The organism is Bacillus sp. 17RED48 (assembly GCF_019837545.1).
Lineage (GTDB): Bacteria > Bacillota > Bacilli > Bacillales > Bacillaceae_G > Bacillus_A > Bacillus_A wiedmannii.
On record NZ_JADAXG010000001.1, the window covers coordinates 1 to 57671 of the forward strand.

At 37.1% G+C, this 57671-nt stretch carries 48 protein-coding genes, 8 tRNA genes and 1 pseudogene (1 of these 57 running past the window's edge); 40 read left to right on the forward strand and 17 right to left on the reverse strand.

All coding sequences use genetic code 11. The features are described 5' to 3' along the window. Positions 1-11 precede the first annotated feature (11 nt). From ILT06_RS00005 to ILT06_RS00040, 8 genes are all read left to right on the forward strand, one after another. Positions 12-87: transfer RNA gene (locus tag ILT06_RS00005), tRNA-Phe, on the forward strand. Positions 88-101: 14 nt separating this feature from the next. Continuing rightward, positions 102-177 (forward strand) — tRNA-Thr (locus ILT06_RS00010). A gap of 10 nt (positions 178-187) precedes the next feature. Beyond that, positions 188-263 (forward strand) — tRNA-Lys (locus tag ILT06_RS00015). 13 nt (positions 264-276) lie between these two features. Then, positions 277-347 (forward strand) — tRNA-Gly (locus tag ILT06_RS00020). A gap of 10 nt (positions 348-357) precedes the next feature. After that, positions 358-434, forward strand: a tRNA-Ile gene (locus ILT06_RS00025). A 7-nt stretch (positions 435-441) separates the two neighbouring features. Then, positions 442-516 (forward strand) — tRNA-Asn (locus ILT06_RS00030). Between the two features lie 6 nt (positions 517-522). Then, positions 523-613, forward strand: a tRNA-Ser gene (locus ILT06_RS00035). Positions 614-618: 5 nt separating this feature from the next. After that, positions 619-690 (forward strand) — tRNA-Glu (locus ILT06_RS00040). A gap of 163 nt (positions 691-853) precedes the next feature. Here the strand turns inward: ILT06_RS00040 and ILT06_RS00045 are convergent. Then, positions 854-2077, reverse strand: a complete 1224-nt coding sequence (locus ILT06_RS00045) for an MFS transporter (RefSeq protein WP_098101801.1) — start codon at positions 2075-2077, stop codon at positions 854-856. 324 nt (positions 2078-2401) lie between these two features. Here ILT06_RS00045 and ILT06_RS00050 point away from each other — a divergent pair, with 324 nt between their 5' ends. Further along, the gene (locus ILT06_RS00050) at positions 2402-3001 is read left to right on the forward strand and encodes a TetR/AcrR family transcriptional regulator (RefSeq protein WP_064474430.1); all 600 of its coding nucleotides are present in this window, start codon (positions 2402-2404) and stop codon (positions 2999-3001) included. A 400-nt stretch (positions 3002-3401) separates the two neighbouring features. Further along, on the forward strand, positions 3402-4346 hold the full coding sequence (locus ILT06_RS00055; protein ID WP_000715344.1) for an L-lactate dehydrogenase: 945 nt from the start codon (positions 3402-3404) through the stop codon (positions 4344-4346). A gap of 171 nt (positions 4347-4517) precedes the next feature. Here ILT06_RS00055 and ILT06_RS00060 read toward each other — a convergent pair whose 3' ends face one another. Further along, positions 4518-8741, reverse strand: coding sequence for a S8 family serine peptidase (locus tag ILT06_RS00060; RefSeq protein ID WP_149173701.1), 4224 nt, complete (start codon positions 8739-8741; stop codon positions 4518-4520). A 32-nt stretch (positions 8742-8773) separates the two neighbouring features. Then, positions 8774-9379: a CalY family protein gene (locus tag ILT06_RS00065; protein WP_064474432.1), complete on the reverse strand. Its 606-nt coding sequence runs from the start codon at positions 9377-9379 to the stop codon at positions 8774-8776. Between the two features lie 472 nt (positions 9380-9851). Here ILT06_RS00065 and glgB point away from each other — a divergent pair, with 472 nt between their 5' ends. The 5 genes from glgB to glgP all read left to right on the forward strand — a co-directional run bounded on the left by glgB (position 9852) and on the right by glgP (position 17891). Further along, positions 9852-11789, forward strand: coding sequence for a 1,4-alpha-glucan branching protein GlgB (gene glgB / locus ILT06_RS00070; protein WP_098110811.1), 1938 nt, complete (start codon positions 9852-9854; stop codon positions 11787-11789). Beyond that, positions 11737-12867 carry a glucose-1-phosphate adenylyltransferase gene (gene glgC, locus ILT06_RS00075; protein WP_000057613.1) on the forward strand — a complete coding sequence of 377 codons (1131 nt, stop codon included), beginning with the start codon at positions 11737-11739 and terminating at the stop codon, positions 12865-12867. The genes glgB and glgC overlap by 53 nt, the downstream gene beginning before the upstream one ends. A gap of 18 nt (positions 12868-12885) precedes the next feature. Next, positions 12886-13920 (forward strand): glucose-1-phosphate adenylyltransferase subunit GlgD, encoded by a 1035-nt coding sequence (glgD, locus tag ILT06_RS00080; RefSeq protein WP_098101795.1) that lies wholly within the window; start codon positions 12886-12888, stop codon positions 13918-13920. 113 nt (positions 13921-14033) lie between these two features. After that, positions 14034-15464, forward strand: coding sequence for a glycogen synthase GlgA (gene glgA, locus ILT06_RS00085; protein ID WP_149173700.1), 1431 nt, complete (start codon positions 14034-14036; stop codon positions 15462-15464). Positions 15465-15482: 18 nt separating this feature from the next. Next, positions 15483-17891: a glycogen phosphorylase gene (glgP, locus tag ILT06_RS00090; RefSeq protein WP_087984936.1), complete on the forward strand. Its 2409-nt coding sequence runs from the start codon at positions 15483-15485 to the stop codon at positions 17889-17891. Positions 17892-18048: 157 nt separating this feature from the next. Here glgP and ILT06_RS32350 read toward each other — a convergent pair whose 3' ends face one another. From ILT06_RS32350 to ILT06_RS00100, 3 genes are all read right to left on the reverse strand, one after another. Then, on the reverse strand, positions 18049-18183 hold the full coding sequence (locus ILT06_RS32350) for a hypothetical protein (RefSeq protein ID WP_081257150.1): 135 nt from the start codon (positions 18181-18183) through the stop codon (positions 18049-18051). 76 nt (positions 18184-18259) lie between these two features. Next, complete coding sequence (locus ILT06_RS00095) at positions 18260-18982, reverse strand: lipase family protein (protein WP_001260119.1); 723 nt, start codon at positions 18980-18982, stop codon at positions 18260-18262. Between the two features lie 219 nt (positions 18983-19201). Continuing rightward, on the reverse strand, positions 19202-19984 hold the full coding sequence (locus tag ILT06_RS00100; protein WP_001147830.1) for a TIGR00266 family protein: 783 nt from the start codon (positions 19982-19984) through the stop codon (positions 19202-19204). 321 nt (positions 19985-20305) lie between these two features. On the opposite strand from ILT06_RS00100, the gene cspD reads away from it, so the two are divergent. After that, positions 20306-20506: a cold-shock protein CspD gene (gene cspD / locus ILT06_RS00105; protein ID WP_001193052.1), complete on the forward strand. Its 201-nt coding sequence runs from the start codon at positions 20306-20308 to the stop codon at positions 20504-20506. A gap of 43 nt (positions 20507-20549) precedes the next feature. Here the strand turns inward: cspD and ILT06_RS00110 are convergent, their stop codons facing one another. Together ILT06_RS00110 and ILT06_RS00115 are read right to left on the reverse strand one after the other, a co-directional pair. Continuing rightward, entirely contained in the window at positions 20550-21281 is a 732-nt protein-coding gene (locus tag ILT06_RS00110) for a yteA family sporulation protein (RefSeq protein WP_064474437.1), read from the reverse strand. 121 nt (positions 21282-21402) lie between these two features. Beyond that, positions 21403-22356 carry a 1,4-dihydroxy-2-naphthoate polyprenyltransferase gene (locus ILT06_RS00115; RefSeq protein ID WP_000425755.1) on the reverse strand — a complete coding sequence of 318 codons (954 nt, stop codon included), beginning with the start codon at positions 22354-22356 and terminating at the stop codon, positions 21403-21405. A gap of 194 nt (positions 22357-22550) precedes the next feature. Here ILT06_RS00115 and ILT06_RS00120 point away from each other — a divergent pair, with 194 nt between their 5' ends. From ILT06_RS00120 to ILT06_RS00160, 9 genes are all read left to right on the forward strand, one after another. Continuing rightward, positions 22551-23945 carry an isochorismate synthase gene (locus ILT06_RS00120; protein WP_098101790.1) on the forward strand — a complete coding sequence of 465 codons (1395 nt, stop codon included), beginning with the start codon at positions 22551-22553 and terminating at the stop codon, positions 23943-23945. Next, complete coding sequence (menD, locus tag ILT06_RS00125; RefSeq protein WP_098101788.1) at positions 23942-25696, forward strand: 2-succinyl-5-enolpyruvyl-6-hydroxy-3-cyclohexene-1-carboxylic-acid synthase; 1755 nt, start codon at positions 23942-23944, stop codon at positions 25694-25696. The genes ILT06_RS00120 and menD overlap by 4 nt, the downstream gene beginning before the upstream one ends. Then, positions 25693-26505, forward strand: coding sequence for a 2-succinyl-6-hydroxy-2,4-cyclohexadiene-1-carboxylate synthase (gene menH / locus ILT06_RS00130; protein ID WP_064474440.1), 813 nt, complete (start codon positions 25693-25695; stop codon positions 26503-26505). The genes menD and menH overlap by 4 nt, the downstream gene beginning before the upstream one ends. A gap of 68 nt (positions 26506-26573) precedes the next feature. Beyond that, on the forward strand, positions 26574-27392 hold the full coding sequence (gene menB, locus ILT06_RS00135; RefSeq protein ID WP_000963888.1) for a 1,4-dihydroxy-2-naphthoyl-CoA synthase: 819 nt from the start codon (positions 26574-26576) through the stop codon (positions 27390-27392). A gap of 202 nt (positions 27393-27594) precedes the next feature. Then, a complete protein-coding gene (locus ILT06_RS00140) occupies positions 27595-29040 on the forward strand; it encodes an o-succinylbenzoate--CoA ligase (RefSeq protein ID WP_098101786.1) in 1446 nt (481 codons plus the stop codon). Then, positions 29041-30147 (forward strand): o-succinylbenzoate synthase, encoded by a 1107-nt coding sequence (menC, locus tag ILT06_RS00145; protein ID WP_098101784.1) that lies wholly within the window; start codon positions 29041-29043, stop codon positions 30145-30147. It begins immediately after the preceding gene. 160 nt (positions 30148-30307) lie between these two features. Continuing rightward, on the forward strand, positions 30308-31006 hold the full coding sequence (locus ILT06_RS00150) for a response regulator transcription factor (RefSeq protein ID WP_000790344.1): 699 nt from the start codon (positions 30308-30310) through the stop codon (positions 31004-31006). Then, on the forward strand, positions 30999-32096 hold the full coding sequence (locus ILT06_RS00155; protein ID WP_064474443.1) for a HAMP domain-containing sensor histidine kinase: 1098 nt from the start codon (positions 30999-31001) through the stop codon (positions 32094-32096). The genes ILT06_RS00150 and ILT06_RS00155 overlap by 8 nt, the downstream gene beginning before the upstream one ends. Before the next feature lie 91 nt (positions 32097-32187). Further along, positions 32188-33048 carry a M15 family metallopeptidase gene (locus ILT06_RS00160; protein ID WP_098101782.1) on the forward strand — a complete coding sequence of 287 codons (861 nt, stop codon included), beginning with the start codon at positions 32188-32190 and terminating at the stop codon, positions 33046-33048. 86 nt (positions 33049-33134) lie between these two features. Here ILT06_RS00160 and ILT06_RS00165 read toward each other — a convergent pair. Next, a pseudogene (locus ILT06_RS00165) lies at positions 33135-34365 on the reverse strand (translocation protein TolB). Positions 34366-34557: 192 nt separating this feature from the next. Between ILT06_RS00165 and ILT06_RS00170 the strand changes: the two are divergent. The 7 genes from ILT06_RS00170 (at position 34558) to ILT06_RS00200 (ending at position 41036) form a co-directional block, all read left to right on the forward strand. After that, complete coding sequence (locus tag ILT06_RS00170) at positions 34558-35658, forward strand: amidohydrolase/deacetylase family metallohydrolase (RefSeq protein WP_222654754.1); 1101 nt, start codon at positions 34558-34560, stop codon at positions 35656-35658. Beyond that, positions 35636-36739, forward strand: a complete 1104-nt coding sequence (locus tag ILT06_RS00175; RefSeq protein WP_098101778.1) for a DgaE family pyridoxal phosphate-dependent ammonia lyase — start codon at positions 35636-35638, stop codon at positions 36737-36739. The genes ILT06_RS00170 and ILT06_RS00175 overlap by 23 nt, the downstream gene beginning before the upstream one ends. 1 nt (position 36740) lies before the next feature. After that, complete coding sequence (gene dagF, locus ILT06_RS00180; protein WP_222654755.1) at positions 36741-37496, forward strand: 2-dehydro-3-deoxy-phosphogluconate aldolase; 756 nt, start codon at positions 36741-36743, stop codon at positions 37494-37496. After that, on the forward strand, positions 37489-38505 hold the full coding sequence (locus ILT06_RS00185; protein ID WP_222654756.1) for a sugar kinase: 1017 nt from the start codon (positions 37489-37491) through the stop codon (positions 38503-38505). Before dagF ends, ILT06_RS00185 begins: the two co-directional genes overlap by 8 nt. Next, a complete protein-coding gene (locus ILT06_RS00190) occupies positions 38505-39230 on the forward strand; it encodes a GntR family transcriptional regulator (protein ID WP_098101773.1) in 726 nt (241 codons plus the stop codon). Before ILT06_RS00185 ends, ILT06_RS00190 begins: the two co-directional genes overlap by 1 nt. 113 nt (positions 39231-39343) lie before the next feature. Beyond that, complete coding sequence (gntP, locus tag ILT06_RS00195) at positions 39344-40669, forward strand: gluconate permease GntP (RefSeq protein ID WP_063259501.1); 1326 nt, start codon at positions 39344-39346, stop codon at positions 40667-40669. A gap of 169 nt (positions 40670-40838) precedes the next feature. Next, positions 40839-41036: a YjcZ family sporulation protein gene (locus tag ILT06_RS00200; protein WP_064474452.1), complete on the forward strand. Its 198-nt coding sequence runs from the start codon at positions 40839-40841 to the stop codon at positions 41034-41036. A 54-nt stretch (positions 41037-41090) separates the two neighbouring features. Here the strand turns inward: ILT06_RS00200 and ILT06_RS00205 are convergent, their stop codons facing one another. The 6 genes from ILT06_RS00205 to ILT06_RS00230 all read right to left on the reverse strand — a co-directional run bounded on the left by ILT06_RS00205 (position 41091) and on the right by ILT06_RS00230 (position 49652). Next, a complete protein-coding gene (locus tag ILT06_RS00205; RefSeq protein ID WP_222654757.1) occupies positions 41091-43064 on the reverse strand; it encodes an FtsX-like permease family protein in 1974 nt (657 codons plus the stop codon). Continuing rightward, complete coding sequence (locus tag ILT06_RS00210) at positions 43061-43813, reverse strand: ABC transporter ATP-binding protein (RefSeq protein WP_000393250.1); 753 nt, start codon at positions 43811-43813, stop codon at positions 43061-43063. The genes ILT06_RS00205 and ILT06_RS00210 overlap by 4 nt, the downstream gene beginning before the upstream one ends. 20 nt (positions 43814-43833) lie before the next feature. Then, on the reverse strand, positions 43834-45789 hold the full coding sequence (locus ILT06_RS00215) for an ABC transporter permease (protein ID WP_222654758.1): 1956 nt from the start codon (positions 45787-45789) through the stop codon (positions 43834-43836). 68 nt (positions 45790-45857) lie between these two features. Continuing rightward, positions 45858-47837 (reverse strand): FtsX-like permease family protein, encoded by a 1980-nt coding sequence (locus tag ILT06_RS00220; protein WP_064474455.1) that lies wholly within the window; start codon positions 47835-47837, stop codon positions 45858-45860. Positions 47838-47931: 94 nt separating this feature from the next. Next, a complete protein-coding gene (locus tag ILT06_RS00225; protein WP_000765337.1) occupies positions 47932-48954 on the reverse strand; it encodes a sensor histidine kinase in 1023 nt (340 codons plus the stop codon). A gap of 2 nt (positions 48955-48956) precedes the next feature. Next, the gene (locus tag ILT06_RS00230) at positions 48957-49652 is read right to left on the reverse strand and encodes a response regulator transcription factor (protein WP_000276736.1); all 696 of its coding nucleotides are present in this window, start codon (positions 49650-49652) and stop codon (positions 48957-48959) included. 209 nt (positions 49653-49861) lie between these two features. On the opposite strand from ILT06_RS00230, the gene ILT06_RS00235 reads away from it, so the two are divergent. Together ILT06_RS00235 and ILT06_RS00240 are read left to right on the forward strand one after the other, a co-directional pair. Next, entirely contained in the window at positions 49862-50134 is a 273-nt protein-coding gene (locus tag ILT06_RS00235; protein ID WP_001070536.1) for an autorepressor SdpR family transcription factor, read from the forward strand. Then, the gene (locus ILT06_RS00240; RefSeq protein ID WP_064474456.1) at positions 50131-50769 is read left to right on the forward strand and encodes an SdpI family protein; all 639 of its coding nucleotides are present in this window, start codon (positions 50131-50133) and stop codon (positions 50767-50769) included. Before ILT06_RS00235 ends, ILT06_RS00240 begins: the two co-directional genes overlap by 4 nt. A 42-nt stretch (positions 50770-50811) precedes the next feature. Here ILT06_RS00240 and ILT06_RS00245 read toward each other — a convergent pair whose 3' ends face one another. Then, the gene (locus tag ILT06_RS00245; protein ID WP_064474457.1) at positions 50812-51684 is read right to left on the reverse strand and encodes an AraC family transcriptional regulator; all 873 of its coding nucleotides are present in this window, start codon (positions 51682-51684) and stop codon (positions 50812-50814) included. A 306-nt stretch (positions 51685-51990) separates the two neighbouring features. Here ILT06_RS00245 and ILT06_RS00250 point away from each other — a divergent pair, with 306 nt between their 5' ends. After that, complete coding sequence (locus ILT06_RS00250; protein WP_000859659.1) at positions 51991-52761, forward strand: ABC transporter ATP-binding protein; 771 nt, start codon at positions 51991-51993, stop codon at positions 52759-52761. Then, positions 52748-54697, forward strand: a complete 1950-nt coding sequence (locus ILT06_RS00255) for an ABC transporter permease (RefSeq protein ID WP_000176143.1) — start codon at positions 52748-52750, stop codon at positions 54695-54697. Before ILT06_RS00250 ends, ILT06_RS00255 begins: the two co-directional genes overlap by 14 nt. A 67-nt stretch (positions 54698-54764) precedes the next feature. Here ILT06_RS00255 and ILT06_RS00260 read toward each other — a convergent pair whose 3' ends face one another. Beyond that, entirely contained in the window at positions 54765-55223 is a 459-nt protein-coding gene (locus ILT06_RS00260) for a hypothetical protein (protein ID WP_001064712.1), read from the reverse strand. 308 nt (positions 55224-55531) lie between these two features. Here ILT06_RS00260 and ILT06_RS00265 point away from each other — a divergent pair, with 308 nt between their 5' ends. The 4 genes in view from ILT06_RS00265 to ILT06_RS00280 are tightly spaced (at most 28 nt apart) and all read left to right on the forward strand, a layout consistent with a single transcriptional unit that may run on beyond the window. Further along, the gene (locus tag ILT06_RS00265) at positions 55532-56110 is read left to right on the forward strand and encodes a class I SAM-dependent methyltransferase (RefSeq protein ID WP_001176096.1); all 579 of its coding nucleotides are present in this window, start codon (positions 55532-55534) and stop codon (positions 56108-56110) included. Further along, positions 56110-56724: a DedA family protein gene (locus ILT06_RS00270; RefSeq protein WP_000418951.1), complete on the forward strand. Its 615-nt coding sequence runs from the start codon at positions 56110-56112 to the stop codon at positions 56722-56724. The genes ILT06_RS00265 and ILT06_RS00270 overlap by 1 nt, the downstream gene beginning before the upstream one ends. A gap of 28 nt (positions 56725-56752) precedes the next feature. Further along, entirely contained in the window at positions 56753-57454 is a 702-nt protein-coding gene (locus tag ILT06_RS00275) for a response regulator transcription factor (RefSeq protein WP_000033681.1), read from the forward strand. Then, a protein-coding gene (locus ILT06_RS00280) for a sensor histidine kinase (protein WP_001225801.1) crosses the window boundary here: on the forward strand, positions 57438-57671 show its beginning. The gene runs 1275 nt beyond the window's last position; 234 of the gene's 1509 nt are visible here — the first part of the coding sequence; the start codon lies at positions 57438-57440; its stop codon lies off the right edge, out of view. Before ILT06_RS00275 ends, ILT06_RS00280 begins: the two co-directional genes overlap by 17 nt.

Below are 57671 nucleotides of genomic sequence, written 5' to 3' on the forward strand. Positions count from 1 at the left end.
TTTTACATAAAGGCTCGGTAGCTCAGTCGGTAGAGCAGAGGACTGAAAATCCTCGTGTCGGCGGTTCGATTCCGTCCCGAGCCACCATTTTGAAGTCGCAAGCCGACTTAGCTCAACTGGTAGAGCAACTGACTTGTAATCAGTAGGTTGGGGGTTCAAGTCCTCTAGTCGGCACCACTTTCAAAATGAGCCATTAGCTCAGTTGGTAGAGCATCTGACTTTTAATCAGAGGGTCGAAGGTTCGAATCCTTCATGGCTCACCATTTACAATTTAATGCGGGTGTAGTTTAGTGGTAAAACAAGAGCCTTCCAAGCTCTGGTCGAGAGTTCGATTCTCTTCACCCGCTTTTCAATTATGGGCCTATAGCTCAGCTGGTTAGAGCGCACGCCTGATAAGCGTGAGGTCGATGGTTCGAGTCCATTTAGGCCCACCATAATTATTCCGCAGTAGCTCAGTGGTAGAGCTATCGGCTGTTAACCGATCGGTCGTAGGTTCGAGTCCTACCTGCGGAGCCATATTATAGAGAAGTACCCAAGTGGCTCAAGGGGCTCCCCTGCTAAGGGAGTAGATCGCGAACGCGGTGCGAGGGTTCGAATCCCTTCTTCTCTGCCAGAATTGGCCCGTTGGTCAAGTGGTTAAGACACCGCCCTTTCACGGCGGTAACACGGGTTCGAATCCCGTACGGGTCATACTAAAAGAGATAGCATAATCTGCTATCTCTTTTTTGTTGTTTATAAATATAGAGGAAGCTATAACAGATTATAAATAATAAGTTTAAAAAGTTATATTAATTTAAATAGGATTACCTCTCCTTACACATAAGAAGAGGTAATCCTATTTTTTGAATATGTTTTAACTCTCTGCTGAATGCCCATCCGGTTTCATAACAGCATGACTATATGCGGAGTGGAGAGTTTTGTATCCTAAAAGTGCAATAGTTAAGGCAAGGCCTCCTGCTATAATAGCAACACTAAACCCTGCACGAGCTCCAAAGTTATCAATAACTAAACCAGCTACTGCTGATCCTAGAGAGACTCCAATACCAAGTCCTGTAATTGCCCAAGTCATTCCTTCAGTTATTTTTGATTCAGGTACGATTTTTTCCACAAGCCCCATAGTAATAATCATAGTAGGAGCGACAGATAACCCTGCAAAGAAAACAATAACTACTAGCCAAGTAATAGTGCTTACGAGAACTAGTGGCAGCATTGTTATCATGGAAAGTGTGACTGCTATTAAAAACTGATTATAGGGTGGAGTATTGAGTTTAAGAGTACCGAAAATTAGACCTGCAAGGCATGAACCGATTGCATAGACAGAAAGCACAAAGCTAGCAGCTACTGTGTTTCCTTGCTGTTCAGCAAAAGCTACACTAACGACATCTATTGTGCCGAAGATAGTGCCTATAGCAATGAGTGTGAATACTAGTACTCGCAAAGAACCAATTTTAAATACTGTTCCTTTGTTTGTAATGTCATGAGGGTGCACAGGCGGTTCTGTGCTTTTTTGCATGGTGAATAGGCATACCCCAATTGTGAGAAAAACAGATGATAAAAGTGGTCCGGCTTCTGGGAAGAACATAACACTTAAACTGACAGATAATACAGGACCAATTATGAAGCAAATTTCGTCGACGACCGATTCAAAGGAAAATACTGTATGCAATTTGTGGGATCCACGGTATAGTTTAGTCCAACGCGCACGTACCATAGCTGACATGTTTGGCATACAACCTGCACATAAGGCGGATAGAAATAGTGTCCAATAAGGAGCTTCATATTTCGTACATAGAAGTAAGAGGATCGTAAAGAAAACACTGATACCTGCAGTCGGAAGAAGTATGCGAGATTGCCCTAATTGATCGGCCATACGAGAAATATGAGGAGCTAGTAAAGCAGATGATAATGTAAAGGTGGCTGCAACAGCTCCAGCAAGCCAATAGTCACCACGTAACTGAGATAACATTGTAACAATACCAATACCCATCATTGATATGGGCATCCGAGCTATAAATCCTGCTAATGAGAATCCTTTTGTACCAGGAGTACTGAAAATCTCACGGTAGGAATTAAACATGATAATCACCAAAGTATTTGACGTTTACATATACATTCTTCATTCTTTTAACTCCTCCTCTGTTTCATTAATACCTTCTATAAAAAGGGACAGTGAGTCAATGTAGGATATAGGTAAGAAGTTATACTATCTTGTAAGCTAGAAATAATTGACATACGCACCATATGCCAATATCCGTATTAACATACGGAGCGTATGTCAATTTAAATGTTTTATCTCTAGATAGAGAGCTGACGTTTAAAGGAGTTATTCTTTTACATAGAGAACGGTACTATAATGCAATTCATTTTTAATAAAGAGGATGAATAGAAGTAGGAGGAAAAGATGATTAAAAAAACAAGAGCAGAAATGATCACTGAAACACGTGCTAAATTGCTGAGTGCAGCAAGAGAGGCTTTTGGTACAGTTGGATATGTAAATACGTCTATGGATGATTTTACAGCATCTGTCGGTTTAACACGTGGTGCAATTTATCATCATTTTGGTGATAAAAAAGGATTGTTAGAAGCGGTTGTAAAAGAAATTGACATGGAAATGGATAATAAATTAGGGGAAGTATCAGATGAGGCCGAAGGAAAATGGGAAGGATTTGTTGGGCGTTGTCGTGCGTATTTAACAATGGCACTTAATCCAGAAATTCAGCGAATCGTACTTCGAGATGCACCGGCAGTATTAGGAACTAGTTATTATCAATCATCACAGTCGAAATGTTTAACGACGATGGCGGAGATACTTCAACAATTAATGAAGGACTCTATTATTGAAAAGACGGACTGTGAGGCTTTAGCAAGATTCATAAATGGCGGACTAGTGGACCTTGCTTGTTGGATTGCGAATTCTGAAGATGCAGAGATGCAGTTGTCTAAAGCTTTGCATAGCCTATCACTTATATTGGATGGTTTATTACTAGAAAAGAATGCATGATTTTAACGGATATTCTTTTTATTAATATACAGTAATGGTTAAAAGGGAGGTGTTAAAGTATATGCTAATCCATTTAGTTCATCGTATTCTATATAAGCTAATTGACGTCCATCTTGTAAGGGGATGATGTGATCAGTCAGTTTAATCTTATAATGTGATTACATTTTTATTCACAATCTAAAGAAAACACCTAATTTGGTATGGATTCCACACCTATTCCATCAACTTTACACTCTATGTGAAAAAGTTCACAAATAGGTCATAATTTGTGAAGTAATTCACAATGATACGTGCTACAATATGAATGTAAAGAAGTTAAACAACATTAAATTAGTATTTTAATTAATTACTTAAACAATCATAAAAAAATATATGTGAACAATAGAGAGGGGAAATTAACATGAAAAAAGGTATCAATCGTGTAGTATTAGTAGGAACAGGAGCTGTAGGTTGTAGTTACGCTTACTCAATGATCAACCAAGGTGTAGCTGAAGAATTCGTATTAGTAGATGTTAATGAAGCAAAAGCAGAAGGGGAAGCAATGGACTTAAGCCATGCGGTACCATTCTCTCCATCACCAACAAAAGTTTGGAGCGGTAGCTATGCAGATTGTAAAGATGCAGATCTAGTTGTTATCACTGCTGGATTACCACAAAAGCCAGGTGAAACTCGTTTAGACTTAGTTGAGAAAAATACAAAGATCTTTAAACAAATCGTTCGCGGCATTATGGATAGCGGATTCGATGGAATTTTCTTAATCGCTACAAACCCAGTTGATATTTTAACTTACGTAACTTGGAAAGAATCTGGTTTACCAAAAGAGCGCGTAATCGGTTCTGGTACTACTTTAGACTCTGCTCGTTTCCGTTACATGTTAGGTGACTACTTAGATGTAGATCCACGTAACGTTCATGCTTACATCGTTGGTGAACACGGTGACACTGAACTTCCAGTATGGAGCCACGCTACTATCGGTGTACAAAAACTAGAAACAATCTTAGCTAACAACGAACAGTACAAACAAGAAGACTTAGATAAAATCTTCGAAAACGTACGTGATGCAGCTTACCATATCATCGAGCGTAAAGGTGCAACTTACTACGGAATCGGTATGTCACTACTTCGTGTAACTAAAGCAATCTTAAGCAACGAGAACAGCGTATTAACTGTATCTGCATATCTTGAAGGACAATATGGTGAGAAAGATGCTTTCGTAGGTGTTCCAGCTGTTATTAACCGCGAAGGTGTACGTGAGATCGTAGAACTTGAGCTAAATGAAGATGAAAAAGCGAAATTCGCTCATTCTGTAAAAGTATTAAAAGAAACAATGGCACCAGTACTATAATAATTGTTAAACCATTCAGAGGCGGGACACTGCTTCCTACCTCTGAATTCATATAATTTAATATAAATTCCTTTTCCGGTTTCCCTTGTATATCCCCAATATACCCCTTTTGCTGGATAAGGGTCGTTTATAGAAAAGAGCACTCTACTTTATATAGAGTGCTCTTTATTATTATTTTTTAGGCGTTAATCCTAATTTCTTTAAAATATCTGCAAGTGTACCGCTTTTTGATTTTTCAACAGGTGTTTTTGAGTTAGATGCATCTGGACCTTTCTTCAAGAAGTTCTTTTCAACGAAGCGAATATCTTTTTCGTCGACAATACCATCTTTGTTAAGGTCACCGTCTTTTACAGACAGTCCTTTTTTATCATAGTTGCTAGCGATAATTTCTGCATCTTTAATATCAATTACTTTATCTCCGTTTACATCACCTGCAAGGCTTTCATCAAGGCGTGCATAATAATATTGGCCAAGTAGCTTACCATCTTTTTCAGTACCTAATTTCGTTGTTAGTCGGCTTGTTAAATGCCCTGGAATCTCCACGTATAAGTTGTAGTCGCGTTTATTAACAGGAAGTCCATTCAGTTTGAAGTAACCGTATTTATCAAGTGAGCCTTCAAACTTATGACGGTAAGAATCTGTTGCATATACTTTTACGCCAAGCTTTGTATAATCGAATTTCTCATCTAAATAGCCACGTTCATTTAAGAATGCACCAGGTTTAATATTGCCTTCTGCTAGTGAGTTTAAAGACATTACTGAGAATGTTTGATCTTGAAGTACACGCATTCTGTTTGGCTCTGATTCACCTTGTTTCCAGTAAGCAAACACTGCTAAATCTAATTGAGCATTTGCTTCATAAAATTCATCATTTTCTACTTTGAAAGTTACATCAATGAACGGGAAATCACCATCTAACCCAGCAAAGTTTTTGTCATCGATAGCTCCGCCTACTGTGACAGAACCTTCTTCTAATTTAGGTTCATTCACTTTTGCCGTTACCCCTTTTTCAGAAAGGAGCTTTTCAAAAGCAGGATTCAATTTCGCATTTGCAAATTTGAAGTTCTTCTCTAGGAATTTTACGTTAAATTCTCCAGATATAAATTGTTTCACATGTTTGGCGTTTAGCGTCACAGTGAATTCATCATCTTTATATAATTCCTTTTTATCGTAACTAGCTTTTGCATATTGAGCGCCTTGCGGGATAAACCAATAGTTATTTACACCGCTTGGGTAGTCAGGACCTGCAGTTGCATAATCGAAAATATATACGCCTGTATTCATTGGGCCTTCCACCTTAAAGGATTCAGGAGTAATGCCAACTTTAAAGTCACCATTTGCATTAATAGGCAAAAACTTATGCAAGTATGGAGAATAATCATAGTACATAACACCATTCGCTTCTTGCGTAATGTTAAATCCTTTTCCTTTTAAGTAGTCAACGTTAGAATCATATACATTTCCTTTAATCCATAGTGCTTTTTTACCGTCTTCTACTGTATAGTTTTCTTCATTTAATTCATAAATACCAGGCTGTAATCCAGTTAATTTCACTTCTGGCGGTGTATTATCAATTACGACATAATCACCTTTCACACGTGCTTTTCCGGCTTTATCATAGCCAACAAACTCAATTGTGTAATCACCTTCTGGTAAGTCGATTTTCTCATCACCAATTGGTTTTGCAGGATCATTTGTAAAAGGATACACTCTGCCGTTAAAGAATGAATCTAAGTAGTAATACACGTCCGTTTTTAGTCCACTCGTGTTTAACATTCCGATGAAGCCAAGCGCTTTATTTGTTTTTGAATCTTTCACGATAAGGTCTAACGTCTCCAGTTCGCTGTTTAATTGGAATGCCCCGTGCAAATACGATTCACGGTATGGATTGAATTTAGATGTATCAGTTGAGATTGTTTTTCTTGATAACAGTGCATTTTCAATACCAGGCTCTGATACACGAATAGAGAACGGAATTTGATATGTTTCTTCTTTATTTTTCGTATTTGTAATATGAATATATCCTTCATATCGGCCTTGCTTTGCACCAGCTGGAATATTGATTTTTGCTTCAATTTCATCTGATTTTCCAGCATCAATTGTAATTGTTTCAGAAGTAGAAACTTTTACACCGTTTGCGGTAGCATCGTTAATAGCAGAAGATGCTGGTGTATAAGAAATTTCTGTTTTAAATTCTTTCTTCTCTTGTTTATTGCGATTTTCAACTTTAATTTTTCGTTTTTGTTCAAGAGATTCCCCATCTTTTTGATAGTATTTACCGAATGCAATGGATCCAGTTTCTTCGGGTACTTCAATCACTTCATCGTTTACAATCGTTTTTGTCGTATCTAACACTTTAAAACTTGTTTCAGTGTGAACAGAGTTATAAGCATCTACTCTTCCAGCTCCCACTTCATATACGGAATACTTTTCTTTTAAATCATCAGCAGTGTTCATAAGAGACGCTTTTACATCGAATGGAGAGTATTCTGGGTGTTCTTGTAAAATAAGAGCAGCAACGCCAGCGATATGTGGAGATGCCATAGATGTTCCTTGCATACGTTCATAGGAAACATCGTAGTTTTCACCTTCTTGTGGGTCGTTAATATATTCCGGTACCGTTGAAAGTACCGCAACACCAGGCGCTGTAATATCAGGTTTAATATCATCATTTGATGTAACAGGACCGCGTGAGCTAAAGTCTGCAAGATGATCGCCTTCTGTTTGAATGTAATTGATTTCATCGAAAGTTAAGGATGTTTTGCCTTGTTCGATTTGAGCTTTTAGTTTTTCGCCATCTTCTTTCGTTAGGCGGAATGCAGGAATGTATTTTGTGCTTTCGCCAATGTAGTTAGGAATTTCTCCATCCACATTGTTATAAATAATAACTGCTGTTGCACCAGCTTGTTTCGCATTTGCGATCTTTTCATCAAATGAAATTGTACCACGTGCAACGAGAGCGATTTTTCCTTTTACATCTTTTTTACTAAACTCGTCAGGAGTACCAATTCCTACAGATTCAATAGGGAGAGATTTTCCTTTGAAATCTTCTATTTTATCAGTGAAGTTTTTGCCGAATAAAATTAGATTAGGGAATTGTAATTGTCCAGCATGACCTGATAGTTTCGGTAAGGAAATAGAGCTATCACTTGCTCCGACTGTAATAGCAAATGGAGAAGCGCCTGGTGATCCGAGTGTTGCTGGATTTGGACCAGAGTTACCAGCAGCAACGACTGTAACAACGCCTGAAAGCATTGCATTATTGACAGCGATAGACGTTGGATCAAGCGGATTGTTGCTATCGTCACCTAACGATAAGTTAATGACGTTCATACCGTCAGAAATAGATTTATCGATTGCAGCAATAATACCGGAACTATCTCCGCTTCCATAAGGACCGAGTACTCGGTAGTTATACAGTTCAATGTCAGGTGCAACACCTTTTACTGCGGAATCTGATTTGTTTTTCTTTTGAGCAGAAACGATACCTGCTACGTGAGTACCATGCGCAGTGTAGAAGGAAGAACCGCGATCATCAAATTCAGGAGCACCAGATTGTTGCCACTCTGTATAAGTTGTTTCCATCGGATCTGCATCGTTATTAATAAAGTCCCAACCTTTTACGGAGTTTGGGTCTACCTTACTAGAATCTTCACCCGGTTTTGCGCGATAGCCTTTATACACGTCTTTTAAGTCGGGATGATTGTAATCAATACCTGTATCTAATACACCAACTTTAATTCCTTTTCCGGTAATGCCCTCGCTATGTAACTTATCTACCCCAATTTGTGGAATGCTATCTGTTAGTTTTTGAGGTGCTTTCTGCTCTGCTTGTTTTGGTAAATTTAGTTTCACTTCGTAATCTTTCCAAATACGTTTTACAACGCCAATTCGTAACAATTCTTCAACTGTATTGGCAGGTAATGTCAGCGCAACGCCATTTATAGCATGCTTATAAGAACGTTTAATTTGTACAGACTGGAAATTCCCTGATTTTACTGATGGGCTAAATTGATAAAGACGTTTGAGTCCTTTTTGGAATTCTTCATGTTCTTGATCAATACGTGCTTTTATATTTTTAGGAGCAGCTTGTAACCCTTTTTCTTTTTGCTTTAATTCATTAATCTTTACTGGAGCAGTTTGAAACTCTACAATGATATTTACTGGTTCAGAACTACTCGTATTAATATCTGGCGAAATAGTAAAACCAGGATTGGTATCTAACGTTTGTAATGCCTGACGTTGTTCTTTAGAAAGTTTTGATAGTAAAGACTGGACGCTGGAAGAGTCAATTTGGTTAATTGGGTTTTCAGCGAGAACATTGAACGGAAGGGCAGTTGAAAATAGAACGCCAGCCGTTACAATTCCGGTAACAAAACGATTTTTCTTTTTCATATATAGGCCTCCGATAATTTATATTTTAAAATTTATTTCTCCACGCCAGGTGTTTGCTCTGCATGGAATGTCCAGTTTAGCTGTAAGGAATCACCTTGGAATTTATTTTGATCCTGGTCGTTATCTTCAAAGGAGAAGAGCACATGTAAGGAATCTGTTTCACCAGATTTAATACCATCTATTAAGTTATGACGTTCTAGAGAAGTAGCTACATCTTCAGGTTTCATAGTTTTTAATTTTGATAGTTTTGTTTCCCACAAAATTTCATGATCATCGTTTGGATTAGATGGCTTTCCATCATTCACTAAAAATTTGACGATGATATGATCACCTAAATCTTCACCATCATTATTTTGCTTTGCATCTGTAACGTCATAGGATGTTTCAAGTGCTACTTTCGCAATATCCAATGATCCTTTGTTTTCAAGCTTGAAATTTCTTTCAATCAAATCGCCTGGTTTTAAATCTTTCACGTTAACGATTACACTTGGGTTAATAGAAAGATCTAGTGTACCAGCTTGGAATGAGTTACTAGATGTTTCAGCATCACTGAAATAGGCGAATACACCACCGAATGTAAGGGATAAGCCAAGTGAAGCTGTGACAACTCCCATTCCAACCTTTTGTTTTAATGACATAAGAAAGCCCCCTAGTTAAATTTTTTATAGCGACCGTTCGTAACAAGGATAAATAAGTAAACACAGTAGTCCACTATGAATTATAATTACGAAAGGTCGATGTTCTTTATTGAGAACAAGTATAGGCTTATGAATTTTCCATTTCAATAAAATTATGACAAAAAAATGTTGAGAAACATTTTTTATGACAGATTATTTTGTGGCGATTTTAAGTGATAAATAGCGAGTAAAATAGGATAAATCTAATAAAATAAAGGTTGAGAAATAAATAATAGGATGAAAGACTAGTAGGAAATGAAGCGTTTGCAATGAATATTCGTCAAAATTCGATATTTTACACAGTAAATTTGAATATTTTAAGCGAAATTAAAGAAAAAAACGAATATTTTTTAAAAAATAACAAGGATATTTCAGTTTTTCGCAGAAATGATAAAGAGTAAAAAATTTCTGTCATCTTAGTGAGGTGAACATATTGGATGTAATAAATTGTGAAGAAGTGAAACGAGATGAGTTTCATACAGAAAAGTACTATGACAGTTATAACATCTTTGGGGCACATATTGTGACGGAAGATGGGATGCGAGGTGTACGATTCACAGTATGGGCTCCTCATGCGAAAGCAATGAGTGTTGTTGGAGATTTTAATGAATGGGATTATGAGCAACATAAGATGCTACAAGTGACAGAAGATGGGATTTGGTCCTTGTTTGTACCGCATATTGAAGAGAATGAGATATATAAGTATGCGATTGAAACGATGGACGGTGATGTGATTTTAAAAGCAGATCCTTACGCAGTATATGCAGAAGTAAGACCAAATACGGCATCTGTAGTTTTTGATATAGAGGGATATGAATGGAATGATAAAAACTGGATTCGTAAGAGAAAGAAAAAATCGATTTATAAAGAAGCGATGACAGTTTATGAATTACATTTCGGTTCTTGGAAAAAGAAAGAAGATGGCGCTCTGTATTCTTATAGAGAAATGGCCGAGGAGCTCATTCCGTATGTGGTGGAACATCAATTTACACATATTGAAATTATGCCGCTTGTTGAGCATCCATATGATCGTTCTTGGGGATATCAGGGGACGGGATATTATGCAGCGACAAGTAGATTCGGCACGCCACATGATTTGATGTATTTTGTCGATGAATGTCATAAATATGGAATCGGTGTCATTTTAGATTGGGTGCCGGGGCATTTTTGTAAAGATGCTCACGGTTTATATTTGTTTGATGGGACACCGACTTATGAATATAAAGATATAGATGTACAAGAAAACCTAGTATGGGGAACTGTTAATTTTGATTTAGGGAAGAGGGAAGTACGTAATTTCTTAATTTCAAATGCGTTATTTTGGATGAAGTATTTCCACATTGACGGTTTCAGGGTGGATGCAGTTGCGAACATGCTGTACTGGAATAAAGAAGGACAAGAGCAAAGTAATGAGCACGCTGTTTCATTTTTACGAGAGTTAAATGAAGCGGTGTTTGCAGAAGATGAAGATTTTCTTATGACAGCAGAAGATTCAACAGCTTGGCCACTTGTAACAGCTCCAACGTATGAAGGTGGGCTTGGATTCAATTACAAATGGAATATGGGCTGGATGAATGATGTGCTGAAATATATGGAGTGTGCGCCTGAGTATAGGAAGTATATTCATGAGAAAATGACGTTCTCTTTAATATATGCTTACTCTGAAAATTTCATATTACCGCTTTCTCATGATGAAGTCGTTCATGGGAAAAAGTCGTTATTAAATAAAATGCCAGGAGATTACTGGGATAAGTTTGCTCAACTTCGTTTATTATATGGATATTTCTTTACTCATCCAGGTAAGAAATTACTCTTTATGGGTGGAGAATTCGGGCAGTTTGATGAGTGGAAAGACCTTGAAGATTTAGATTGGAATTTACATGATTTTGAAATGCATCGTTATATGCATGATTACTTTAAAGAGCTCATAGCATTGTATAAGCGCTCCAAACCACTTTGGCAGCTTGATCATTCACCTGAAGGATTTCAGTGGATAGATGCTAATAATCATGAGCAAAGTATTTTCTCGTTTATCCGCCAAGGGGATAAACAAGAAGATGCGTTAGTTGTCGTATGTAATTTTACTAAAGCTACATATGAAAACTATAAAGTAGGCTTGCCAGATTTTGAGTATTATAACGAGATTTTAAACAGTGACGCTGAGCAATATGGCGGCTCGGGGCAAGTGAATAAGAAACGTCTCAAGACGATTCAAGAGCCGTATCATAATCAAGCGGCGCATGTAGAAATTACAATTCCACCATTTGGCGTATCCATATTACGACCAGTGAAGACGAGAAAGGGGAGCAAAAAACAAGATGGCTCAAAAACAAAAATGCGTAGCAATGTTACTAGCAGGGGGAAAAGGTAGTCGATTAAGTGCATTAACAAAAAATTTAGCCAAGCCAGCTGTTCCATTTGGTGGTAAATATCGCATTATTGATTTTACGCTAAGCAACTGTGCGAATTCTGGTATTGAAACAGTGGGGATTTTGACGCAATATCAACCACTTGAACTTCATAACTATATCGGAATCGGCAATGCTTGGGATTTAGACCGAGTAAGCGGTGGAGTCACAGTGTTACCTCCTTATGCAGAATCTTCAGGGGTGAAGTGGTACACAGGTACGGCAAGTGCCATTTATCAAAACTTAAACTATTTAAGTCAGTACGAACCAGAATATGTTCTGATTTTATCAGGCGACCATATTTATAAAATGGATTACAGTAAAATGCTAGATTACCATATTGAGAAAGAAGCGGACGTTTCGATTTCTGTTATTGAAGTGCCGTGGGATGAAGCGAGTCGTTTCGGTATTATGAATACGAACGAAGAGATGGAGATTGTTGAATTTGAAGAGAAACCGCAATTTCCAAGAAGTAATCTTGCATCAATGGGAATTTATATTTTTAACTGGGCAATTTTGAAAGAGTATTTAGAGATGGATGCAAGAAATCCTGAATCTAGTAATGATTTCGGAAAAGATGTACTTCCGCTTTTATTAGATGAAGGGAAAAAGCTGATGGCGTATCCGTTTGAAGGATATTGGAAAGATGTTGGAACGGTGAAGAGCTTATGGGAAGCGAATATGGATTTACTTCGCGATGAAACATCACTGAATTTAAATGATCGTAATTGGCGTATTTATTCTGTGAATCCAAATGAGCCACCTCAATATATTGCAGAAAAGGCAAAAGTAGAAGAATCACTTATTAACGAAGGATGCGTCATTGAAGGGGACGTGAAGCATTCTGTGTTATTCCAAGGGGTGACGGTGGAAGAAGGTAGTATGGTTATTGATTCGGTCGTTATGCCAGGAGCGAAGATTGGTAAAAATGTTGTGATTGAAAGAGCGATCGTTGGTTCGGAAATGGTTATTGAAGATGGAACAATTATTCGTCCAGAAAAAAATGTCGACGATGTAGTACTCATTGCTGAAGGGAAATAGAAAAGGGGGATGAAATGAATGGGAGAAAAAATGTTAGGAATTATTAATGCAACGGGAAGTTTTCCTTCCTTAAAGAAAGTAACAGGGCATCGTTCATTAGCGGCGTTACCGTTTGGGGGCCGTTACCGACTCATTGATTTCATGCTTTCAAATATGGTGAATTCTAATATTCATAGTGTAGCGGTTTTTACAAGTCATAAAAACCGTTCACTAATGGACCATGTTGGTTCAGGAAAACAGTGGGATTTAGATAGAAAAAGAGACGGATTGTTTTTATTCCCGCCAAATTGCCAATGTGACCAAGATGAATTTGGATCTTTTGCACATTTTAGAAGACATATTGATTATTTTTTAAGAGCTAGAGAAGAATACGTTGTTATTACGAATAGCCATCTCGTAACAGCATTAAATTTTCAAGCGGTGTTAGAGCGACATATACATACGGCAGCTGATATTACTGAAGTTTGCCATGAAGGGGTTTCGCTTCAAACATACGTGTTAAAGAAACAATTATTGTTAGATTTATTTGAGACATATAAAGATGTGGAGCAATACAGTTTATTTGATGTAGTGAGAGAAAAGCGCGGAAAATCACTGCATATTGCTACGTATGAGCATACAGGATATGTAGCTATTATTGATTCGATTGAAAGTTACTATAAACATAGCTTAGAAATTTTGCAGCCTGCTATTTGGAAGCAATTATTTAAGAAAGAAGCACCGATCTTTACGAAAGTAAAAGATGAACCACCAACTCGTTACCTGAAGGGTGCAGCCGTGAAAAATACAATGATTGCAAACGGCAGTATTATTGAAGGAGAAGTAGAAAATAGTGTTATCTCCCGTTCTGTTACAATTGGAAAAGGTTCAATTGTTCGTAATAGCATTATTATGCAAAAGAGCAAAATTGGAGATAACTGTATAATAGAAGGTGTTATTATTGATAAAGACGTGAAAATTGGTGACGGTGTTGTACTAAAAGGAAACGCCGATGATCCATATGTTGTAGAAAAAGGAAGCGTTCAAAGCAGTACGATTAATAGTTATTCTTAAAAGAATCAGTGGGGGTTTTTCCTCCACTGATTAAAGCATTCATTCAAATGAAAACTCGAAGGGAGGAAGCTGCAAGGGAAGTCGTATAAGCTTTTCGTGCAGTGGGACAACAAGTGAATATTTTATTTGCAGTATCAGAATGTGTACCATTTGTTAAATCGGGAGGATTAGCTGATGTAGCAGGTGCGCTCCCAAAAGAGCTGAAAAAATTAGGTGTGGACGTTCGCATTATACTTCCAAATTATAGTCTTATTCCGCAAAAATTAAGGGATGGATGTACGTTACATAAAGTAATTAACGTCCCGCTTGGGTGGAGAAATCAATATTGCGGAATTTTAAAAGGTGAGCAAGACGGGATTAAGTATTACTTAATAGATAATGAATATTATTTTAAGAGAGATTCTCTATATGGTCATTATGATGATGGAGAGCGTTTTTCTTATTTTTCGAAAGCAGTTTTAGAGTGTATTCCGCATCTTGATTTCGAAGTGGATGTTCTCCATAGCCACGATTGGCATACAGCTATGGTGAATTTCTTACTGCGTGAAAAGTATCAAGATAATCCATTATATGAGCATATTAAAACGGTGTATACGATTCATAACTTGCAGTTCCAAGGTGTATTTCCTCCTGAAGTGATGTACGACTTGTTAGAACTTGGTGACGAATATTTTCATAGTGAGCAGCTAGAGTTCTATGGAAATGTGAACTTTATGAAGGGCGGAATTATCGCTTCTGATCAAATTACAGCGGTTAGCCCGACATACAAAGAGGAAATTCAATATGAGTTTTTCGGTGAGAAGTTAGATGGATTGTTACGAAAAAATAATGGTAAGCTTAGCGGCATCGTAAATGGAATTGATACGAGCGTATATAATCCAGAAACGGATTCGTATATTACTGCTCAGTATGATGCAGAGTCATTAGAGGAAAAGAATGAAAATAAACGCGCCTTGCAGCGTTATTTTGGTTTGCCAGAAAAAGAAGATACACCAATTATTTCAATGGTAACGAGATTAACGAAGCAAAAAGGTCTTGATTTAGTACGTACTGTATTCCGCGAAATAATGGAGGAAGATGTGCAATGTATTATTTTAGGATCAGGTGATTCTGAATATGAACAATTCTTTGAGTGGATGGCATACGAGTATCCTGAGAAGGTAAAAGTGTATATCGGATTTAATGAAGAACTAGCCCACCAAGTGTATGCAGGAAGTGATTTATTCTTAATGCCATCACTATTTGAACCGTGTGGACTTGGACAACTTATCGCATTAGCGTACGGTACAATTCCGATTGTAAGAGAGACAGGCGGATTAAATGATACTGTACAATCTTATGACGAAGAAACTGGAGAAGGAAATGGTTTCAGTTTCACGAACTTTAATGCACATGACATGTTGCACACGGTTCTTCGTGCAATTGAATTTTATCATGATAAACCGGTGTGGGAGCAGCTTGTAAAACAAGCGATGACTGAAGATTATAGCTGGGAGAAATCAGCTCTTGCCTATAAGAAATTGTATAAAAGTCTCATGGAATAACATGTAGGTGGTGAAGAAATGTTTACTCATGTTGAAAGTTTCAAATCAGCTTTTCTAGAAAAGTTAGAGACGATGTATGGTAAAAGTTTTAAAGACTCTACAACTCGTGATCAATACAATACGCTTGGGTACATGGTACGTGAGTATATGAATAGTCAATGGATTGCAACGAACGAAAGTTATCGGTCTGGAGAGCAAAAGCAAATGTATTACTTATCCATTGAGTTTTTACTTGGGCGTTTGCTTGGAAGTAACATATTAAATTTAGGCATCAGGGATGTATGTGAGCAAGGACTTTCTGAGCTTGGGATTTCTTTGCAACAGTTAGAAGAGGTGGAAGCAGATGCAGGTCTTGGAAATGGTGGACTTGGACGATTAGCAGCCTGTTTCCTTGATTCACTTGCATCTTTAAACTTACCAGGTCATGGCTGTGGAATTCGTTACAAACATGGCTTATTTGATCAAAAAATTGTTGATGGTTATCAAGTTGAATTTCCAGAACAGTGGCTTCTTCATGAAAACGTATGGGAAGTAAGAAGGCATGATCAAGCTGTAGAAGTAAGTTATTTCGGCAATGTGGAACCGCTATACATTGACGGGCGTTTAGAGTTCAGGCATACGAATGCAGAAGTGATTATGGCAGTACCATATGACGTTCCAGTAGTAGGTTATGAGACGAGTACTGTAAATACACTCAGACTTTGGAATGCTGAACCAGTTCCTTTCCCGCAAAATTGTAAAGATATTTTGAAATATAAGCGTGAAACAGAGGCGGTATCGGAGTTTTTATATCCAGATGATACGCATGATGAGGGGAAAATACTTCGTTTGAAACAACAGTATTTCCTCGTATCAGCAAGTTTGCAAAATATCGTTCGTATGCATAGAGAAAGATATGGTGACCTTCGTCAATTACATGAGAAAATTGCGATTCATATTAATGATACACATCCCGTTTTGGCGATTCCAGAACTGATGCGTATTTTATTAGATGAAGAAAAACTAGCATGGGAAGAAGCTTGGCACATAACAACGCAAACGATTTCTTATACGAATCATACGACGTTATCAGAAGCGCTTGAGAAGTGGCCAATTCACATTTTCAAACCGTTATTACCGAGAATTTATATGATTATTGAAGAGATTAATGAACGTTTCTGTCATGAACTTTGGGAACGTTATCCATATGAATGGCATCGTATTGAAGAGATGGCGATTATTGCGCATGATCTTGTGAAAATGGCTCATTTAGCAATTGTCGGTAGCCATAGCGTAAATGGTGTAGCAAAAATTCATACGGAAATTTTAAAGCAACGTGAAATGCGACTGTTTTATGAGTTTTATCCAGATAAGTTTAATAATAAAACGAATGGAATCGCTCATAGACGTTGGTTAATGAAGGCGAATCCGCAGCTGACGAACCTTATTTCAGAGGCAATTGGAACAGAGTGGAAGAAAGAACCGATTAAGCTTCAAGAGCTACAATTAGTTCAATATGATGCGAGTTTCCAAGAGAAATTTGCAGAGGTAAAACAAGAGCGTAAAGAGATTTTAGCGGAGCGCATTCATAATAAAATGGGGATTACAATTGATCCTAATTCTATTTTTGATGTGCAAGTAAAAAGACTACATGCTTACAAACGACAATTATTAAATGTTCTTCATATTTTATATTTGTATAACCGTTTGAAAGAGGATGCTAGTTTTACATTTTACCCGCGTACTTTTATCTTTGGAGCGAAAGCATCACCTGGCTATTACTATGCGAAAAAAATTATTAAATTAATCAATGAACTCGCAAGGAAAGTGAATAATGATCCGTACGTAAGCCAATATATGAAAGTTATCTTTCTAGAAAACTATCGAGTGTCTTTAGCGGAAGATATATTCCCAGCTGCGGATGTGAGTGAGCAAATTTCAACTGCGAGTAAAGAAGCATCAGGAACGGGGAATATGAAATTTATGATGAATGGTGCGATTACACTCGGAACGTTAGATGGAGCTAATGTTGAAATAAAAGACCGGGTCGGTGATGATAACTGTTTCATTTTTGGCTTAACAGCGGAAGAGGTTCTTCATTACTATCAAAATGGTGGATATCGTGCAAGTGATTATTATCACCACAATATGCATATTAAAAAAGTAGTAGATCAGTTAACGAATGGTTTCTTTGCACATTCGGGAGCTGAATTTGAAGCGATTTATGATTCTCTCGTAATTCAAAATGATGAATACTTCGTTCTGCGAGATTTTGGTCCATATGCGGAAAGGCAAGAAGCTGTTGGTAGAGCGTATGAAAATCGAACGAAGTGGCTAGAAATGTCGATTTTAAATATTGCACAGTCTGGTCATTTTGCGAGTGATCGAACGATTTTACAGTATAGTAATGAGATTTGGAGTATTGGTAATGCGGTTACACAGTATTAAGTGAAAGTCCCTTTTGAAGGGACTTTTATTCATGGAGACAAAGTGTAAAAATGAATTATACGTATAGGGATGCTAAAGTGTATTCACTTTTAAAAGAGGAATATAATCACTTGAAAAACCGAGCTTAATCTCATTAAGCTCGGTTTTCTTTTTTTGCTTAAGAAAGAAATGGGATAGCGGTATATATGATACCTGTTCCACCATATTCTCCCGTCGCAAAGTATGAAAATGTAAAGAAACCTGTAAACGAAAAAATTATAATGAGAAAAAGTGCAAAGATAAATTTTAGCATGTAAGGTCCCCTCATCCAAAAATAACTTCATATACTATTATAGTATAAGGATATAGAATTTCCAATCATTACCTGGTTAAAAATGAGAAGTCAGACATGTTTTGTATGTTGTCATGGCATGATTATTTGTAATAGATTTTGTGTTTTTTGTAAAAGTCATATTGTGATGAACGTGTGCATATTCCCAGTCTTGGTCATTAAAATGGACATTGCGCGGAGGAAGAAGAGGAACGACATCAAATAGATTAACAAAGCGAAAGCTACTAGCTACTTGTAGTTTATAATAATTACGAAATGCAATATCGCCCACTTTGGGAGAGGCAAATGTATAAAGACCGTACTGTGCGAAGGCGGTGTTGATACGCGCATCGAGTATATGTAGTGTGGCGAGCGCGCCGCCTAAGCTATGACCTGTTGCAAGAAGTTTTTTATGGGCTGGTAGTGATACGAGCATATCCATAATAGAATCTCGACAAGATTCATAAATGGAAAGAAAGCCGTTATGGACATTTCCGCTGTTTAAAGCATATGGGTATGGTTTTTGGTTAACGAGTGAATCGATAATCCAGTCTGTATCTGTTTGTGTCCCGCGAAAAGCTACAATAATCGTATCCTCAGATTCTAGTATGAATCCAAACCATTCTGTCGTTTGAATGGTTTTTCCTTGAAAGCCTTGTACATATTGAAAACCATCCGGTATTTCGAAAATCCCATTTTGTTTATATTGTTCATACGTTAACTCACAACAAGAAGCTAACAATATGGCAGTATCTTTATCGAAGGATAAAGGAGTACGCATTAAGGAAGCCCTCCTTAAGAAAAGGTATAGTTCAATATATGCAGTGAGGGACTTGATTCATTCTTTTGAGGAAGTTTGAAAATTAGGCTTGAACCTTTCCTTTATAAATATGAAGAAGAAGCGCGGCTAATGAGGTTATGGAATCCAATACGATTCAAAATGGTTTATACAGTCCAAAAAAAGATAGTTCCCTATGAAGGGGACTATCTCTTTTTTGTTTTATTCTTTCCCATCTAAAAGACGTCCAAGTCCGCCTAAAACGCTGCCTTCACCGCTGTTTTGAGCTGCTGGGCTTGTAAGGCGTGCTGCTAAACGGCTAAGTGTTAGGGACTGAATCCAAACCGTTCCAGGACCTTCTAACGTTGCGAAGAATAAACCTTCGCCGCCAAATAGAGCTGTTTTTACTTTTCCAACGAACTCGATATCGTAGTTAACGTCTTTTGTCATGGCAACGAGACAACCTGTATCGATGCGAAGTCTTTCGCCAGGTTTTAATTCACGCTTATATACAGTTCCTCCTGCATGCATGAAAGCGAGTCCATCACCTTCAAGTTTCTGCATGATGAAACCTTCACCACCGAAGAAACCAGTTCCAATTTTTTTCGTAAACTCAATTCCGATAGAAACGCCCTTTGCTGCACAAAGAAACGCGTCTTTTTGACAAACGACTTTCCCTTGATATTGTGTTAAATCAACAGGGATGATTTTTCCTGGATAAGGAGCGGCGAATGATACGTGGCGCTTGCCATGACCTGTATTTGTAAAGACAGTCATAAACATACTTTCACCTGTAACGAGACGCTTACCAGCGCCCATTAATTTACCGAATAGACCACTAGATGGGCCAGAACCATCACCGAAAATGGTTTCCATTTCGATATGATCTTCCATCATCATCATTGCGCCAGCTTCTGCGATAACGCTTTCTTCTGGATCTAATTCAATTTCAACAAACTGCATATCATCGCCATATAATTTATACTCGATTTCATGTGCTTGCATTTTTTCACCTCATCATATGTAGTAATTATATTGTACAAAAATCAAAGGAATTAGAATACTGTAGATTTGTTAATTTTTGAATAAAAATAGAATGAAAATTTAAGGTTATACTAGGATTATAAAAAACGATGGTTTGAAAGTGTTCTCATTTGACGTTTTTGACATAGCATGATATAGTGAAAACACTATTGAGCTACATAATGTGGTACGGAAATAAAGCACGTTGTATTAAAGGCTGTAAGCTTGTTATACATTCATGTCCTTTATATCCACCTTTTCATGTGGATTCATAGTTTCATTTTTATTTAGGAGGTACATGACATGCAAACAGGTAAAGTTAAATGGTTTAACGGCGAAAAAGGTTTTGGCTTCATCGAAGTTGAAGGCGGAGAAGACGTATTCGTACATTTCTCAGCTATCCAAGGCGACGGCTTCAAAACTTTAGAAGAAGGTCAAGAAGTTTCTTTCGAAATCGTTGAAGGAAACCGCGGACCACAAGCAGCTAACGTTACAAAAAACTAATTAGCTAGCGATAAAAAGCATTCCGAATTTCGGAATGCTTTTTTTATTCTTTGGAGCTAGATTCATTTGAAGATAACTCGCCTTTGAAAGTGCGCTCTTCAAAGTCATCAAGCATTTGTTCATACTCTTCATGTTCTTCTGTGGCGAAAACTTGCGGATTTTTGCCATACATGTCTGTTCCTATAAAATTTTCGAAATCCTCTACATACCCAACATTTTCCTCACTATTTACGTACATGCCATTATAGTTTTTGGAATCCTGTCTTTCTAAATCGGACGGTGTTTCTGATGTCCCGTAATTTGCGACATCTTGCCATGCATCTTCAGCATCGTATTCTACAGAATGATCTTCGTCGTGCTTGTGAAAAGAAGGAGCCAACACCTCTTCTTCAACTGGTCGCGTGTTCATATTTAATTTATTTGTAGTGTGCTGAATACACGTTGTAGCGGTTGGCATTGCCTCTAATCTTTCAAACGGAATTTCTTCGCCAGATACTTCGCAAATTCCATACGTACCTGCTTCAATTTTTTGCAGGGCATGTTTCGTATCTTCTAGCTGCTTATGCCAAAATTCGATGAGCCCGAAATCTTTCTCGCGTTCGTATAATTCTGTAGCCATATCACCTGGATGATTGTCATAGCTAGATAATTCTCCAACAGAATCGCGTTCAGAAGCACGATCTGTATTCTCATGAGTTTGTATTGTTACTTCAACTTCTTGCTGTTGTTTTTCTAAAATAGATTTAAATTGATTTATTTGTTGTGGAGTTAACATAGTCTTCCACCTTCCTACAAGTCAGTTTCTTTACATAGTATGAGCGTTGAGAGTAGGAATTATGAGCTGAATTTCAGCTCGGAAATCGGTATAAAAAAAGAGCCGCATAAGCAGCTCCTTTTTATAGAAAATATCCAAGCAATAATCCGATTCCCATGAGGAGACCGAAGATTGTATTTGTTTTCGCTGTTGCAATCATCGCAGGTACCATTTCCATTGGAATGCTTTTGCCGATAAAGCCTTTCGTCGCTTTCAATGCTTTCGGTGCACTTAAAAATACGATAAGCATCCACGGCGATACGATGTTCACGATAATTAGAGCGATTGTCCAAATATAAGAAACGATGAACATAGAAGCGAGTACACCAACGGCTCTTTCACGTCCGACGAGAATTGCTAACGTTTTACGACCGTTTTCTTTATCGCCATCTAAGTCACGAATGTTATTAGCTAGTAAAATGGCACCAATTAAAATGGAGCTTGGAATAGATAATAAAATGACTTCTGATGTTACAGTTCCAGTTTGAATAAAGAATGAAATCCCAATAATAATGACACCCATAAATAATCCGGCTGTTAACTCTCCAAATGGTGTATAGGCAATTGGAAGTGGGCCACCTGTATAAAGGTAGGCAACGGCCATACAAACAAGACCGATTGCAGCAAGCCACCAGCTAGAATTCATACAAATATAAACACCTAATAGTATTGCGATGCCGAAAAATCCAAATGCTAAGTTAAGCACTGTTTTCGGCTGAATGCCATCGCGAACGATAGCGCCGCCGATACCGACTGACCCTTCGTGATCGAGTCCTCTTTTATAATCAAAGTATTCATTAAACATGTTTGTTGCTGCTTGAATGAGAAGACAAGCGAGAAGCATCATAAGGAAAAGAGGGAGATGTATTTGATTTATACCTCCGACCTGCATCGCATAGGCTGTTCCGATGAAAACAGGAACGAAAGCTGCTGTTAATGTATGGGGACGTAGTAAACTCCACCAAATGCGCCAGCCGGTTTGCTTACTTGGCTTTGGCGCCGTAGGAGAGGAATTCGTTTCGACGTTCATTTCCATGTTGAATCCTCCTTTGGTCACATATTGTACACAACTAAGTGTAGAAAAAGCATCATTTAGTGTCAACGTTTATTTTCTAGGAAGAGAAGGTGAATTTCTCAGAAATGCTAAACGTTGACAGGCCTTTCGTTTGAGGTGTATCTTAAAATCAAGCGTAATTATGACTATTTTTCGCCCATAGGGGGGAGACAATTGTGATTCAAACGAAACAAATAGGCTTGCAAGAAGTTCTTAGTGCAGCCATTAAGCGTGCAACTGATGAAAAAATATTGGTTAGCTTCGTAAAACAAATAGACTGGATAGATCCGCTTCTGTTTTATGCAGCAGGAAAAAGGATCTCATTCGAAAATAGATGTTATTTTGCAGACCCAGCTCAGCATGTAATATTTGCTGGAATTGGCTCTGTTTTCACTATAGCAACTTCTTCTCACAAACGCTTTCAAACGGCTCGTGACGAGTGGGATAAAGTAAAAGAGAAAGCATTTGTACAAAGAGGAAGATACGAATTTGGGACAGGTCCTCTTTTATTTGGTGGATTTTCATTTGACCAAGAAAAAGAGAAAACCGACTTATGGAAAGAATTTGATGATACGACATTTTCACTACCAGCATTTTTATTAACTGTAAAAAATGAAAAAGCATGGTTAACAATGAATACATTCGTTTCAGCAACTGATTGTGCAGAAACTCTTTATAACGAAATTGTTTCTTTAGAAGAGAAAATTTTTTGGGAGAGTAAATGTGCACTAGAGGGATCGAAATTAACAGTTACTTCTAAAGTAGAAGTAGATCCGAAAGGCTGGATGAAGGCCATTGAGACAGTGCAAGATGAGATGAAGCAGGGGAACGTGCAGAAGGTTGTATTAGCGAGGGAGCTAAAAGTAGAAATGGATCATCATATTGATTCTGCTCTTGTTTTAGAAGCGCTTCGCATTGGGCAACCGGATTGTTACGTATTTTCTTTTGATTATAAAGGAGCATGCTTCTTAGGAGCGACGCCAGAGAGGTTAATACGCAAAGAAGATGAGAAATTTACTTCGATGTGTCTTGCTGGTTCAACTGGTCATGGTCAATCTATAGAAGAAAGTAAACGAAATAGTAATGCGCTTCTTCATGATGAAAAGAATTTAGCTGAACACGGTTATGTTGTGAACATGATTCGAGGAGTGCTAAATGAGCACTGCGAATCCGTTAATATTCCGGAAAGTCCGGGCTTATTAACAACGAAAAACTTAATTCATTTATATACGCCTGTAGAGGCAAACGGCGATGCGAGTCTTTTAACAATGGTAGAAGAATTACACCCAACACCAGCTCTTGGCGGGACACCTCGTTTGGAAGCGATGAAATTGATTCGTGATGTTGAATTGTTAGACAGAGGGTTATATGGTGCACCGATTGGCTGGATAGATGATGAAGGAAATGGTGAATTTGCGGTTGCACTTCGCTGCGGATTATTAAATGGCGCGAAAGCATCCTTATTTGCCGGATGCGGGATTGTAATTGATTCAGTACCGCAACTTGAATATGAAGAAACAAGCTTGAAGTTTAGACCGATGCTTGGTGCTTTGGAGGAATTAATGAAATGAACAATCATATAGAAGCATTATCATATTATTTAGGCGCGTTCGTGGATGAACTGACGCGTCTAAATGTATGTGATGTTGTCATTAGTCCAGGCTCACGGTCAACACCGATTGCTCTACTAATGGAACAACATGAAGGAATGAACACATATTTACATGTAGATGAAAGATCAGCAGGATTTTTTGCGCTCGGTATCGCAAAAGCAAAAAAACGCCCTGTTGCATTATTATGTACGTCAGGAACGGCAGCAGCGAACTACTATCCAGCTGTATGTGAAGCTTTTCATTCACGAGTGCCGCTTATCGTCTTAACGGCAGATAGACCGCATGAATTAAGAGATGTTGGTGCACCACAAGCGATGAATCAATTCAATTTATACGGTACATTTGTGAAGCAATTTACAGAGATGGCACTTCCAGAAGCGAGTGAAGCGATGTATTATTATGCTCGCATGACGACGCAGCGCACGATAGCAAGCGCACTTCTAGCGCCGCAAGGACCTGTTCATCTTAATTTTCCAGTTCGCGAGCCGCTTATCCCAGATTTCTCATTAGAAAGTTTATGGGATAAAGGACGCGGGGAATATACAGGAGTAGTTCAGCAAGGGAACGTGATGATGCCGAGTGAATATGTAGATTCTCTTGTAGGGCGCCTTTCACATATGGAAAAGGGGCTTATTATTTGTGGAGATGATAGTCATTCAGAAATCGCAGCGTTTGCGGCAGAACTAGCTGAAAAAACGGGATATCCAATATTAGCGGATCCACTTTCGAACATTCGTAGCGGACATCACGATAAAACGATGGTAATCGACTGTTACGATACATTTTTACGAAATGAATTGTTAAAAGAAACGTGGAAGCCAGAAGTTATAATTCGCTTTGGTGGTATGCCTGTTTCTAAAGCATTAACGCAGTTCATTAAAAAACAGAAGAAAGCCGTTCATATCGTTGTTGAAGAATCTGGCCAATGGAGAGACCCAGCTCTCGTTGCGACAGAAGTTGTACAGGCAAGTGATACTGCATTTTGCAAGGCACTAATAGAAAAAATACCAGCTATGAAACAGAATGATTGGTTCGGAATGTGGCAACATATAAACGAAAAAACGAAGGAAACGCTTCGTGAAATGGAAACATATGAAACTGCATTTGAAGGGAAAGTTATTACGGATATCGTCCGCGTACTACCAGAAGGGGCAACATTATTCGCGAGTAATAGTATGCCAATTCGTGATACAGATTCATTCTTCTTCACATCAGATAAAAATATTCAAGTGATGGCAAACCGTGGTGTAAATGGGATTGATGGAATCATTTCGACAGCTTTAGGAGCGAGTATTATTTGCGATCCGCTCGTATTAGTTATTGGTGATTTATCATTTTATCACGATTTAAACGGATTATTAGCCGCAAAATTACATGAATTAAATATAACGATTGTCGTTGTAAACAATGATGGTGGCGGTATTTTCTCATTCTTACCACAATATGAGAAAAAGGAACATTTCGAATCATTATTTGGAACGCCAATTGGACTTGATTACGAGCATGTTGTCAAAATGTATGGCGGTTCATTTAGCCGTGTAAATGGTTGGGAGCAATTCCGAGAAGAGGTGCAAAAGGGAACGACGAAGGAAGGTTTACACGTTGTAGAAATTTGTACGAACCGTGATGAAAACTTAATATTGCACCGTAAATTGTGGGCGAAAACGCAGGACATAATTACTGCATCGTTGCAAGGTGAATCAAAATGAACGTAACGCTGCAAGGTGTATCGTATGAATATGAAGTAGTTGGAAGCGGGGAACCACTTCTACTTCTTCATGGTTTTACGGGAAGCATGGAAACGTGGCGTTCCTTCGTTCCTTCTTGGAGTGAACAGTTTCAAGTCATTTTAGTAGATATTGTGGGGCACGGAAAAACGGAAAGTCCTGAAGATGTAACTCACTATGATATTCGAAATGCAGCATTGCAAATGAAAGAACTACTAGATTATCTTCATATTGAAAAAGCACACATACTTGGCTATTCAATGGGCGGTAGACTGGCGATTACGATGGCATGTCTATATCCAGAGTATGTGCATTCCCTTTTATTAGAAAATTGTACAGCTGGACTCAAAAGTGAAGATGAGAGAGAAGAACGTCGTGTAAAAGATGAGCGACTTGCCAATAAAATTGAGCGAGAAGGCATCAATAGTTTTGTAACGATGTGGGAAAATATTCCGCTGTTTGAAACGCAAAAATGTTTAGCACAAAACGTACAAGAAGCAGTGCGAAAAGAAAGACTTGCTAACAATCCAAAAGGACTTGCAAATAGCTTGCGCGGCATGGGAACAGGGGCTCAGCTTTCATGGTGGAACGAGCTGCAAAACTTAAAAATGCCTGTTCTTTTAATGAACGGGGAGTATGATGAAAAGTTCTTTCGCATATTAAAAAACATCGAAAAATGCGTCTCTGACGCGAAATTTGTCAAAATTGATGGTGCTGGCCATGCAATTCATGTGGAACAACCGGAAAAGTTTGATACAATAGTAAAGGGATTTCTAAAAACTATGCAGTGATGCTTTTTCATCTAAGAAGGAAGCTACACTTATAGAGGAGATCAGAAATATACAAGGAGGTAGTTGTAATGGCTATTGAATGGGTAAAAGAAGGCAATTACGAAGATATTATTTATTCAACATACAATGGTATCGCAAAGATTTCGATTAACCGTCCTGAAGTACATAACGCATTCCGTCCTAAAACGGTAATGGAGTTAATCAACGCTTTTGCACACGCTCGTGATGATGCAAATGTTGGCGTTATCATTTTAACAGGTGAAGGTGGACGTGCATTCTGTTCTGGCGGCGACCAAAAAGTTCGCGGTCATGGTGGATATGTAGGTGACGACCAAATCCCTCGTTTAAACGTATTAGACTTACAACGTCTAATTCGCGCAATTCCTAAACCAGTTATTGCAATGGTAGCAGGTTATGCAATCGGTGGTGGACACGTACTTCATATCGTATGTGACTTAACAATCGCTGCAGACAATGCTGTATTTGGACAAACAGGTCCTAAAGTAGGAAGCTTTGACGGTGGATACGGAGCTGGTTACTTAGCTCGTATGGTAGGCCATAAGAAAGCTCGCGAAATTTGGTACCTATGCCGTCAATACAGCGCACAAGAAGCGCTTGATATGGGCTTAGTAAACACAGTAGTACCATTAGAAGAGCTTGAAGCAGAAACAGTACAATGGGCACAAGAAATCTTAGCAAACAGCCCAATGGCACTTCGTTTCCTAAAAGCTGCATTCAACGCAGACACAGACGGTCTAGCTGGTATTCAACAACTAGCTGGAGATGCAACGTTATTGTACTACACAACTGACGAAGCAAAAGAAGGTCGCGACGCGTTCAAAGAAAAACGCAGTCCGGACTTCGGTCAATTCCCTCGTTTCCCGTGATCAAATCAAAAGCGGAGCCGACTGTTTAGCCTCGTAGGCTAAGGTTCTTTCGCACAGAAAGTGTTTTTTACTTTCTCGGGCGGAAGGTTCTTAGACGGAAGGGGCTAGGAGGCGTAGCTAGATGAGATCAAACCGGAAACAAAACAACTAAGAGACTTGATGTCATATCAAGTCTCTTTCTTTCATGAAAGGAGAATGGATAATGGAGACGATGCCAAATTGGTTAATGCAACGTGCATTTTTAACACCAGATCGCATTGCAATTGAAATAGAGGAAGAGAAAGTTACTTTTATGCAGCTGCATGAAAAAGTAGTATCTGTTTGTGAACACCTCACACATGTAGGAGTGAAGCGTGGGCAAAAGGTGGCTGTTCTGATGAAAAATGGTATGGAGATGATTACAGTTATTCACGTCCTATCTTACGTAGGTGCAGTAGCTGTGCTTTTAAATACGCGTCTTTCAAGAGAAGAGCTACTTTGGCAAATGGATGATGCTGAAGTTGTATGCTTAGTGACGGATCAAGATTTCGAGCCTAAAGATGTTCCTGTATATTCATTTGCCGAAGTGATGAATGGATCGAAGGCGGAAGCCTCTATACAAGAAGAATTCTCTTTAGAAGAAGCAATGACAATTATTTATACGTCAGGGACGACAGGGAAGCCGAAAGGCGTTATTTTAACGTACGGCAATCACTGGGCAAGCGCGGTTGGTTCTTCGCTTAATTTAGGGCTTCGTGATGATGATTGCTGGTTAGCTTGTATGCCGATGTTCCACGTTGGCGGGTTATCTCTTTTAATGAAAAATGTTATGTACGGAATGCGTATTTTACTCGTTCCGAAATATGATGCTGATTTTATTCATAAAGCACTTCAAACGAGAGGTGTTACGATCATTTCTGTCGTTTCTAAAATGTTAACTGATTTATTAGAGAGACTTGGAGGAGAGACATATCCATCTTCTTTACGATGCATGTTACTTGGCGGAGGACCAGCCCCGAAACCACTACTAGAAACGTGTGTAGATAAAGGAATTCCTGTGTATCAAACGTACGGTATGACAGAAACGTCGTCGCAAATTTGTACGTTATCCGCAGATTACATGTTAACGAAAGTAGGATCAGCCGGGAAACCACTATTTCAGTGCCAACTTCGTATTGAAAAAGATGGCGTAGTAGTGCCGCCGTTTACGGAAGGCGAGATCGCAGTAAAAGGACCGAACGTAACAGGCGGTTATTTTAATCGTGAAGATGCGACGCGCGAAACCATCCAAAACGGATGGCTTCATACTGGTGACCTCGGTTATTTAGACGAAGAAGGATTTTTATACGTATTAGACCGCCGCAGTGATTTAATTATTTCTGGCGGTGAAAATATATATCCGGCTCAAATTGAAGAAGTGTTGCTCTCTCATCCGATGGTAGCCGAAGCCGGTGTCGTCGGTATGACTGACGATAAATGGGGACAAGTACCCGCTGCTTTTGTTGTAAAAAGTGGAGAGGTAACAGAAGAAGAAATTCTGCATTTTTGCGAGGAGAAATTAGCGAAATATAAAGTGCCGAAGAAAGCATGTTTCTTAGAGGAATTACCACGAAACGCTTCGAAAAAATTGTTAAGACGAGAGTTAAGACAATTAGTGGAGGAGATGTAAGTGGAAATAAAAAAAGCGACACTTCATATAACGGAAATGCCACTCGTCATTCCGTTCGCTGCAAGCTACGGAACGTATGAAAAGCGTGAAAGTATCGTCATTGAATTAGAAGATACGGACGGATACATTGGATTTGGCGAAGTCGTTGCGTTCTCTGAACCGTGGTATACGGAAGAAACGGTGAAGACAGCGCTACATGTACTTCAAGATTTTTTAATACCGGATTTATTGAAAGCTGAAATTTCTCATCCGAATGAAATACCAGATTTGTTCAAGCATATAAAGAGAAACAGAATGGCAAAGGCCGGAATTGAAGGGGCTGTTTGGGGCTTATATGCAAAGCGTCAAAAGAAGTCATTAGCGGCATTACTTGGCGGAACTAGGACTGAAATTGAAGTTGGCGTTGTGATTGGTATCAATACAATTCCCGTCATGTTAAAACAAATTGAGAAGTATGCAGAAGAAGGGTACGAGCGTTTTAAAGTGAAAATAAAGCCAGAGCATGATTACGAATTATTGAAAGAAATTCGTAAAGAATTCCCGCATATCCCGTTAATGGCTGATGCAAATTCAGCCTATACATTAGCGGATACGGAGAAGTTGAAGCGATTAGATGAATTTCAATTGATGATGATTGAACAGCCGTTAGCGGATTACGATTTTCTGGATCATGCACAACTGCAAAAGAAAATTGAAACGCCAATTTGTTTAGACGAAAGCATACATAGTTTAGAAGACGCGCGCGTTGCGATTACGCTTGGTAGTTGCCGCATCGTTAATATTAAACCAGGGCGAGTGGGTGGATTAACAGAATCCATTCAAATTCATGATTACTGCATGGAGCATAACATACCAGTTTGGTGCGGTGGTATGGTAGAGATGGGGATTTCACGAGCACAAAATGTTGCGCTTGCTTCACTGCCAAACTTTACGATTCCAGGTGATATATCTGCCTCTAGCCGACATTGGGAGAAGGATATTATTTCGCCGGAAGTGATGCTTGAGGGCGGAAAGGTGATTGTACCGCAAAGTGTTGACACTGAGTATGAAGTAAATCGAGGAAGGCTGGCGGAAATCACGAAGCAGCGGATAGTTTTGGAGCGGTGAATTTAATCAGGATGCCCGCAAATAGCGGTAGGATTTTGTTGTTAATTGTCGGTAAGTCGATATAATTTCATTTACTAAGGTTACTCCCGTGAGTAACCTTTTCGTATTGTACAAATTGGATAGACTAGTTTACAATCGAGCGTATACAAGGGGGAGTAAAATGAAGAACATTTCAATTTTAATAGCGGATGATGAGGCAGAAATTGCTGATTTAATTGAGATACATTTAGAAAAAGAAGGTTACCACGTCGTGAAGGCAGCTGATGGAGAAGAGGCAATTCATGTTATTAAAACGCAGCCAATCGACTTAGTGGTTTTAGATATTATGATGCCAAAAATGGATGGTTATGAAGTGACGCGCCAAATTCGCGCGAAGCATCATATGCCAATCATTTTCTTAAGTGCGAAAACGTCTGATTTTGATAAGGTGACAGGTTTAGTATTAGGTGCAGATGATTATATGACGAAACCTTTTACACCGATTGAATTAGTTGCACGTGTAAATGCACAATTACGCCGATTTCTTACGTTAAATCAGCCGAAAGTAGCGGAGAATAAATCTGCTTTAGAGGTAGGCGGAGTTGTTATTGATCCTGAGCGAAGAACAGTAAATGTGTACGGAGAACAAGTTGAATTAACACCGAAAGAGTTTGATATTTTATATTTATTAGCGAGCCATCCGAAGAAAGTGTACAATGTGGAAAATATTTTTCAGCAAGTATGGGCTGAAGGTTATTATGAAAGTGGAAATACAGTTATGGTACATATTCGTACACTGCGGAAAAAACTTGGAGAAGATAAAAGAAAGAATAAGTTAATAAAAACAGTGTGGGGAGTAGGGTATACTTTCAATGGCTAAAAAGATGAGAAGCTTTCGCTCGAAGATGGTTATGCTATTTGCGTTAAGTATGATATTAGCTGGTGGGGTAACGTATATCATTTATGAAGGCTTACGGATCTACTATAAATTAGTCGTTCGTTTTGAAGATCCATTAGCCCAATTCCGTTCAATGATAAGACAAATTGGGGATGTTAATTTCTTTTTAATTATTTTTATCCCTCTGTCTATTATGTTTTTCTTCTTCCTTACTAGGCCTTATGTAAAATATTTTGATGAGATTTCAAACGGGATTCACCATTTGGCGAACGGAGATTTTACAAATGAAGTGCACGTTTCATCAAATGATGAGTTTGGATATATCGCACGTGAAATAAATGTAGCGAGTGAAAAATTAAAGGAAGCAGTGGAACGAGGAGACTTTGCGGAAAGTAGTAAAGACCAGCTTATTGTTAACTTAGCTCACGATTTAAGAACGCCGTTAACATCTGTTTTAGGTTATTTAGATTTAATTCTTAAAGATGAGAATTTGACGAAAGAACAAATTAAACATTTTTCCACAATCGCTTTTACGAAATCCGAAAGGCTGGAAAGTTTAATTGATGAATTATTTGAAATTACGAGAATGAATTATGGGATGTTGCAGCTGGACAAAAGACCAATTGATATAAGTGAATTGCTTATACAGTTAGAGGAAGAATTGTATCCGTTATTAGAGAAAAAGGGTTTAGAAGCGAGATTGAACATGGATTCTTATTTACCTATTAGCGGTGATGGAAAATTATTAGCGAGGGTATTTGAAAATCTTTTAACGAACGCGATTCGTTACGGGTATGATGGAAAGTTTGTCGATGTGAACGCATATATTGAGAGTGAAGAGGTAGTCGTACAAATTATTAATTACGGAGATAGCATTCCGGAAGAAGATTTACCGTATCTTTTTGATATGTTTTATACAGGTGATAAAGCAAGGTCAGAGCAACAAGGTAGTACAGGCCTTGGTTTATTTATCGCGAAAAATATTGTTGAACAGCATGATGGGAAGATTTCTGCTGAAAGTAATGTAATTAGAACGATATTTGAAGTAAGATTACCAAAAGAAGAAAGCTAAGCAATTTAATAAAAATTTAAACTTTACCCCACTTTTTATTTTAATAGTTTTTTCTATTCTATACGTAAGTCACGTTAAGGAGGAACTAGAAATGAAAAAGTGGGTATTTATTTCTCTTTTTATATTATGTACAGTCTGTGTAGGCTTTTATATATCACCGTTATTTCAAAAGGAGATCGATGTTAAAATTGCGGGAAAAGATAATAAGGTAAAATCGGCGAAAATTGAAAAGGTAGAGGTTACAAAAGAACAAGTTTATAAAGGTAATCTATTATTAGTTAATAAAGATTACCCCGTTAAAAAAGATAGTATTAGATCCGATATTATAAATGTAAATCACAATAGTGAATTAGTAAGAGGCTATGTGATATTTGATAGAAATCTTCGTTTATCAAAGGATGTTGTGAGCAAGTTTTTGAACGTTGTCGATGCAGCTGGGAAAGATGGTGTACAGCATTTTTTAATGAATAGCGGATATCGAGATTTTAATGAGCAAGAAAAGTTATATGAAAAAATGGGCTCTGATTATGCACTTCCAGCAGGATATAGTGAACATAATTTAGGATTATCACTGGATGTTGGATCTACGCAAAAGAAGATGGAGAGAGCCCCTGAAGGAAAGTGGATTGAAGAGAACGTATGGAAGCATGGCTTTGTTTTACGTTATCCGAAAAATAAAAGTCATATTACAGGCATTCAATATGAGCCGTGGCATATACGTTATGTCGGATTACCTCATAGTGCGATTATGCAAAAAGAGAAAATTACATTAGAGGAATATTTGGACTTCTTAAAAGAGAAAAAAGAAATCACAACCGATGTGGAAGGTAAGAAATATACGGTTTCTTATTATAAAGTGTCCGGGAATAGGAAAGTGAATGTTCCAGCGGATAAGCAGTATGAAATTTCGGGCAACAATATGGATGGGGTTATTGTGACGGTTCAGGAATAGATCATTTTGATTCTCCCATGCGGGAGAATCAAAATGGAGGAACAGGTACAAATTTTTATATGACTAGGATTGTAATTAACATATTTTCAATGAAGTTTAGTCAGAGTAAAAAAAGTCGGAGCCTCATCAACATTCTTCAGCCATATATACTCCTGACTATGTAAGCTATCCTTCACCCAGACATCGCCTTTATATTCATTTGTTTTCTTGCGAAGCCAAGTAAGATAAGGGCGAATAACTTGAGGGTCTTCATCACGTTCATTCTGTTTTGGGAACGAGATTTGTTTCTGTTCTTCTGTTTTTATATTGATCATATAAAGTGTTGTAAACATCGTCGGAACAAGGCCTTCTTTCCATGCCTTATTTTCTTTTGCACGAGCCACAACCACTTTGTTTGGTGAAAACCATTCTAAATCAAGGTCTACATAACCGACAGGTGTGTAGACCTTTTGTTGTTTTGCTATTACCATGTCTGCAACTGTAAATTTTTTATTTTCTACAAAAAATCTTCCTTCTCCTGAAATATAGGCCAGTTGATTGGCTGATGGAGCCCACTTCATCCAGTCTTTGAACCATAGCATGTTACCAATCGTTCGAAAGTGTTTCCCTTTTGATGAGATAACACATAATGTATTGCTATCCATTGCTAAGGAGGCAGTAGGACTAGCCAAAAAACTAAGCCACTTTCCATCAGAACTCCACTTGAAATAGTTAGTGTTAATCGCAAATAAATCAGTTTCATTTGTTTGAATCGTATAAAAAGGCTTTATTTTATCTTTAGCAAGATTTGCATCGACTGGTATTTTAATAAAGTGGAATCTTGCCCCATCCGGTCGGACGCAAGCAGGATTGTGAGGAGACGATAAATTCCTTTCCGTTCGGGAACCATTCGAAATCACTAACCCCAAGTGATACATTTTCAAAATCTTGTGGGCGACCGTTTTTAATTTTTGTAACGTTTAATAAACCTTGATCAGTGTAAGCCAATTGATTTTTGTTTGGTGACCACTTAAAGTCAGATGTTACGACTCTTACATAAGGCTGATAGTTTATTTTATCTTCCGTATCATAGATGAATAAGTTAGATTCTTTACCCGCTTCATCACTATCAATATAGCCAATAAACCTACCGTCATAAGACCATTTTGGAGAATACACATATCGATTTTTTGTGATTTGTATTTCTTGATTTCCTGTCTTTATCCATAGCTGATGGTCCCGGATAAATGCAGCCGTGAGTGATGGAGGGGCTGCGCTAACCGTTGTTGATATAGACAAAGTAATTAAAATTATAAATAATAAAATTCGAAATCCCATGAATATCCCTCCTGCTTATAGGTTGTCCGAATATGTAATGGAAACTCTCATTTTAATATAAAATCAAACATTATAACGTTATATTTACTTCTCCCTTTTTTTGTGTTACGCTAAACGTGTGAAAGAGATATAAAATGAAACTTTAATGTAAGCGTATTCTTATGGCTTCTTATAGAAAAGGGTGGAAATACAATGACAGAACGATTCGTACTACGTAATGTGAAACGTGTGAACGGGGAAGAGATTGACATTGTAATTGAAAATAATAAAATCGCACAGGTGACGAAAGCTGGTTCTGGCGGGGGTGGGAAGGTTCTTGATTACTCGGGTACGTACGTATCGAGTGGCTGGATTGATTTACACGTTCATGCTTTTCCAGAGTTTGATCCGTATGGCGATGAGGTGGATGAAATTGGCGTTAAGCAAGGGGTAACGACAATTGTTGATGCGGGTAGCTGCGGAGCTGATCGCATTGCAGATTTAGTAAAAAGTAGAGAGCAGGCAAAAACGAATTTATTTGCCTTTTTAAATATTTCTCGCATCGGTTTGAAACGAATTGATGAATTATCCAATATGGAATGGATAGATAAAGAGAAAGTAATAGAATCAGTAGAAAAGTATAAAGATGTAATCGTTGGGTTAAAGGCGAGAATGAGTAAAAGTGTCGTTTGTGACAGCGGAATTGAACCGCTTCATGTTGCACGCTCGTTATCTCGTGAAACATCATTACCGATTATGGTACATATCGGTTCAGCGCCTCCTCGCATTGAGGAAGTTGTACCTCTTTTAGAAAAAGATGATGTGATTACACATTACTTAAACGGGAAAGAAAATAATTTATTTGATGAAGAAGGCAAACCGCTACCTGTATTAATAGATGCAGTGAAGCGCGGTGTTCATTTAGATGTTGGTCACGGTAATGCTAGTTTTTCTTTTAAAGTAGCAGAAGCGGCGAAGCGTCACGGCATTGCCTTTAATACAATTAGTACAGACATTTACCGGAAGAATCGTATAGACGGTCCAGTGTATAGTATGGCTCACGTTCTTTCGAAATTCCTTTACTTAGGGTATCCGCTAGAAGAAGTAATAAATGCGGTGACGAAAAATGCGGCAGAGTGGCTGAAGAAACCAGAGCTTGGCCGTATTCAAGAAGGCGATATTGCAAACTTAACTTTATTTACGGTGAAAGATGAACCGATTACGTTAATTGATTCAGAAGGGGATCAGCGCATTGCTGAAAGAAGAATTGATACGAAAGGGGTTGTAATCAATGGGTCATTCATTGAATGCTAAGTACGGATTAAAAAGAGTGATTAATGCGAGCGGTAGAATGAGTATTTTAGGTGTATCCGCTCCTACAAATACAGTTATGGATGCGATGAAACATGGTGGACAAAATTATGTGGAAATTGCAGATTTAGTAGATAAAGCAGGAGACCATATTGCGAGAATTCTAGATTCAGAGGCAGCAGTCGTTGTGAATTCAGCATCGAGCGGAATTGCGCTTTCTATCGCTGGTATCGTTACAGAAGGAAATCGCCGTAAAAGTGAAAGACTTCATCAAGAGGTCATCGCGAAAAACGAAGTGATTATGTTAAAAGGCCATAACGTTCAATACGGTGCGCCTGTTGAAACGATGATTTACTTAGGCGGGGGTAAGCTTGTAGAAGTTGGCTATGCAAATGAAGGGAAAGCAGAGCATATTGAAGATGCGATTGGTGAAAATACAGCAGCAATTCTATATGTGAAATCCCATCATGCCGTGCAAAAAAATATGATTTCTGTTGAAGAAGCATGGGAAGTTGCACAGCGAAATAACGTACCACTTATCGTCGATGCGGCAGCTGAAGAGGATATTCAAAAATATGTGAAGTATGCAGACCTTGCCATTTATAGCGGTTCAAAGGCAATTGAAGGACCTACTTCTGGTATTGTTGGCGGGAAACGAAAATATATCGAGTGGCTGAAAGTGCAATTACATTGCATCGGAAGAAGTATGAAAGTTGGGAAAGAGACGACTTTCGGTTTACTTCAAGCGCTTGATGAGTATGGAGTAAAAGAAGATAAGAGCCAGCAAGAAAAAGAGTTATTACAAGTACTTATGCCGCTAAAAGAATTAAATGGTGTAAATGTAACGATCGTTCAAGATGAAGCAGGAAGAGCAATCTTTAGAGCGCGTATTCATATTAACGAGAAAGAGTTAAATAAATCAGCAAAAGACGTTGTAACAGCATTACGCGAAGGGGAAATCGCAATTTACACACGTGATTATGGAGTAAGACAAGGATTCTTTGACATTGACCCACGTCCACTTCAAGGTGATGACATACATGTAATTGAAGAAAAAATGAGAGAAATCGTAGGGGGAAACTAAAATGACAAACATTCAAAAACGTTTTTATAAAGGCCGTGTAGCATTAAATGTATTAGCAAACAATATCGAAAATGCAAAAGACATTTTTGAAGCGGCAGAAGGTTATGTAGTAGTGGGAGTGTTATCAAAAGAATATCCAACAGTAGAAGAAGCAGTAACTGCAATGAAAGCATACGGACAAGAAATTGATGACGCTGTATCAATCGGACTAGGAGCAGGAGATAATCGCCAAGCGGCAGTTGTAGCTGAAATTGCGAAGCATTATCCTGGTAGTCATATTAACCAAGTGTTCCCTTCAGTTGGAGCGACACGTGCAAACCTTGGCGGAAAAGATAGCTGGATTAATAGTTTAGTATCACCAACAGGAAAAGTAGGGTACGTAAATATTTCTACTGGTCCAATTAGTGCAGCTGGAGAAGAAAAAGCAATCGTTCCAATTAAAACAGCAATCGCACTTGTACGTGATATGGGCGGAAATTCATTGAAATACTTCCCAATGGAAGGATTAGCGCATGAAGAAGAATATCGCGCAGTTGCGAAAGCATGTGCGGAAGAAGGCTTTGCATTAGAGCCAACAGGCGGAATTGATAAAGAAAACTTTGAAACAATTGTACGTATCGCATTAGATGCAAATGTAGAGCAAGTTATCCCGCACGTGTACTCTTCTATTATTGATAAAGAAACTGGTAATACGAAAACAGAAGATGTTCGTGAGTTATTAGCGGTAGTGAAGAAGCTAGTTGATCAATATGCGTAAGAAAATTGCAGCATTTGGCGAAGTAATGATGCGCCTGCAAGTACCAGGATATGAATTGTTGTCACAAGCTAACACATTAAATTACTCATTTTCTGGTACAGGTGTGAACGTTGCAGCGGCGCTTTCTCATCTAGGGCATGAAGGTTTTCTTATTTCAACTTTACCGGAAAACTCGGTTGGAGATGCTGCGATATCGCACATTCAAAAATTAGGCATTCAGGCACCGTTTATTTCAAGAGGTGGTAAATATGTCGGCATGTACTTTTTAGAAAATGGATTTGGAGCACGTGCAAGCCGCGTTACATATTCAAATCGCCTAGAAAGTAGCTTTAATACGGCATGTGAAGAAATGTATCAATTTGAAGAAATCGTCAAGGAAATTGATATCGTTCATTTTTGCGGCATTACACTTGCGATAAATGATACGGTGCGCCATCATATGAAATCTTTAGCGAAAGCAGTTAAAGAAAGCGGAGGCACTGTCGTTTTTGATTGCAATTATCGTCCATCTCTTTGGGGAGAGGATGGATATGAGCAGGCGAAACCGCATTATGAAGAAATGCTAGCTCTTGCTGATATCGTTATGATGAATGAAAAAGATGCAATGTTCGTTCTTGGAATGAAAACAGAAGAGACAGAGCGAGAGGCGCAACTTGTTGATCTTATTCCGAAAGTGGCTGAAACATATCATATTGCTACAATTGCTGGTACACATCGCTCTATTAATAGCGATAATACACACTCGCTTCGCGGGTTTATATGTAAAGATGGTGCGTTCACTTTTGCAAAAACACTTACGTTTTCTGTATATGATAGAATAGGTGCTGGAGATGCTTATACGAGCGGGATTATTCATGGCGAGATAGAAGAGTTTGCACCAGAGAAAGCTGTTTCATTTGCGTCAGCAGCTGGAATGCTTGCACATACAATCGTCGGTGATACGCCAATGTCATCAGAGAAGGATATACTTCGGGCAATGACGGCATCAGTAGGTGATGTAGAAAGGTAGTGGGTGTAACGGTGAACGTAACGAGGAAAAAAGGACCATTATATTTACAAATAAAAAATATTATTCGTGATCGAATATTGCATGGTGTATATGCGATTCATACGAATATTCCTTCCGAACCGCAGTTAGAAGAAGAGTTCAAAGTGAGTAAAATTACAGTGCGTAATGCGATTAAAGAACTTGCTCAAGAAGGATATTTGGAAAAGAAAAGCGGTAAAGGAACGAAAGTCATCCGTAATACTTCTGCGACAAAGTTGTCAAAGGGAAAGAAATTTACAGAAGTGTTAGTGGAAGAAGGATATAAAGTACAAAAGAAATTACTAAAAGCAGAAGTCGTTCATAATGAAGAAGGAACAGTGCCATTTCGATTATTCGGTAAGGAGAGTTTTCGTATCGAACGTTTATATACGTTAAATGATGCACCGTACATTCATTATACGCACTATTTCTCAGCACACATGGCAAGTACAGATTTATCGGACTTTGATTTACAATCGCTTTATGATTTAGTTGAAGACCGAGGTATACATTTAGAAAACTTCAGAGATGAATTCGTAGTTGGACTCGCGCCTAGTTTCGTTGCAGAAGCGTTAGGTGAAAAAGAGGGGACAGCGCTATTAAAACGTATGCGTTATTCTTACGATGAAGTTGGCGAAGTAATTGAATATAGCGAAGGCTACTACAACACAGAAATGCAGCATTATGTAGTGAATTATGACGTATAAAAAGAGGGTATTCGCCCTCTTTTTTTATAAAGTGAAACTTTAATTGGGTTTATCCCGCACCAATTAGGTGTTTACTGTCCACAAATACGGGGGAAAAGTAAGGGGAATGAGAGATGGATATATACTTATTAATCGTCACGTTACTTGCAATCGCGATTGTTATTTTAGGGGTATCATGGTGGAAATGGCATGCATTTATTAGTTTAACAGTTGCGAGTTTATTTTTAGCCATCATGTCTGGACTGAATTTAACGAAAATAGTGACCGCCTATGAAACTGGTGTTGGTAGTGTACTAGGGCATTTAGTTGGTATTTTAGCTCTCGGAACAATTTTAGGAAAAATGATGTCCGATTCAGGGGCCGGCATGCAAGTGGCAGATTTCTTTATTCGATTTTTCGGTGTGAAGAAACTACCTTGGGCTATGTTATTTGCAGGATTTGTTATAGGGATTCCGGTATTTTTTGAAGTGGGGATTGTCATTTTATTACCACTTGTTATTTCCATTCGAAAAACGACGAAGCAAAATATATTATTAATTGCGTTACCTGTTATTGCGGGATTATCTATTGTGCATGGGCTCGTACCGCCACATCCAGGGGCGATGACAGCAATCGGTATTTATAACGCGAACTTAGGAAAGGTACTTTTATATTCATTAATTATCGCGTTACCAACAGCCATTATCGCAGGACCTATATTTGCAAAGTGGGTACATAAAAGGGTTATACCTGAAAATGAACCAGAGCTTGTTCGAGTTACGACAGTATCAACTGATTTACCAAGTCGTAAAGTTTCATTCTTTATTATTTTATTACCGGTTGTATTAATGATTTTATCAGTAGTTGCACCATATATTTCATTACCGAAAAAAATAACTGAATTTTTTGTGTTTATAGGAAGTCCAGTAATTGCTTTACTTATTTCATGTTTCGCAGCATTCTATTTACTTGGAATAAGACAAGGAATTAATAAAAAGGTCATTAAAAAATTAACGGATGAAAGTTTATTACCGGTCGGTTCCATTATTTTAATTATCGGTGCAGGTGGTGGATTTAAACAAATATTAATTGAAAGCGGCGTTGGAACGGCGATTGCACAAATGGCAGAACATATATCGTTATCACCAATTGTATTAGCGTTCATGGTAGCTGGATTAATTCGAATTGCAACAGGTTCAGCGACAGTAGCATTAACGACAGCAGCAGGGATTGTTTCACCAGTTATTCAGCACATGTCAGGTGTAAATTTAGAATTGCTCGTTATAGCAACAGGTGCAGGATCATTAATGTTTTCTCACGTAAATGATGCAGGGTTTTGGCTTGTAAAAGAGTATTTAGGATTAACGGTGAAGGAAACGTTTAAAACGTGGACGGTACTTGAGACATTGTTATCATTTATTGCATTTGGCTTTGCGCTTTTATTAAATACTTTTATTTAGAAGATACCTTAATTGGTATCTTTTTTTTGATGAAGCCCATTTCCAAAAACAAGCCCGTTTTTAGGTAAGCCAAGCTTCCTATTCGCCCTGAAAACATACTATAAATGGAATCCCCTCATTTAGAGCAAGGTGAACTTGTTATGAATGATACTAAAGGAGGAATAGAGTAATGAGCGAAAAGTGTGAACACAGACATGATGATTGTAACCGCAGAAACCATGGTTGCGGAGGCGGTTTTGCGCTTCTAATCGTATTGTTTATTTTATTAATTATCATCGGTGCTAGCTGCTTCGGCGGAGGCGGAGGCGGTTGTGGTTATGGTGGTTACGGCGGTTACGCAGGCGGCTATGGTGGATATTGCTGCTAATTTTTTAAAAACTATTGAAAATGGCCTTGTGCAATACGCACAAGGCCATTTTATTCATATTTTTATATGCTGTGATAATTTATTAATGTACAGAGAACGGATTAAGAAGAAGAAAATAATCTCGATAATCCCGAAAAAGGTGAGTACGATACATGTCTCTTTTAGTAAGGAGAAAGAAAACATGCTTTGTAAAAACTTAACCGCAAATAACGTGTGAACACCAGCAACGATATACGGAACAAAAAATAAAATTCCTAATTGAATGGTTGCAGAGCGAAACATTTCTAATTCAGTTAAGCCAAGCTTTGTAATCGTAATATACTTTTGTTTTTCAGTTGTTAAGTCATTATACATACGGAAATATAAGACACTAGCCGCACCGATAAAGAAGATAAAACCAAGAAATGCCCAAATAAAGAATTGAGCAACTGCATTTCCTTTACCGTAAATGAGTTCATCCGTAGCCGTATGTATGAAGAAAGGAACTTGAGCGTTCTCTTCTGTATGCTTTTCGTAGAACGCACGTGCATCACCACTAATAACGCGTAACATATTTCTGGTTGGAACTATTGCATTTTCCCAGTTTTCTACGAAGTAGTTATAGATTACGGTTGTTTCAATATGAGGAATCATATTATCAAATACATAATCTTGTACGACAGCTAAATGTGGGAATGCAAAGGATGGTTCTATTCCCTTATTAATAAACCCTTTAATATGAAATTCTTTTTTATTAGATCCGAGTGTAATCGTATTTTGCTTTGCAAATGGATTAGATACGAGATCGAGAAGTTCTGGTGAGTGGCGAGAAATAATATACACTTCTGTAGAATCGATTGTTATTTCCGGTCTTTTCAATTGATGAGCGATTGCGTTATAATCGCTCATCTTCATAAGCATAATATCTTCTTTTGAAGCTGTATCTTTTAAGACTGTAAACTTATATTTGTTGTACTGAAAATTACTAGTTGTAAGCTCCGTTTCAATTGTAGAAATATGCTTTTGCTCAAGGGAATTGTCACCTTCTGATGTATAAGTGAAGGGGACGGGATATCGCTCTAGTACTGATGCCTTCGTATTGTTATTAGCGGCGAATAACCCAATAATAATTGTAAATGCAAGTGCAGATAGCATAGAAACGATAAAGAGTACGTTAATATTACTACGGGTACGAGCAACTAAGTCCGAAATCCATAACATATTTATTTGTTTCAAATAAAACTTTCTACGCTTCTTTAAAATATAGATAAAAAGAAGAAATGTTTGTGAAAAGAATAAATATGTCCCGACTACTACGAGTGGTAAAATAGATAACATAATAAAAAAGACAGATCCATTTTGCACATTTTTTTCCGTTACGTAGCCTCGCGGATAACCAGCGATATAATAGCATAGCCCTAAACAAATTAAAGCGAATAAAGAGATGAGTATAGATGGTCTTTTTTCAGCTGGCATTTTCTTGTTCCCTTTAATGAGGTGGGCTGTTTTTCGAGTACGAATAAACATTGGTGTAAACGTAGAAACGATTAAAAATAAAATGATAAACGTTACGGTTGTAACGATAATCGCCTCTGTTGGCCAATATAAATAAAGGCCTTTCGCACTTGTTAATTTCGAAGTGACTAATAAGAAAAAGTTAGAAAACACGAGGCCACCTTGTATACCGATAAAGATGGACAATATCCCGATCATCATGTTTTCAGTAAATAACAGTCTTTTTAATTGTCTCTGTGAGATACCGAGAATTGTGAGTATCCCGAATTGCTGCTTCCGTACATTTAAAAATGTTCCAATTGAATATAAGAGAAAGAAGAACGAGAACATAACAATCACAAGCTGTGCCGTACTAGCTAAGTTCATTAGAGGATCACGTTCTTGAAAGCTTTGTACACTCTGTAACCGCGGGTGATACGCGTATACAGTAAATGAAAAGAAAACCATGATAGAAAACGCACTACTTACAAAGTAGGCGAAATATGCTTTCGAATTACGCGAGACATTTTTAAATGCGAATTGCCAAAATGTCATCCACGTCTCCCTCCTAATAATGCTAAAACATCTAATATTTCTTGATAAAATTTCTCGCGATATAGTCCGCGGTGTAGTTCGTTGTAAAGCTCACCATCTTTAATGAAAATGACGCGGTTACAATAACTTGCTGCAAATGGATCGTGCGTAACCATTAAAATTGTTGCATCTTCTTCTTTATTTAACTTCGTAAATAACTCCATTACATCGATCGCTGCTTTCGAATCTAAGTTTCCTGTTGGTTCATCGGCAAGTAGAAGTGACGGATGATGAATAACAGCACGTGCTACTGCGGTACGCTGTGCTTGGCCCCCAGAAACTTCAAAAATACGTTTGTCTAAAATATGATCAATGCCAAGCTTTTTTGAAATGTTATCAAGCTTTTCGTCCATTTCTTTTAATGGAACATTATCTAATGTTAAAGGTAGTACGATATTTTCACCGATTGTTAGTGTATCTAGTAGGTTAAAGTTTTGGAAAACAAATCCTAACTCTTGTCGGCGGAAAATAGCTAACTTCTCTCTACGAAATGTGTGTGGTTTTTTTCCGTTAATCACGACATCACCAGAAGTAGGTGAATCAATTGTAGAGATAACGTTTAAAAATGTAGATTTACCACTACCAGATGGTCCCATGATAGCGACAAATTCTCCTTTATCTACATGTAAATTTATATTTTTTAAAGCAGTATGAGGGACTTTTCCTTCATACACTTTTGAGACGTTTTTTATGTGTAATACTTCTTCCATAGTAATCACCTTTCTATCCTTTAGAACTTAATGTGTTGTGATAATTTTTGCATATAGAAGGAACGAATTAAAAGGAAAAATATAACTTCAACTGTTCCAAAAATCATCAGTACGACTGTAATCTCAGCGAAGAACGAGAGATGTAATATTTCTTGTAGCATCTTTGTCGCAAACATCGTATGAATCGATGCCATAATGTATGGAACAAAGAACAGAATCGCAAGTTGAATGGTAGCAGATCGTTTCATTTCGGCTTCTGTTAAACCGATTTTTGTAATCGTTACATACTTTTCTTGCTCATTTGTTAAATCTGTATACATCCTGAAGTAAAGAACACTACCAGCACCAATAAAGAAAATAACACCTAAGAAAGTACCAATTAAGAAGAACGAAGCGACATTTAGTTTAGTTGTGTATAGAGAATCGCTTGCTTCACTTGCATGGAATGGTGGGTGCTCAGCTTTGATCGTTTCATTATCATTAATAATTTTTGTTATAAATTCCGAACCGATGTTATGTGCTTTTTCCCATTCGTTAACTTTAAAGCTATATACACTCATCTGTTTTGAAGCTGATGATAATGCCTCTACATTTGCATCAGATAATACGAGTAATGTTGAGATTAAGCTGTTTGGGAAAGGATTATAATTTTTATATTCTTTCACTTGGAGCTGTAGGCTGTTTTGAGTAAGTGTAAGAATATCTTTCCGTTCTGTATCATAAATTGTGCCAATGAATTGATCATCTATGTCTTTTATAAGGATATAAGATTCATTATTTTTCACGTTGAGATGTTCCCAATTTAACGCCTTAGCAAGTATATTGTAATCACTTTGTTTAATTGCATAATAGAGCTTTGGGTTTTCTTCAGCCGAAGATACTTCATATATATCCGTTTTAAGTTTTTTATAAGTAAAGTGCTCTTCATTAAATTTTTGTTCTAACCAATTTAAATGTTCATCCGCTAACGTATTTTCAGTATGTGATAAATACGTAAAAGGGAAAGGGTTTTGTCTTATTGCATCAAACTTTGTAAATTTCCCAAAACCGTATAAGAATGTAATCATAGTAAAAGCGAGTGTTGATAGCATCGCTACAATAAAGAGCATGTTAATGTTTGTCCGAATGCGCGCTGCTAAATCAGAAATCCAAAGCATATTCGTACGCTTCATATAAAATGTTCTTCGCGTTTTTAATATACGAATGAGTAAAAAACTAATTTGTGAAAAGAAAAAATATGTTCCAGCTGCAACAAGTGAAGGAATGACGAATATGCTAGAGACGGCATATAGGATTCCAATCATATCACCTAGGGACATAAAATATAACGGATTTGCTGCTAATACATATCCAGTTATTAAACATGTCGTACCAAATAGAGAGATGAGCACGGATGCTTTTCTTTCTTTTTGCTTTGTTCCTTCTTTTAAAAGACGTACAGCCTTTCTCGTCCGAATGAGCATCGGCGTAAAAGATGAAACGAGAATGAAGAGTCCAAGAAAGATGATCGTAGTTAAAATAATAGCACTCGTCGGCCAATATAAATATAAACCAGGTACATGTGTAATTTTGGCGGTAACTAATAGAAAGAACTGTGAAAAGACAAGTCCAAGTTGAATGCCGAAAAATATGGAAAGAACACCAATTAGCATGTTTTCTAGAAATACGAGTCTTTTTAATTGCTTTTGAGATATGCCAAGTACTGTTAAAATCCCAAATTGCTTTTTTCGTACTTTTAAGAAAGTACCGATTGAATATAGTAAAAAGAAAAACGAAAAGAATACAATGACAACTTCTGAAATTGTCATTAATATGTTCAGAGCAACATTTACGTCTGTCATATGCAATTTAGGATGAAATAAATAAACTGCAAATGAGAAAAAAATAGCAATGGAAAACGCACTGCTTACAAAATAGGCGAAATAAGCTCTGGCGTTCCGAGTAACGTTTTTAAATGCAAACTGCCAAAATGTCATTCACCTAAGCCTCCTAATAAAGTGAAGATGAAAAAAGTATGAAAGATACTCTTTTCATCACGTTTGTTTTAAATAATTTGTCCATTCGTATACTGTGATAATTTTTGCATGTAAAGTGAACGAATGAATAAGAAAAATACAACTTCAACGAATCCAAAAATAATAAGAACGGCTGAAACTTCTTTGAACAAAGATAAACCAATTACATCTTGTAGCATTTTCGTTGCAAACATTGTATGAATGGATGCCATAATGTAAGGAACGAAAAATAAAATACTAAGCTGAATGGTCGCAGATCGTTTCATCTCTTCATCTGTCACACCGATCTTAGAAATTGTTATATACTTCTCTTGTTCATTCGTCAAATCTGTATACATTCTAAAGTAAAGAACACTACCAGCTCCAATGAAGAAAATAACTCCTAAAAATGTCCCGATTAGGAAGAATGCGGCACTACCAGACGTTATTTTATATAACGTTCCTGCTGATTCAAAGGATCGAATAAGAGGTCCTTCATAATGGGAGTTATTTCGATCTTTTTGCACTTTTTCTATAAAATCATCAGCTATTTTATATGTCTGTTCCCAGTTTTGAATTTTGTAATTGTATGCTGATATATGCTTTACCGTGTTAGGTAAGTTATTTACGTGAATATCAGGCAAAACTATCGTTTGATATGAAAAGTCAGATGGAATCGCATTAACATGTTCATAGCCTTTTACTTTTAATTTCGTATTTGTACTAGAGAGTGTAATGTAATCTCTTTTGTAGCTTTGCTCAAATTCGTTGAATATAGTGATATAAGATGTCCCCGTTAACACGTATGCTTCGTTATTGTCCATAAATAGTTGTTTCATTCGTAAAGAACCCGCAAGTTTGTTATAGTCACTTTGCTTAATTGCGTATACGTCATTATAAATAGCTACACCTTTATCTTCTTCTAGTGGTGTTTCATATATATCAGTTTTGATTTTCTCATAAGGAAAATGCTCTTTTTGTAATTGGTGTTCAAGCCAATTTAAATGCTCAGTAACAAAAGGATTTGCATCATAAGAAAAATAAGAAATTGGGAAAGGAGAAATTCTATTAACTTCTAGCTTAACAAATTTCCCGAATCCATATAGGAACGTTATCATTGTGAAAGCAATAGTAGAGAGCATTGCTACAATAAAAAGCATATTAATATTCGTTCGAATACGGCTTGCTAAATCAGAAATCCAAAGCATATTAACCCGTTTCATATAAAACTTTCTTCTCGTTTTTAAAATGTAAATAAGTAAAAAACTAATTTGTGAAAAGAAAAAATATGTCCCAATTGTAACAAGCGTTGGGATAACAAAAATACTTGAAACCATATATATAACACCTATTTGCGGGCTTACTGATACGAAATATTTAGGATTTCCAGCTAAAGCATAACCACCTAATAAACAAATCGCACCAAATAAGGAAACAAGTATGGACGGTTTTTTTTCTTTTTGTTTTCCGTCATTTGTTTTTAAAAGGCGTACCGCTTTTTTTGTACGAATAAGCATTGGTGTGAATGTAGATACAATGATAAAAAGACTAAGGAAGACGATAGTCGTTAAAATAAAGGCGTTAATAGGCAAGTATAAATATATGCCTGGGACGTGCGTAATTTTTGCTGTGACTAATAAGAAAAATTGTGAAAATACAAGTCCAAACTGCATACCGAAAAAGATAGATAAAATACCGATTAACATATTTTCCATAAAAACGAGACGATGTAATTGCTTTCTCGATATACCTAAAACGGTCAAAACTCCGAATTGTTTTTTTCTAACTTTTAAAAAAGTACCAATGGAATATAGTAAAAAGAAGAAAGAGAAAAATACAATTACAACTTCTGAAAATATCATTAATCCTGAAATTTCAGCGTTCATGCTAAAGTTTTGTAATTTTGGATGGAATAAGTAAACAGCAAACGAAAAGAAAACAGCAATTGAAAAGGAACTGCTGACGAAATAAGCAAAATAAGCTCTGGAATTACGCGTTACATTTTTAAAGGCAAACTGCCAAAATGTCATAATATGTACCTCCCGCTAGAAGGCAAATATGTAGTTTTATTGCAAAAAATGTATGAGAGTGCGTTCTCATACATTTTGCTAGCATATGTTCCGATCATGCTTCGGTCACCTTCTCTGTATGCTCTGCTTGATTATTTGCAGCGTTGTGGAAGATGATTTTAATCGTCGTTCCTTTACCAACTTCAGAGTCTAGTTTCACAGAGTGACCTAAATAATCACAAATTTTACTTACAATATAAAGTCCCATACCAGTAGATTCTCCGAATGCGCGACCATTTTTTCCAGTGTAAAAAGGTTCAAATACTCTTCGAATATCTTCTTGTGGGATACCAACACCTTCATCACGAACTTCTAAAATAATATCTTTTCCGTTTCGGTAAGCAGATAAGAAAACTTTCTTTCCGCGCTCACCAGAGTAACGAACGGCATTTGTCATTAACTGATAAATAATGAATTTTAGCCATTTCGCATCAGAAGCAACTTTTAAATCGGAATGAACTTCTAAAACAGGGAAGACTCCGTTTCGAATGAATAGTTCTTTTAATCCGTTAATATTTTTTGTTACCGCATCTTTTAATGAAATCGTCTCAACATGGAAATCTTCATGGAAGTTATTTAATCTTGCCATATATAAAGCCATATCGAGTCCTTGATTTAATCGTTCTAATTCTTTTTTGAATTTCGGAATCAAGTGTTCATCTTCCATTTCTAGCACCATAAGTTGCATAACAGAAACAGGTGTCTTCATTTGATGCACCCAGTGATTAATAAATAATTGATGTTCTTGCTGTTTTACTTCATACGATTGTAGTTCTTTTTGGAATAGACGATACTGCGTGCGCACGAGTTCATTTACACCGTGAGGCATCGGAGCAGTTGCTCTTTCAATAAACGCATCTTCCATTTTCTCTGGTTGCTCACTTAATCTATGGTACATTCTACGATTGCGAACGTAACGATAAGCGAGGAAACAAATGAATAAATATAAACTTAAAACGACGAAGTAAAATTTATTATTTTGAAATCCATCTACTGCATCATAAAGAACGAAAATGATACCGAAGTTTAATACGTATAGTAGAAAAAATGCAAAATGATCACGTAAAAATAGCTTCATGCTTATTCACTCCAAGTTGCGTTAAAACGATACCCAAGTCCACGTACTGTTTCAATAGCATTTTCAATACCAAGCTCATTGAACTTTTTACGAAGACGCGTAATGTTTACGTTTAATGTATTTTCTTCAACGAAGCTTTCGTCATCCCATAGGGCAGCTAATAAATCTTCACGGCTCGCTGTACGAGGGAATTTAGATAATAACATTTCTGCTAAAATAGCTTCTTTTTTCGTTAAAAGAACTTGCTCAGCACCGAAATGAATTTCTGGACGTTCCGGGAATAATTTTAGTCCTTCTACTTCAACGATACGTTCAGAAATATTTGGGGCATAATCACCGTAAATACGGCGTAATTGACCTTTAATTTTCGCCATTACAACGTCATAGTGGAATGGTTTTGTAATATAATCATCCGCACCGCTTTCAATCGCCATAATTTGTTCCATCTCACCAGCACGAGCTGAAATGAAAATAATTGGACAAGTAGATTCATGACGAATTTGACGGCACCAGTAGAAACCATCGAATTTCGGTAAGTTTACATCAAGTAAAACAAGGTGTGGTTTCACTGCGTTAAACGATTCCATAATATCATCGAAATTCTCCGCTACCACAGCCTCATAACCGTACTTCTGAATGTGAGATTGCAGTAATGATGAAATATTTGGATCGTCTTCAACGATTAAAATTTTATACATATGTATATTCCTCCTCAAAAAAACAATTGTAGCTATAGTGTATCATGTGTTTCAAGTCTTTTCATTATGTTGAAAGATAAGCTAGTAAACAGTATAGGTCAAAAGCGGAAAAAGTAAAAAAGGCCTCGTATATAATTGACAATTAACTGAAATCATTTTAACATTTAGATAAATATCTAAATGTCTAATTAGTGAAAGGAAGAAAGACATTGAATCAAGCATTCAAAGCATTAGCAGATCCAACAAGGCGAAAAATTTTAGACTTATTAAAAGAAGGCGATCTAACCGCTGGTGAGATTGCTGAACAATTTAATATGACAAAACCAAGTATTTCACACCACTTAAACGCACTGAAAAATGCTGAACTTATTCAAGATGAAAAGAAAGGTCAATTTGTTGTGTACTCTTTAAACACAACTGTCTTTCAAGATTTATTAACGTGGGTGTTTACATTTACGAATAAGGGGGAAGAGGGGAAATGAGGAAGCATATATTTCCGTTACTATTAATTGCTTTAACGATTATTGCATGGTGTGTCGCGTGGCCGCATTTACCAGGTGAAGTTCCGAGCCATTGGAATGTTGCTGGGGAGGTAGATGGACATATGTCTAAAATGGGAGGGATGATTTTTGATGTAGCAATTATGGTTTTTATATATGCTTTATTAACCGTATTGCCTAAGATAGATCCGAAGCATAAAAACTATGATAAGTTTTCTAAAGGATATAATGTAATAAATTATAGCGTATTAATCTTATTATTTTTAGTAAATATCATTGGAATTGGGGCTGGATTAGGTTATGACATTCCAATGAATAGTACACCGCATATTCTTGTTGGTCTTTTATTTATAGTCATCGGCAATTATTTACCACAATGTAAACCAAACTACTTTGTAGGTATAAAAACACCGTGGACGTTAAGTAACGAAGAAGTATGGAGAAAAACGCACCGTTTTAGCGGAAAGGTGTTTGTTGTATTAGGAGTTATTATGATTTTAAGTATTGTTGCACCGGTAGAGTGGAAAGCTTTCCTAATCATTGGCATTATTATCGGTGCAGTAGGATTAACAATGGGATATTCCTACGTCGCTTATAAAAAAGAACTAAAAATATAAATAAAAGCTGCTTTTCCTTTTAAGGAGGAGCAGCTTTATTTTTTATTTCTTCAAAACCGGTATCCAAATTGCACTTTTAAAGTTTGGAGAGGATGTATCTTTCTGTTCATTCCACAATATTTCTGGTCCTTCCGCTAGTTCATAGTTTGAGGAAGGAAACCATTCGGAATAAATGCGTCCCCATACATTTTGTAATGTTTCAGGAAATGGACCGACAGCTTCAAATACGGCCCACGTTGAAGCTGCGACTTCAAGTTGTGCGAATTGCTCTGGACAATCTTTCGTTGAGGCTACTCCAATGTAGTGATCGAGTTCTCCCTTTTCCTCCATTCTTCCTTCAGAAAAGTTAGTAGAAGCACTAATGATTCCATTCGGTTCCATGTTTGAAAGGGACTTTAACGTTTGAATGGACTCTGGATTTAAACTTTTCCACATAGAAGCAATTTCTTCATTTACACCGTTAAATACAATCGGTACGCGTTTTGTAATACCAATAATTCGAAATGGTTCTTTTTTTTCAATTCGATAGTTCATTTCGTTTCCTCCTTGAATCGATAACTGGAAGGTCATTGGTGAATAAGCTTTCAAAGAATGACTACTATTTCGGGCCTCTGAAGGCGTTATGCCGTGCAAGTTTTGAAAGGCACGTGCAAAAGAGTCTGGTGAGTTGTACCCATATTTTATAGCGACATCAATGACTTTTGCATCGCTGTTTTTTAGTTCAAAAGCAGCAAGAGTAAGACGTCTACAGCGAATATATTCTGACAGTGATATGCCAGCTAGGAAAGAAAACATTCTTTTGAAATGATATTCAGAGCAGTAAGCTATTTTTGCGACTTCTTTAAAATCAATTTCATCTGTTAGGGTGTTTTCAATATACTGCATTGCTGCATTCATGTTTTTAAGTGAATCCATACGATGACCTCCTTGTTAAATAGAATAGCAGGAACAAAATAGCTCCATCCGACATTTCATGCACAATTTTGTAGGGTACATTTTTAACCTTACAAAATTGTAATGTTCCTGTAAGGAGAATGAATGGATGGTATGATATCCCAATGTTATAGTAACAAAGTACTTTTGTTCAGTAGGTTAAATTTTTATATCTTTACTTATGCGTCTTACATAACTGTCATGTTTGTGTAAGAAACATCGATAGTGGCAAGAGTAGAGAGTGTATATAGTTGAAAATAGAGAATAGAAGAAATGAGGGATGTCGAGATGAAAACAGTGTTAGAAGCAAAAAATATTGAAAAAGTGTATGACACGGGTGGTAATAAATTTGCAGCGTTAAAAGGTATTAACTTACAAGTAAAAGAAGGTGAGTTCGTTGGAATTATGGGACCTTCTGGTTCGGGTAAGACGACGCTACTAAACGTTCTTTCTACAATTGATAATGCGACGAACGGTGAAATTTTAATTGATGGAAAAGATATCGTGAAGATGAACGATGATAAGTTAGCGTTATTCCGCCGTGATCATTTAGGGTTCATTTTCCAAGATTATAATTTATTAGATACGTTAACGGTAAAAGAGAACATTGCGTTACCTCTTGCGTTATCAAAGGTGAAAGCGAGTGAAATTGATCGCCGCGTTCTTGAAATCTCAAAGAAATTTGGTATTGATCATATTTTAAGTCAGTTCCCATATCAAGTGTCGGGTGGACAGAAGCAGCGCTGCGCAGCATCGCGTGCGATTGTTACAAGTCCTAGTATGATATTTGGTGACGAGCCGACGGGAGCACTTGATTCTAAATCAGCGACAGATTTATTAGAAAGCATGAAGTCGTTAAATGAATATGATAACTCTACAATTTTAATGGTAACACACGATGCGTTTGCCGCAAGTTATTGTAAACGAGTTATTTTCATTAAAGATGGTGAGTTATATAAAGAATTGCACCGCGGTGAATCAACACGTAAACAGTTCTTCCAAAAAGTCGTTGACGTAATGTCTTCCATTTCTGGAGGTATGGCTGATGACCTTATCTAGCATTGCCCTCCGCAACATACAGCGGAACTTTAAAGACTACTTTGTATATTTTGCATCTATGATTTTTAGTATCGTCATTTATTTTACATTTAAGGCGTTGCAGTATAATTCACAAATGGAAAAAGCTGCGGAAGCTTCTAAAAAAATTAGCGGAGCATTTCAAGTTTCAAGTGTGATGCTTATTATTTTCGTGGCAGTGTTCATTATATATTCAAACGGTTTCTTTACACGGAAGCGTAAAAAAGAAGTTGGGCTATATTCCTTATTAGGTATTCGAAAAAGACAAATAGGTAAAATGCTCTTTTATGAAAATATGTTAATGGGATTAATGTCATTAGTAATCGGTATTGCGATCGGTAGCGTTCTTTCAAAACTATTCCTTGAACTACTAATAAATATGATGGGAATAAACTTAAACGTTCATTTTGAAGTACCGATGGCTGCAGTTATTGATACAGCAATTATTTTCTTTGTAATTATTTTGTATACATCACTTCAAGGATATCGTTTAATTTATCGATTTAAGTTAATTGAACTTTTCCGCGCAGAACGTGAAGGAGAGGCAATGCCAAAAGGATCTGTCATTATGGCGTTAATTTCAGTTTTCTTAATCGGCTCAGGTTATTTCTTAGCGTTAATGTTTATGAAGGCAGTTATGTATGCAAACTTTATGGTAGTTGCACTTTATATATTACTTGCAACAGTATTAGGTACGTATTTACTATTTATGTTCTTTACAGTATTCGTATTGAAACGTGCAAGAAATAATAAGTCAGCGTTTTATAATGGTATGAATATGATAACGACTTCACAGTTACTATACCGTATTAAAGGAAATGCAAAGTCACTTGCGACAATTTCTATTTTAAGTGCAGTAACATTAACAGCTGTTGGTACGTCAGTTACGATGTATTACAACACATTTACGCAATCAAAAACATCCATGCCATACAGTTACTCTTATGAGAAAAAAGATGCAGAATTGGATAAGAAAGTAAATGCAATTCTTGTGGAGGAGAAGCAGGATCACCCTGTTAAAGATCAATTTGAAATTGAAACGGTTCCTGTCAAAGGGAAATTCGAAGGAGATAAAGTTGATTTCATTCTTAATATGAATTACACGATTTCAGAGAAATATCAGTTTATATCTCAATCTGAATTCAACAAAATTGCGAAAAAAATTGATGCGGAAACAGTGAATGTAGCTACTGGCGAAGCATTTATATATGATAGTTCTTATATGGAAGGGTATGAGTTTAGCCCTGAATATAAAGGAAATAAAGCGGTATTCCAAATTGGAAATGAAACGAAGACATTGACGATCCAAGGTGTAAATAATACTGCAATTACGAACTTAGGTGAATTAGTTGTTGTCGTTCCAGATGAAATGTATGAACAAGCGAAGCAAGCATTTGGAACACGTGTTGTAAAAAATATTGATGTAAAAGATGAAAGAAACAGTAAAGTATTAACAGAAAAATTAACAAAAGTGATGCCAGCTGGTGAATCAGAAATGGCACCACCATTTAGAGATTTCTACACTGGTTTCCATATGGGACTTGAAGCAACTGGACTAATGATGTTCATCGGACTATTCTTAGGCTTAGTCTTCCTATTAGCGACAGGCTCCATTATTTACTTCAAGCAGCTTACAGAAGCAAGTGCTGACCGTGATCGTTACATTGTCCTTCATAAAGTTGGTGTAACGAAACAAGAGATGAAGAAAGCTATTGCAAAACAAGTGAGCTTTATCTTTGCAATTCCACTAGTAATCGGAATTCTACACAGTTTGTTTGCATTAAAAGGTTTAGGAAACATACTACCATTTGAAATTATGGTTCCGCTTCTAATTAGTATCGGAGTATATAGCGTTATTTATATCGGATATTACTTCTTAACAGTTCGTTCTTATTATAAGATTGTGAGTGCGAAGTAATGCAAGAGTTGTTTTTATCTTAGTAAAAAAGCATCCGACTAACATGTTAGTCGGATGCTTTTTTTGTCTATACGTGAGCTTTATTTTCGTCCGAACTATCAAACATGTCCATTACTTTAAAAATACCTTCCAATAGCAAGGTACATAAAATAGCGAAAATTAATACGGCATGAGGTGATAATTCAACTGATGTGAAGTTAAGGTCTGCCAACCAAAAGTAACCTACATAAAAACTTAAAAATGTGCTAACAGCCGAAAGTGTAAATCCTAAAAATCCTAATTCCTTTAATTTTTCCTCAGATAATTTACATAAACGTAAAACAATAGAGAAGAGAATTCCTACTATGAAAAATCCCATACATAATGCGAACAATGATATTATGCTTGGATACTTAACTTCATCGGGCATCCACTTTTTCATTCCCACTATTAAAAAGGTAGGGACAAGAATAGGTAATAAAAGTGGTAGCACTATTTGTATAGCTGCAAATAATGCATTTGATTTATTATCGTTTTGATTATTCATAAAGCCTCCAAAAATGATTTCTATACTAATTCCAAATATCTTAGAGGATTTTAACATAAAAATAGTAACTTCGCTATACAAAATCGGAGTAGGATCATGATCATTCATGGTAAATAAACAAGCTGACTTATTTGTATATGTTTGATTCGCTTATCTTTGGAATTCAATTTTTTATGTTTGTTTATAGTAAAGATGAAAATTTCCTTCATCTTCATAAAATCTTAAGAAATCTCCTCAATATTTGTTAAGAAACGATAGTTATACTTAAACACAAGTTAAAAACTATTGAACGAATGGAGAGAGAGTATATGCAGCTCATAACATTCTTAACTGAATTTATAAAACATCCGAAACATATTGGTGCGGTTGTACCGAGCTCAAAAATATTAGCAAGGAAAATGGTAGATGTAATTGATTTTAATAGAGCGAAATGTATTGTAGAGCTAGGGCCTGGTACAGGAGCTTTTACGAAAGAGATTATGAAGAGAAAGAAGAAGGAGACAATATTTCTTCTTGTTGAAATTAATGAAGTATTTTTTAAAGAGTTAAAGAGAAAATTTAAAGATGAGCAGAACGTGATTGTTATACACGGTTCAGCTGAAAATATAAAGAAGTATATGGAACAATTAAATATAGAATGTATTGATTACGTCTTATCAGGATTGCCTTTCACTTCTTTACGAGAAGAGGTTTCAAAGCGCATTTTAAACAGTGTAATGGAAACGATACATGAGAACGGGGAATTTATTACATTTCAATATTCACTTGTGAAAAAAGGATTTATACAGAATTTCTTTCCTGAAATTACACTAGAAAAGGTGTGGCTTAATTTCCCACCAGCTTACGTCTTTAGTTGTAGAAAAGAGCTAAGGAGAGCATATGCATAATGGAGTTACATGAATTAATGTCATACATTGAGCAGTATGGTTATTGGGCACTATTTTTTTGTTTATGGCTTGGTATTATCGGTATGCCGATTCCAGATGAAATGATTGTCATGAGCGGTGGATTTGTATCATCAATGGGGATATTAAGTATGATTCCAGCCTTTTTATTAACGTATTTAGGTGTTGTATCAGGTCTTTCTTTAGGGTATATACTAGGGAAAATATTTGGCATAAAAGTGCTTAATAAATTGATGAAAAAGAAAAAGGCAAAGTACCTTTTAAAATCACAAGAAATAGTAGGGAAATATGGTCATTATGCATTAGTAATAAGTTATTTTATCCCCGTTGTGAGACATATCGTACCGTATTTGGTTGGAATGAATAATATGTCATTTAAAACGTATGCATTGTATTCCTATATGGCAGGACTTGTTTGGACGCTAGCTTATTTTATGCTGGGCTCTCTATTCGGAAAACAGATAGAAACGATTGTAGCACTTGCGACGAAATATGGGATGTATTTAGGCGGGGGCATTATGATCATTACTATCATTTCTTATGTGTACATTCAAAAGAGGAATGCAGTAGTGAGTGAAATAAAGCAACATTCATAGTTTGGTAAATGATGCTGGAGGAGATTTTGTGAGTAAAGGAACGATACTTATCGTGGACGATGAGAAGGAAATTAGAAAACTTATCACTATCTATTTGAAGAATGAAGGTTACGAAGTATTACAAGCTGGAGATGGTGAAGAGGGTTTAGAAATAGTAAAGAAAAGAGACGTGCATCTAATCGTCCTTGATATTATGATGCCGAAAATAGATGGTATTCATATGTGTATGAAAGTGAGAGAAATAGCGGAAATGCCTATTATTATGCTTTCGGCAAAAACGCAAGATATGGACAAGATTTTAGGATTAACAACTGGGGCAGATGATTACGTAGCCAAACCATTTAATCCACTGGAACTCATTGCTCGTATTAAATCACAACTTCGGAGATATATGAAAATGAGCGGGACAAGTGTACAGGATGAAAATGAAATAGAAATTGGAGATATGAAAATTAATATAGTAACACGGCAGGTCATTATTGCAAATAAAGAGGCGAAATTGACACCGAGAGAGTTTGAGGTATTAGAATTGCTTGCACGAAATCAAGGAATGGTATTAAATGCAGCACAAATTTATGAAAGAGTATGGAAAGAGCAAGCTTTCCAATCCGATAATACTGTGATGGTACATATTCGGAAAATACGTGAAAAGATAGAGGCGATTCCAAGGAAGCCTCGGTACATTAAAACGGTATGGGGAGTTGGCTATAAGATTGAGAAAGATATTTGAACCGATAATATGGATGAATCAAGTTTTTAAAAAAATGATAGGTAAAATAGTGAGTTATTTGGAAAAGAGCATACGGATACAGCTAATGGCTACATTTACTTTTTGTACGTTACTCGGGGTATTAGTAGGATGGTCTTCATCTTCTTTTTTCGAGGATGCGAATAAAATTTCTATCATTGATTATGCATCAGGTATGGAAGCCATTGATGGACAGACA

Excerpts from the sequence above, each read along its gene's own strand:
- glgP (WP_087984936.1), top strand. The coding sequence starts at position 15,483 with ATGTTTACTCATGTTGAAAGTTTCAAATCAGCTTTTCTAGAAAAGTTA.
- ILT06_RS00245 (WP_064474457.1), bottom strand. The coding sequence starts at position 51,684 with ATGGATTCACTTAAAAACATGAATGCAGCAATGCAGTATATTGAAAAC.
- ILT06_RS00110 (WP_064474437.1), bottom strand. The coding sequence starts at position 21,281 with ATGTTAACTCCACAACAAATAAATCAATTTAAATCTATTTTAGAAAAA.
- ILT06_RS00115 (WP_000425755.1), bottom strand. The coding sequence starts at position 22,356 with ATGGAAATGAACGTCGAAACGAATTCCTCTCCTACGGCGCCAAAGCCA.
- ILT06_RS32350 (WP_081257150.1), bottom strand. The coding sequence starts at position 18,183 with ATGCTAAAATTTATCTTTGCACTTTTTCTCATTATAATTTTTTCGTTT.
- ILT06_RS00210 (WP_000393250.1), bottom strand. The coding sequence starts at position 43,813 with ATGGAAGAAGTATTACACATAAAAAACGTCTCAAAAGTGTATGAAGGA.
- ILT06_RS00045 (WP_098101801.1), bottom strand. The coding sequence starts at position 2,077 with ATGTTTAATTCCTACCGTGAGATTTTCAGTACTCCTGGTACAAAAGGA.
- ILT06_RS00265 (WP_001176096.1), top strand. The coding sequence starts at position 55,532 with ATGCAGCTCATAACATTCTTAACTGAATTTATAAAACATCCGAAACAT.
- ILT06_RS00155 (WP_064474443.1), top strand. The coding sequence starts at position 30,999 with ATGGCTAAAAAGATGAGAAGCTTTCGCTCGAAGATGGTTATGCTATTT.
- ILT06_RS00185 (WP_222654756.1), top strand. The coding sequence starts at position 37,489 with ATGCGTAAGAAAATTGCAGCATTTGGCGAAGTAATGATGCGCCTGCAA.
- ILT06_RS00270 (WP_000418951.1), top strand. The coding sequence starts at position 56,110 with ATGGAGTTACATGAATTAATGTCATACATTGAGCAGTATGGTTATTGG.
- ILT06_RS00230 (WP_000276736.1), bottom strand. The coding sequence starts at position 49,652 with ATGTATAAAATTTTAATCGTTGAAGACGATCCAAATATTTCATCATTA.
- cspD (WP_001193052.1), top strand. The coding sequence starts at position 20,306 with ATGCAAACAGGTAAAGTTAAATGGTTTAACGGCGAAAAAGGTTTTGGC.
- ILT06_RS00200 (WP_064474452.1), top strand. The coding sequence starts at position 40,839 with ATGAGCGAAAAGTGTGAACACAGACATGATGATTGTAACCGCAGAAAC.
- ILT06_RS00175 (WP_098101778.1), top strand. The coding sequence starts at position 35,636 with ATGGGTCATTCATTGAATGCTAAGTACGGATTAAAAAGAGTGATTAAT.
- ILT06_RS00250 (WP_000859659.1), top strand. The coding sequence starts at position 51,991 with ATGAAAACAGTGTTAGAAGCAAAAAATATTGAAAAAGTGTATGACACG.
- ILT06_RS00240 (WP_064474456.1), top strand. The coding sequence starts at position 50,131 with ATGAGGAAGCATATATTTCCGTTACTATTAATTGCTTTAACGATTATT.
- ILT06_RS00220 (WP_064474455.1), bottom strand. The coding sequence starts at position 47,837 with ATGACATTTTGGCAGTTTGCCTTTAAAAATGTAACGCGTAATTCCAGA.
- menD (WP_098101788.1), top strand. The coding sequence starts at position 23,942 with ATGAACAATCATATAGAAGCATTATCATATTATTTAGGCGCGTTCGTG.
- ILT06_RS00150 (WP_000790344.1), top strand. The coding sequence starts at position 30,308 with ATGAAGAACATTTCAATTTTAATAGCGGATGATGAGGCAGAAATTGCT.
- dagF (WP_222654755.1), top strand. The coding sequence starts at position 36,741 with ATGACAAACATTCAAAAACGTTTTTATAAAGGCCGTGTAGCATTAAAT.
- ILT06_RS00095 (WP_001260119.1), bottom strand. The coding sequence starts at position 18,982 with ATGCGTACTCCTTTATCCTTCGATAAAGATACTGCCATATTGTTAGCT.
- ILT06_RS00160 (WP_098101782.1), top strand. The coding sequence starts at position 32,188 with ATGAAAAAGTGGGTATTTATTTCTCTTTTTATATTATGTACAGTCTGT.
- ILT06_RS00055 (WP_000715344.1), top strand. The coding sequence starts at position 3,402 with ATGAAAAAAGGTATCAATCGTGTAGTATTAGTAGGAACAGGAGCTGTA.
- ILT06_RS00100 (WP_001147830.1), bottom strand. The coding sequence starts at position 19,984 with ATGCAAGCACATGAAATCGAGTATAAATTATATGGCGATGATATGCAG.
- menB (WP_000963888.1), top strand. The coding sequence starts at position 26,574 with ATGGCTATTGAATGGGTAAAAGAAGGCAATTACGAAGATATTATTTAT.
- ILT06_RS00065 (WP_064474432.1), bottom strand. The coding sequence starts at position 9,379 with ATGTCATTAAAACAAAAGGTTGGAATGGGAGTTGTCACAGCTTCACTT.
- ILT06_RS00170 (WP_222654754.1), top strand. The coding sequence starts at position 34,558 with ATGACAGAACGATTCGTACTACGTAATGTGAAACGTGTGAACGGGGAA.
- glgD (WP_098101795.1), top strand. The coding sequence starts at position 12,886 with ATGGGAGAAAAAATGTTAGGAATTATTAATGCAACGGGAAGTTTTCCT.
- ILT06_RS00050 (WP_064474430.1), top strand. The coding sequence starts at position 2,402 with ATGATTAAAAAAACAAGAGCAGAAATGATCACTGAAACACGTGCTAAA.
- ILT06_RS00255 (WP_000176143.1), top strand. The coding sequence starts at position 52,748 with ATGACCTTATCTAGCATTGCCCTCCGCAACATACAGCGGAACTTTAAA.
- ILT06_RS00205 (WP_222654757.1), bottom strand. The coding sequence starts at position 43,064 with ATGACATTTTGGCAATTCGCATTTAAAAATGTCTCGCGTAATTCGAAA.
- ILT06_RS00225 (WP_000765337.1), bottom strand. The coding sequence starts at position 48,954 with ATGAAGCTATTTTTACGTGATCATTTTGCATTTTTTCTACTATACGTA.
- menH (WP_064474440.1), top strand. The coding sequence starts at position 25,693 with ATGAACGTAACGCTGCAAGGTGTATCGTATGAATATGAAGTAGTTGGA.
- ILT06_RS00215 (WP_222654758.1), bottom strand. The coding sequence starts at position 45,789 with ATGACATTTTGGCAGTTTGCATTTAAAAACGTTACTCGGAACGCCAGA.
- ILT06_RS00260 (WP_001064712.1), bottom strand. The coding sequence starts at position 55,223 with ATGAATAATCAAAACGATAATAAATCAAATGCATTATTTGCAGCTATA.
- glgC (WP_000057613.1), top strand. The coding sequence starts at position 11,737 with ATGGCTCAAAAACAAAAATGCGTAGCAATGTTACTAGCAGGGGGAAAA.
- gntP (WP_063259501.1), top strand. The coding sequence starts at position 39,344 with ATGGATATATACTTATTAATCGTCACGTTACTTGCAATCGCGATTGTT.
- ILT06_RS00140 (WP_098101786.1), top strand. The coding sequence starts at position 27,595 with ATGGAGACGATGCCAAATTGGTTAATGCAACGTGCATTTTTAACACCA.
- ILT06_RS00060 (WP_149173701.1), bottom strand. The coding sequence starts at position 8,741 with ATGAAAAAGAAAAATCGTTTTGTTACCGGAATTGTAACGGCTGGCGTT.